The 57,671-nt window shown below is 69.4% G+C and carries 48 protein-coding genes and 4 pseudogenes (1 of these 52 running past the window's edge); 30 read left to right on the top strand and 22 right to left on the bottom strand.

Annotated elements, in window-relative coordinates; all coding sequences use genetic code 11:
• Positions 1-1,875, bottom strand: partial view of a DEAD/DEAH box helicase gene (locus ABZU69_RS32440; RefSeq protein WP_354968109.1) — the 5' portion only. 4,554 nt of this gene lie to the left of the window's left edge; the window shows 1,875 of its 6,429 coding nt (coding positions 1-1,875); the start codon lies at positions 1,873-1,875; its stop codon lies off the left edge, out of view.
• Positions 1,876-2,040: 165 nt separating this feature from the next.
• Here ABZU69_RS32440 and ABZU69_RS32435 point away from each other — a divergent pair, with 165 nt between their 5' ends.
• The gene (locus ABZU69_RS32435) at positions 2,041-2,595 is read left to right on the top strand and encodes a Uma2 family endonuclease (protein WP_354968108.1); all 555 of its coding nucleotides are present in this window, start codon (positions 2,041-2,043) and stop codon (positions 2,593-2,595) included.
• A gap of 42 nt (positions 2,596-2,637) precedes the next feature.
• Positions 2,638-3,213 (top strand): hypothetical protein, encoded by a 576-nt coding sequence (locus tag ABZU69_RS32430; protein WP_354968107.1) that lies wholly within the window; start codon positions 2,638-2,640, stop codon positions 3,211-3,213.
• Between the two features lie 131 nt (positions 3,214-3,344).
• On the opposite strand, the gene ABZU69_RS32425 is transcribed toward ABZU69_RS32430, so the two are convergent.
• Positions 3,345-3,503 (bottom strand): hypothetical protein, encoded by a 159-nt coding sequence (locus tag ABZU69_RS32425; protein ID WP_354968106.1) that lies wholly within the window; start codon positions 3,501-3,503, stop codon positions 3,345-3,347.
• Between ABZU69_RS32425 and ABZU69_RS32420 the strand changes: the two genes are divergently transcribed.
• Positions 3,496-3,726, top strand: coding sequence for a hypothetical protein (locus tag ABZU69_RS32420; protein ID WP_354968105.1), 231 nt, complete (start codon positions 3,496-3,498; stop codon positions 3,724-3,726). The genes ABZU69_RS32425 and ABZU69_RS32420 overlap by 8 nt on opposite strands.
• Positions 3,727-4,012: 286 nt before the next feature.
• On the opposite strand, the gene ABZU69_RS32415 is transcribed toward ABZU69_RS32420, so the two are convergent.
• Complete coding sequence (locus ABZU69_RS32415) at positions 4,013-6,496, bottom strand: AAA family ATPase (protein WP_354968104.1); 2,484 nt, start codon at positions 6,494-6,496, stop codon at positions 4,013-4,015.
• A 141-nt stretch (positions 6,497-6,637) separates the two neighbouring features.
• Positions 6,638-6,925, bottom strand: coding sequence for a hypothetical protein (locus tag ABZU69_RS32410; protein ID WP_354968103.1), 288 nt, complete (start codon positions 6,923-6,925; stop codon positions 6,638-6,640).
• Between the two features lie 162 nt (positions 6,926-7,087).
• Between ABZU69_RS32410 and ABZU69_RS32405 the strand changes: the two genes are divergently transcribed.
• The 5 genes from ABZU69_RS32405 (at position 7,088) to ABZU69_RS32385 (ending at position 9,486) form a co-directional block, all read left to right on the top strand.
• A complete protein-coding gene (locus ABZU69_RS32405; RefSeq protein WP_354968102.1) occupies positions 7,088-7,696 on the top strand; it encodes a DNA-binding response regulator in 609 nt (202 codons plus the stop codon).
• Positions 7,678-7,896 carry a hypothetical protein gene (locus ABZU69_RS32400; RefSeq protein ID WP_354968101.1) on the top strand — a complete coding sequence of 73 codons (219 nt, stop codon included), beginning with the start codon at positions 7,678-7,680 and terminating at the stop codon, positions 7,894-7,896. The genes ABZU69_RS32405 and ABZU69_RS32400 overlap by 19 nt, the downstream gene beginning before the upstream one ends.
• Positions 7,893-8,201, top strand: coding sequence for a hypothetical protein (locus ABZU69_RS32395; protein ID WP_354968100.1), 309 nt, complete (start codon positions 7,893-7,895; stop codon positions 8,199-8,201). The genes ABZU69_RS32400 and ABZU69_RS32395 overlap by 4 nt, the downstream gene beginning before the upstream one ends.
• A gap of 216 nt (positions 8,202-8,417) precedes the next feature.
• Positions 8,418-9,299, top strand: coding sequence for a helix-turn-helix transcriptional regulator (locus ABZU69_RS32390; RefSeq protein WP_354968099.1), 882 nt, complete (start codon positions 8,418-8,420; stop codon positions 9,297-9,299).
• Positions 9,292-9,486 carry a DUF397 domain-containing protein gene (locus ABZU69_RS32385; RefSeq protein ID WP_354968098.1) on the top strand — a complete coding sequence of 65 codons (195 nt, stop codon included), beginning with the start codon at positions 9,292-9,294 and terminating at the stop codon, positions 9,484-9,486. The genes ABZU69_RS32390 and ABZU69_RS32385 overlap by 8 nt, the downstream gene beginning before the upstream one ends.
• Before the next feature lie 530 nt (positions 9,487-10,016).
• Here the strand turns inward: ABZU69_RS32385 and ABZU69_RS32380 are convergent.
• The 4 genes from ABZU69_RS32380 to ABZU69_RS32365 all read right to left on the bottom strand — a co-directional run bounded on the left by ABZU69_RS32380 (position 10,017) and on the right by ABZU69_RS32365 (position 20,913).
• Entirely contained in the window at positions 10,017-14,930 is a 4,914-nt protein-coding gene (locus tag ABZU69_RS32380) for a class I SAM-dependent DNA methyltransferase (RefSeq protein WP_354968097.1), read from the bottom strand.
• Positions 14,927-17,728 carry a helicase-related protein gene (locus tag ABZU69_RS32375; RefSeq protein WP_354968096.1) on the bottom strand — a complete coding sequence of 934 codons (2,802 nt, stop codon included), beginning with the start codon at positions 17,726-17,728 and terminating at the stop codon, positions 14,927-14,929. Before ABZU69_RS32375 ends, ABZU69_RS32380 begins: the two co-directional genes overlap by 4 nt.
• 13 nt (positions 17,729-17,741) lie before the next feature.
• Positions 17,742-18,806: a serine/threonine-protein kinase gene (locus ABZU69_RS32370; RefSeq protein ID WP_354968095.1), complete on the bottom strand. Its 1,065-nt coding sequence runs from the start codon at positions 18,804-18,806 to the stop codon at positions 17,742-17,744.
• A 184-nt stretch (positions 18,807-18,990) separates the two neighbouring features.
• Entirely contained in the window at positions 18,991-20,913 is a 1,923-nt protein-coding gene (locus ABZU69_RS32365) for an N-6 DNA methylase (RefSeq protein ID WP_354968094.1), read from the bottom strand.
• A gap of 84 nt (positions 20,914-20,997) precedes the next feature.
• Between ABZU69_RS32365 and ABZU69_RS32360 the strand changes: the two genes are divergently transcribed.
• The 7 genes from ABZU69_RS32360 to ABZU69_RS32330 all read left to right on the top strand — a co-directional run bounded on the left by ABZU69_RS32360 (position 20,998) and on the right by ABZU69_RS32330 (position 27,042).
• The gene (locus tag ABZU69_RS32360) at positions 20,998-21,522 is read left to right on the top strand and encodes a DUF4352 domain-containing protein (RefSeq protein ID WP_354968093.1); all 525 of its coding nucleotides are present in this window, start codon (positions 20,998-21,000) and stop codon (positions 21,520-21,522) included.
• A gap of 83 nt (positions 21,523-21,605) precedes the next feature.
• Positions 21,606-22,115, top strand: a complete 510-nt coding sequence (locus tag ABZU69_RS32355) for a hypothetical protein (RefSeq protein ID WP_354968092.1) — start codon at positions 21,606-21,608, stop codon at positions 22,113-22,115.
• Between the two features lie 140 nt (positions 22,116-22,255).
• Complete coding sequence (locus tag ABZU69_RS32350) at positions 22,256-23,161, top strand: hypothetical protein (RefSeq protein ID WP_354968091.1); 906 nt, start codon at positions 22,256-22,258, stop codon at positions 23,159-23,161.
• A gap of 81 nt (positions 23,162-23,242) precedes the next feature.
• A complete protein-coding gene (locus tag ABZU69_RS32345; protein WP_354968090.1) occupies positions 23,243-25,696 on the top strand; it encodes an AAA family ATPase in 2,454 nt (817 codons plus the stop codon).
• Positions 25,693-26,082, top strand: coding sequence for a hypothetical protein (locus ABZU69_RS32340; RefSeq protein ID WP_354968089.1), 390 nt, complete (start codon positions 25,693-25,695; stop codon positions 26,080-26,082). Before ABZU69_RS32345 ends, ABZU69_RS32340 begins: the two co-directional genes overlap by 4 nt.
• Positions 26,083-26,112: 30 nt before the next feature.
• Positions 26,113-26,511: a DUF4190 domain-containing protein gene (locus ABZU69_RS32335; RefSeq protein ID WP_354968088.1), complete on the top strand. Its 399-nt coding sequence runs from the start codon at positions 26,113-26,115 to the stop codon at positions 26,509-26,511.
• Positions 26,512-26,622: 111 nt separating this feature from the next.
• Positions 26,623-27,042, top strand: a complete 420-nt coding sequence (locus tag ABZU69_RS32330) for a PPOX class F420-dependent oxidoreductase (RefSeq protein ID WP_354968087.1) — start codon at positions 26,623-26,625, stop codon at positions 27,040-27,042.
• Positions 27,043-27,092: 50 nt separating this feature from the next.
• On the opposite strand, the gene ABZU69_RS32325 is transcribed toward ABZU69_RS32330, so the two are convergent.
• Complete coding sequence (locus ABZU69_RS32325; protein WP_354968086.1) at positions 27,093-27,977, bottom strand: bile acid:sodium symporter family protein; 885 nt, start codon at positions 27,975-27,977, stop codon at positions 27,093-27,095.
• Positions 27,978-28,123: 146 nt separating this feature from the next.
• On the opposite strand from ABZU69_RS32325, the gene ABZU69_RS32320 reads away from it, so the two are divergent.
• Positions 28,124-29,467 carry a glycoside hydrolase family 18 protein gene (locus ABZU69_RS32320; protein WP_354968085.1) on the top strand — a complete coding sequence of 448 codons (1,344 nt, stop codon included), beginning with the start codon at positions 28,124-28,126 and terminating at the stop codon, positions 29,465-29,467.
• 100 nt (positions 29,468-29,567) lie between these two features.
• On the opposite strand, the gene ABZU69_RS32315 is transcribed toward ABZU69_RS32320, so the two are convergent.
• The gene (locus ABZU69_RS32315; protein ID WP_354968084.1) at positions 29,568-29,963 is read right to left on the bottom strand and encodes a hypothetical protein; all 396 of its coding nucleotides are present in this window, start codon (positions 29,961-29,963) and stop codon (positions 29,568-29,570) included.
• A 165-nt stretch (positions 29,964-30,128) separates the two neighbouring features.
• Here ABZU69_RS32315 and ABZU69_RS32310 point away from each other — a divergent pair, with 165 nt between their 5' ends.
• Positions 30,129-32,939 (top strand): M14 family zinc carboxypeptidase, encoded by a 2,811-nt coding sequence (locus ABZU69_RS32310; protein ID WP_354968083.1) that lies wholly within the window; start codon positions 30,129-30,131, stop codon positions 32,937-32,939.
• Between the two features lie 446 nt (positions 32,940-33,385).
• On the opposite strand, the gene ABZU69_RS32305 is transcribed toward ABZU69_RS32310, so the two are convergent.
• The 4 genes and pseudogenes from ABZU69_RS32305 to ABZU69_RS32290 form a co-directional block, all read right to left on the bottom strand.
• Entirely contained in the window at positions 33,386-33,577 is a 192-nt protein-coding gene (locus ABZU69_RS32305; RefSeq protein ID WP_354968082.1) for a hypothetical protein, read from the bottom strand.
• 563 nt (positions 33,578-34,140) lie between these two features.
• The gene (locus ABZU69_RS32300; protein WP_354968081.1) at positions 34,141-34,800 is read right to left on the bottom strand and encodes a replication-relaxation family protein; all 660 of its coding nucleotides are present in this window, start codon (positions 34,798-34,800) and stop codon (positions 34,141-34,143) included.
• A gap of 370 nt (positions 34,801-35,170) precedes the next feature.
• A complete protein-coding gene (locus ABZU69_RS32295; RefSeq protein ID WP_354968080.1) occupies positions 35,171-36,031 on the bottom strand; it encodes a DUF2637 domain-containing protein in 861 nt (286 codons plus the stop codon).
• A gap of 78 nt (positions 36,032-36,109) precedes the next feature.
• Positions 36,110-38,196, bottom strand: a pseudogene (locus ABZU69_RS32290) (cellulose binding domain-containing protein).
• A gap of 340 nt (positions 38,197-38,536) precedes the next feature.
• On the opposite strand from ABZU69_RS32290, the gene ABZU69_RS32285 reads away from it, so the two are divergent.
• Both ABZU69_RS32285 and ABZU69_RS32280 read left to right on the top strand, forming a co-directional pair.
• The gene (locus tag ABZU69_RS32285; protein WP_354968079.1) at positions 38,537-39,910 is read left to right on the top strand and encodes a serine hydrolase domain-containing protein; all 1,374 of its coding nucleotides are present in this window, start codon (positions 38,537-38,539) and stop codon (positions 39,908-39,910) included.
• A gap of 52 nt (positions 39,911-39,962) precedes the next feature.
• Complete coding sequence (locus tag ABZU69_RS32280) at positions 39,963-40,670, top strand: ElyC/SanA/YdcF family protein (RefSeq protein WP_354968078.1); 708 nt, start codon at positions 39,963-39,965, stop codon at positions 40,668-40,670.
• A 65-nt stretch (positions 40,671-40,735) separates the two neighbouring features.
• Here ABZU69_RS32280 and ABZU69_RS32275 read toward each other — a convergent pair whose 3' ends face one another.
• Entirely contained in the window at positions 40,736-41,758 is a 1,023-nt protein-coding gene (locus tag ABZU69_RS32275) for a LacI family DNA-binding transcriptional regulator (RefSeq protein ID WP_354968077.1), read from the bottom strand.
• A gap of 235 nt (positions 41,759-41,993) precedes the next feature.
• Between ABZU69_RS32275 and ABZU69_RS32270 the strand changes: the two genes are divergently transcribed.
• Positions 41,994-43,619 (top strand): glycoside hydrolase family 43 protein, encoded by a 1,626-nt coding sequence (locus ABZU69_RS32270; protein ID WP_354968076.1) that lies wholly within the window; start codon positions 41,994-41,996, stop codon positions 43,617-43,619.
• Here ABZU69_RS32270 and ABZU69_RS32265 read toward each other — a convergent pair.
• Both ABZU69_RS32265 and ABZU69_RS32260 read right to left on the bottom strand, forming a co-directional pair.
• Entirely contained in the window at positions 43,528-44,379 is an 852-nt protein-coding gene (locus tag ABZU69_RS32265) for an ABC transporter permease (protein WP_354968075.1), read from the bottom strand. The genes ABZU69_RS32270 and ABZU69_RS32265 overlap by 92 nt on opposite strands.
• A gap of 57 nt (positions 44,380-44,436) precedes the next feature.
• The gene (locus ABZU69_RS32260; RefSeq protein WP_354968074.1) at positions 44,437-45,663 is read right to left on the bottom strand and encodes an MFS transporter; all 1,227 of its coding nucleotides are present in this window, start codon (positions 45,661-45,663) and stop codon (positions 44,437-44,439) included.
• A gap of 41 nt (positions 45,664-45,704) precedes the next feature.
• Here ABZU69_RS32260 and ABZU69_RS32255 point away from each other — a divergent pair, with 41 nt between their 5' ends.
• From ABZU69_RS32255 to ABZU69_RS32230, 6 genes and pseudogenes are all read left to right on the top strand, one after another.
• A complete protein-coding gene (locus ABZU69_RS32255; RefSeq protein ID WP_354968073.1) occupies positions 45,705-46,865 on the top strand; it encodes an ROK family protein in 1,161 nt (386 codons plus the stop codon).
• Positions 46,862-47,242, top strand: coding sequence for a YccF domain-containing protein (locus ABZU69_RS32250; protein ID WP_354968072.1), 381 nt, complete (start codon positions 46,862-46,864; stop codon positions 47,240-47,242). The genes ABZU69_RS32255 and ABZU69_RS32250 overlap by 4 nt, the downstream gene beginning before the upstream one ends.
• A gap of 126 nt (positions 47,243-47,368) precedes the next feature.
• On the top strand, positions 47,369-48,166 hold the full coding sequence (locus tag ABZU69_RS32245) for an SAM-dependent methyltransferase (RefSeq protein ID WP_354968071.1): 798 nt from the start codon (positions 47,369-47,371) through the stop codon (positions 48,164-48,166).
• A 152-nt stretch (positions 48,167-48,318) separates the two neighbouring features.
• Positions 48,319-48,474: pseudogene (locus tag ABZU69_RS32240) on the top strand (WGR domain-containing protein); the annotation flags it as partial.
• 1,043 nt (positions 48,475-49,517) lie between these two features.
• Positions 49,518-49,736 carry a hypothetical protein gene (locus tag ABZU69_RS32235; protein WP_354968115.1) on the top strand — a complete coding sequence of 73 codons (219 nt, stop codon included), beginning with the start codon at positions 49,518-49,520 and terminating at the stop codon, positions 49,734-49,736.
• Between the two features lie 55 nt (positions 49,737-49,791).
• A complete protein-coding gene (locus ABZU69_RS32230; protein ID WP_354968070.1) occupies positions 49,792-50,718 on the top strand; it encodes an acetamidase/formamidase family protein in 927 nt (308 codons plus the stop codon).
• A gap of 45 nt (positions 50,719-50,763) precedes the next feature.
• On the opposite strand, the gene ABZU69_RS32225 is transcribed toward ABZU69_RS32230, so the two are convergent.
• Positions 50,764-51,669: a LysR family transcriptional regulator gene (locus tag ABZU69_RS32225; RefSeq protein ID WP_354968069.1), complete on the bottom strand. Its 906-nt coding sequence runs from the start codon at positions 51,667-51,669 to the stop codon at positions 50,764-50,766.
• 169 nt (positions 51,670-51,838) lie between these two features.
• Here ABZU69_RS32225 and ABZU69_RS32220 point away from each other — a divergent pair, with 169 nt between their 5' ends.
• A complete protein-coding gene (locus ABZU69_RS32220) occupies positions 51,839-52,777 on the top strand; it encodes an SDR family NAD(P)-dependent oxidoreductase (protein WP_354968068.1) in 939 nt (312 codons plus the stop codon).
• 318 nt (positions 52,778-53,095) lie between these two features.
• Here ABZU69_RS32220 and ABZU69_RS32215 read toward each other — a convergent pair whose 3' ends face one another.
• A complete protein-coding gene (locus tag ABZU69_RS32215; RefSeq protein WP_354968067.1) occupies positions 53,096-53,548 on the bottom strand; it encodes a hypothetical protein in 453 nt (150 codons plus the stop codon).
• Complete coding sequence (locus ABZU69_RS32210) at positions 53,548-54,015, bottom strand: hypothetical protein (protein ID WP_354968066.1); 468 nt, start codon at positions 54,013-54,015, stop codon at positions 53,548-53,550. The genes ABZU69_RS32215 and ABZU69_RS32210 overlap by 1 nt, the downstream gene beginning before the upstream one ends.
• Before the next feature lie 123 nt (positions 54,016-54,138).
• Here ABZU69_RS32210 and ABZU69_RS32205 point away from each other — a divergent pair.
• Positions 54,139-54,213: pseudogene (locus ABZU69_RS32205) on the top strand (DUF4440 domain-containing protein); the annotation flags it as partial.
• A gap of 106 nt (positions 54,214-54,319) precedes the next feature.
• Complete coding sequence (locus ABZU69_RS32200) at positions 54,320-54,922, top strand: hypothetical protein (protein ID WP_354968065.1); 603 nt, start codon at positions 54,320-54,322, stop codon at positions 54,920-54,922.
• An 809-nt stretch (positions 54,923-55,731) separates the two neighbouring features.
• On the opposite strand, the gene ABZU69_RS32195 is transcribed toward ABZU69_RS32200, so the two are convergent.
• Together ABZU69_RS32195 and ABZU69_RS32190 are read right to left on the bottom strand one after the other, a co-directional pair.
• On the bottom strand, positions 55,732-56,043 hold the full coding sequence (locus ABZU69_RS32195) for a transcriptional regulator (RefSeq protein WP_354968064.1): 312 nt from the start codon (positions 56,041-56,043) through the stop codon (positions 55,732-55,734).
• A complete protein-coding gene (locus tag ABZU69_RS32190; protein ID WP_354968063.1) occupies positions 56,040-56,726 on the bottom strand; it encodes a hypothetical protein in 687 nt (228 codons plus the stop codon). Before ABZU69_RS32190 ends, ABZU69_RS32195 begins: the two co-directional genes overlap by 4 nt.
• A gap of 188 nt (positions 56,727-56,914) precedes the next feature.
• Between ABZU69_RS32190 and ABZU69_RS32185 the strand changes: the two are divergent.
• Positions 56,915-57,582, top strand: a pseudogene (locus ABZU69_RS32185) (helix-turn-helix domain-containing protein); the annotation flags it as partial.
• Positions 57,583-57,671 lie beyond the last annotated feature (89 nt).

Genomic DNA, 57,671 nt, shown 5'->3' with positions numbered 1-57,671 from the left:
CTCGGCCTCGTCGAGCTCCCCACCGGTGAAGAGCTGCGTGATCGCCACCGAGGCGAGGGTGGCCAGGCCGGCGCCGAGGAAGCGGATGCCGTGGTCCAGCTCGCAGGACGGGCAGCGGTCCTTCTCGGCACCGTCGATGTCGAGAACGTCGCCGAGCACGACGATCGCGTCGTCGGTGGGCTCTCGGTCGCGCTGCTCGTCGAAGGGGCGCACCCGGCGGCCGTACTCCAGGACCAGCAGGCCACGGAAGCGCTGGCGTACCTCGTCCTCGGTCGCGGCGATCAGCGCGCGGACCCGGCGCTTGTCCCGACCGACGCTGGCTCGGTAGATCTTGTCCGGGTCGGTCTCCAGCTCCTGCGGGTCCTTTTCCGGCGACAGCGCCGTCCAGCCGGAGCGGCCGCAGTGCCGGCAGTAGATGGCCGGTAGCCGGGGGTAGCGGTTGTCGGCCACGACCACGTCGGCGTCGGTGGCGTACGGGTCCAGCTCACGCGGCGCTTCGCCGTACCAGCCGAAGGCGGCCTGGTGGGAGGTGCCGCGCAGCAGGCGGGAGACGGCGCGTACCCACAGGTGGGTTTCGATGTTGAGCAGCGGGCGGCCGGGGGCCTCCGGGTTCTGCGCCACGGAGAGCAGGCCGACGAACCGGGCGAGAGCCTTCGCCGTGATCTCGGGCGGGGTCTTCATCACGCTGCCCCAGCCGGTGGCGTTCTTTCGGGGCAGCACGTCGATGATCTCGTCGAGGGTGCACGGCCTCGCTTGGAGCGAGTCGAGCACCGCCTTCGTCAACGGATGCTGGCGGAGCAGGTCACCGAGCCGCGTCGGATCGTCGAGACACTGCTCGCCGAGGACCAGCTCGACAACCTCAGCCATCATCCGCTCGGGGTCGCGGTCGTCGACGGCCGCGAGCTGCTCCGGGGTGGGCAGCGGCAGGCTGAAGTCCTGGCGGGCGATGAACTCGCCGGCCTCGTACCGGTCCTCCCCCACCAACGACCCGGCGTCGAAGGCGACGCCGAAGACCTGCTCGGCGACCTCACGGATTGCGGTACGCCCGTCCCGGCCGCCGCCCTCACCGAGCGTGGCGGAGGTGGCCACGGGACAGATCGGCCCGAGGGGCCGCTCCGGCTCGTCGAGGTCGAGCGCCGCGGCGAGCCGGCGCAGCAGCATCGCCACGTCGGTGCCCTGCGCGCCGTCGTACGTGTGGAATTCATCCAGCACCACGTACGCCGGCTCGGCGCCCTCCCACAGCGGCAGATCGTCGGCGCGCTGGAGCAGCAGGTCCAACATCTTGTAGTTGGTGATCAGGATGTCGGGCGGCGTGCGGCGCATCTCGGACCGCTTGGTGAACACGTGCGGGTACTCGATCGCCGCGACGTCGCCGATGTAGAGACCGGCGGTGACCTGGCTGAGCGCCGGATCGGAGAGCAGTTCGTTGATGCGCTGCGTCTGGTCCGTGGCGAGTGCGTTCATCGGGTAGAGCAGGATCGCCTTGACCCCGGCCCTGCCCTGCTGCTTCTGCCGCCGGCAGTGGTCGAGCACCGGGATCAGGAACGACTCCGTCTTACCCGAGCCGGTGCCGGTGGTGATCAGAGTCGGCTCGGCCGCCTTGCCCTTCGTCGACAAGCGGGCAAACGCGTTGGCCTGGTGCAGGTAAGGGGCGAAGCCGGCCGGCGCCCAGTCCAGGCCCGCCCGCCAGTCCCCCTCCGCCGGGCGAAAGGGGGTGCGGATCCGAAGGTACGGGCCACGGAAGATGCCCTGCTCCGGGTGGGAGAGGAAACCTTCCAGACCCTGGCGTACGCCGTCCTCGGTCAGGCCGAAGGTGGTGGTCAGGTACTGAGTGAGGGTCCGACGCAGGGTGTCGGCGGCGATGGTCGGCCTCATGAGCGGATCACTGCCGCATGCTACTTCACCCCTTACCGGGGTTGACCTGCTCGACAGCCCTGCCAGCGGGGTGAGTCGGATTCGCGACAAACACGCGCCGGAACGGGCGCCGAACGGGAGTTCACGGACGCCGGAAGCCAGGCGGCCGACCGGTACGATTCGCCCGTGAACCCGGGGGCGGTTGGCAGGCATATGCCATCGGTCGTAACGCTCGATGACCTCACCGCGATGATGGCTGCGGACGAGAACCACCGGTATGAAATCGGCCCCGAGGGAGTCGTCTCGATCCTGCCGCCGGCGGGATACGCCCACGCGATCATCGCGACCCGGCTCATGCTGCGGCTCGCCCAGGGCGGTGTCTCGGCGGACCGCGTCGCCCAGGCGGTAGGACTACGCATCCCGGGTCGTGACGGCGGTGTCGGCGGACGCATCCCAGACCTGGTGATGTGGAGCAAGGCTCAGTCCGACGGCGTCTGGCTGCCGGTCGCCGACGTGCTTCTGGTGGTCGAGATTGTGTCGCCCGGGTCCGAGGGTGTCGACACGGTGACCAAGCGCAGTGAATACGCCGCCGCAGGCATCCCTCAGTACTGGGTGGTTGACCAGGATGCGGCGCAGACCGTCACCATGCACCGTCTGGAGGGCGAGTACTATATTGCCCGCGCGACCATGCCGCTCGCCTGGGTCCTCAACACCAGCCTGGAGGAGCACGACCTCAGCTGAGGGCGGCGGATATTATCCGTCTTCTATGGTCTACTGCCCTCCATGAGTGCGGAAATCGCCACCGGCCTTATCGGTTTGCTGGGCGCCCTGGTCGGGGGCGGGGCAACGGTCGGCGTCGGATACCTGAGCACCCGCACCCAGCGCGCTGAGGCCGAACTGGCCCGCGGCCATGAGATTGCGGACGCCGAACGAGCCCGGAGCGGCCAGCTCGCTGACGCACGGAACGCGGCTTACGTCTTGTTTCTGACACGGGTGGACAGCTTCCTTGATCAGGCCCGGGAACTCGGCGACCTGGTGGACCTGCATCCCGAGGGTGATCGGCCAACAGACCAATACCGGCAATACACGGCCGACTGGAATCAACTCGTCGCCGCCAACGCGACCGTGCAGGTGGCTGGGCCTGACGTGCTAGCGCATCGCGCTCAGAAGCTCCGTGACGCGGTCGGCGCCCTTTCCGACATCATCGACAAGCGGTACCGGAGTCGCCGCTGGCCACCTGGGCTTGAGGCCGCCTGGGAACGTGTGTGGAGCGAGCGGCTCGACTTCCTACAGGCCGCTCGCCAAACGTACGCCGAAGGGTTTGTGACGGCAGCGCCCACCTCAGACCGCTCAAGCTGATCGCCCACTTGGGGGCCGGCGGCACCGTTACAGCCTGCCCTGTTCGACCCGGATCTGCGGTGGACGTCGAGTACCACCCAGACACTGCGCCTGCGCAACGGCCGGCAGCATGCCTGGCGCACCCGGACCCGCTAAGTCAGCTGGCGCTCACGCCAGCGCTGCATGGTCCGCTTGTAGGGCTCGGGCATGTGCAGATCAGGCATCTCGTCATACGAGAACACGCCGAGTTCCTTGTGCTCAGCGGAATAGACGAGGTCCTCATCGCCGACGTAGGTGGCACCGATGCTCACGATGAACACGTGCCGGACGGTCGTTCCGGGGCGCTGGGGTCAGTCCTCACACGAACTGGGCAACAACTCCGGCGACGGCAGCTGTCCCGATGTTTGGGAGCTCGGCAACGGCGACGTGGCGGTCGTCGAGCAGGACCTCACCACGGTGTACCGGCAGCGTCTGCCCGCAGGAGTTTCGGTGGACCCGGGCGGAGAGATTTCATCATTCCTCGATCAACCATGATCGTGGCGTAACTTACGAAACACGCGCTAACCAGCACGGACTGAGCGCCCCGCATCGTTCCCGCTGCCGCCGCGACCGCTAATGCAACACCCGGCGCCTCTACACGATGTCTCACCATCGCAATCAGCACGTGATCAGGAAGTGTCACCGCCTGGATGGTCGTCCGTGGCCTTCGTTAGGCCAGCGGTCAACTGCTGTTCGAGAGCGCGCCGGAGATGATCGAGCGCGGGACGCAACGTCTGTCGCTCATCATCGCCCGCTGCCATGGTTTCGAGCAGGAAGCGCATTAGCCTCGTGATAGCAGGTGCCGGCTCGGCTTCGGGATGCTGCGCATGTGCGAAGGCAGCGATCGCAGCGTCGAGCGATTCCGTGCCGTGCTCCAAGGCCCGACCAGACCACACACGGCGATTCCCAGAAGCGCCCAGGCGGCGAAGTCTTGCTTGTAACGTCTTGTGCGTATCTCGGCTTGCCTCAGGAGTTCATCGAAGGCGTGTCGCGCTTCGGCGAGGCGGCTCAACCGCCGAAGCGCGACGCCCTGCAGGGCAATGACGATCAATGCATCACTGCCGCTGTATCGCCTGGCGAGCATGGCTTCTCGGGCAGCTTGCTCGAACTTGCCCTGATGCATCCGGATCACGCTGATGGTCGAACGGGCCTGCAGGGCGGTGACGGGATCGTGCACCGGCAGGGCAAGCCCCACCGCATCTCGCGCCGCCCGCAGCGCCTCGTCCCATTGGCCCCTAGCCAATCTCAGATCTGCCAAGGTGTCGAGGTAGGCCGCGCGCAGAGCGCTGCCGCCGTCATGCGCCACGCTTTCCCGGATCCGCGAGATCAGCGTCTCGGCCTCCAGCCATTGCTCGGTCTCGACGTACAGCCGCACAAGACGGACCGCGAGCGGGACCATGCGTCTGGGCTGTCGCCCCGCCCGGCGCAGCGCTTCGGCTAGGAAGTTCTCGGCCTCGGTGAACTTGCCTTCTCGTCGTCGACATCTGGCCTTTCCGGAGAGCGCTCCGGCGGTCACCGCTGGGTCACTCGGTGCCAGATGGAGCGCGTTCTCGAAGTCGCTGAACGCGCGGCCGACATGCCCTTGCGCCCACAACAGGTCGCCGCGATTGACGTAGATCTTGGCTTTCCAGGCCGGTTGGTCGTCGGCGACTCCCGCGAGGGCTGAACAGTAGGCGTCGTCAGCACTCCTGTAGTCACCGCTGGCACGGAACAGGTAGCCGAGAGCGTTGTAGTTGGCAGGCTGGTCGGTTGGATCGATTCGGTCCGCGATGAGTTGCCGTGCCGCGCGGAACAGCATCGTGGGGCTGCCCGTCTCGGCGTCGTTGTCCATCTCCTCGATCGACCGGAAAGCTGGGACCGGCATGTCGGCACGCAGCCAGGCGCCGACCTCGGCGAGCGACGCCTGCGGATCGGCCCAGTCTCCATGACGATCCGCCTTGCGCCGTCGCCGGAGTGCCTCGGCCGCGTTCTCCAGCAGTTCACGATCTGCGCCGATCTTCTTCAAGTCGTCGCCGTGCTGCCACTCGAGCACCCGGTACGCCTCGGCTGGCCCTAGGAAGAAGAGCCGCCCGCTCCGGTCTGCGTGGATGGCATGTCGGCCCAGCGTGACCAGTTCGCCTCGGACATCCTCCGTGTCCAACTGGTCGTCGCGGTCCCGACCTTCGTTGACGAGAGCCGCGACGGTCGCGGCATCGACCGGCGTAGCGAAGGCCGCCACGGCTCGGTAGATCCGACGCCGGTCAGACCGGAATGCCTCGGTCATCTCGCGCCGAAGACGATCGCCGACCCCGTCCACGCTGCCCGCCCGGGCAGCCCAGTCGTGCAGTTCCGCGGCTAGGGAGAGCGCGGTCCGGTTGTGGTCGGATTCGACGATCGCGTCGAACAGTTGCGCGAGTCGCGGCCGGCCGCCGAGGTCCCGGCGGACCTCAGCCAGCTTCCGATCATCAAGCGACGCCAGTAGATTCGTGCGTTCGCCGGCGCTCTCCGCAACGAACGTCCGGAAGTGTTCGAGAGGGAGACCGTCCACCGCGATCCGGCGCGCCTTTCCAACCCAGTCCCCGCCGGCCGCCGCAGGCAGCCTATCGGTCACGAGGACGAGCTTGACGCGGTGCCGTGGGCCGCTAGTGATCAAGTCGAGTGCCTCGTCGAACGACAAGTCCATCAGCTGACGGTCGTCGTTGAGCAGACGCTCCATGGAGTCGAACACGATGACGTGCCGTCTCGTCCCTTGACTACGGAGCATGGCCTCCAGCCGCCCAATGGGCGACTCGTCGGGATGCGAGAACGCGTCGCGTGGCGTCTCCCAGACGGCGTCCAACTCCCGCACGATCGTGTCGACCCCTGGCGAGAATGCTGGAGTCGCAAGGTGCCACCCGTGGTCAATCCCCGCCTTGATGAGAACGCGCCGGACGAGTTCGGTCTTGCCGACGCCAGGCGGACCGTGCACCACGATCAATCGCGATCGCCGGTCGTTCAGCGCCCATCGGAGTCGGAGACGCTCCACGCGACGGTTCACGAAGAAGTCCGCCACTTGCCGGGCCTGCTCGGCGAACGTGGCCGGGGGACCGGGCGGTCTGCCGCTCCGGCGGACTTGCGCAACCGCCAGCAGCAGGGCAGCCACCCCGACCAGCAGCGACAAGATGCTGGCCACCTTGTCGCTGCGATCGAGGAACCGGAGGAAGTCGGTCTCTTCAGCATCGGTGAGCACGGCCCACCATCTCGGCACATCGCCGAAGGTCAGGAGGGCACCAAGAACCAGACTCACAACGGCTACCCAGAGCAAACGGGCCCTGACTCGCTGCGGCATACTGCCATCATGAACGCCTAGACTGCGCGCCGGAATGCACCGTCCGGCCCAGGTTCGACAGCGCCCTGTCACCGCAAAGGCGGCAGAACGGCGATCAACCTACGCGCGGTGACCCGCGCGCAGCGCGGCCATGACAACGCGAACGTCCAAGAGCGACGGCGCGGCCCGCGGATACCACGCTCTTGTGATGGCGTTGAACACCCTCATATCACGATCTCTTTCGCTGAGCTGACGCCACTCTTCATGCTCCTCGGCGATCGCCTCAATAGCATCGCGCTCCTCTGGGGCGACCTTGATACCAAGCATCAGCGCCTTCCGGACGATCTCCCGATCCTCCTCACTGATCGGAACGAAGAAGCCCAGTCCTAAATCGTTGTCAACTACCATCGGCCCTCCCGCGAGACGACGTGGCACCTCTACGCTATGGGCGTATGCCGGGCAGATCCATGACATGAAACGGGCGAGATCTGCCAGTTCGAGGGCAGAACCCTGCCGACCCGCCGCCGGTTGCGCAACGGACTCGGCACCGGGCTACCTACCCTCATCGCCATGCATCTCGCGGTGATCGACCCCTTGCCGATGTACCGACAGGGGGTGGTCGCTGTTCTATCCGCAGCCGGGTACCAGGTGGAGGTCCCGGCGGACCCAGTCAACTGGGCGCGTCGCAGCCGATCCGATCTCGTGCTGCTCACGTTGGCCACCACCGGGGATTGGGATCTGCTCGGTCGGCTCCGGGATATCGCACCCGCGCAGCAGGTCATCGCGGTGCTGACGGAGGAATCTGCCGGGCTCGGAGTACGAGCGGTACGCGCCGGGGCGCGATCCGTACTGCACCGCGAGGTCACCCCAGTCGCTCTTCGACGGACCGTGGAGGCAACTATCGACGGCCAGACCGTCCTGCCCGCCGCAGTCGCGGTCATACTTGCCGGCGGAGCAGTCGCCGCCGAAGAAACCCGGCAAGCGATTACAGCGGCTGAGTTGACCTGGCTGCGCCACCTTGCCGCTGGGATGACGGTTGCTGAACTGTCCCGGATCGCCGGGTACTCGGAGCGCGCTATGTTCCGACTGCTGCAGGGGGTATACCGGCAGTTGGGCGCACGGTCGCGGATCGAAGCCATCGTCCGTGCTCAAGAACGGGGTTGGCTGCAAACCCTCTGATACAAAAGAACGACCTGCTGGCGCGCATTGACTACCGGGACGCGCCGCTGAGCGCCGAGCTGCGCCCGTTCCTACCCACCGACGGCACCTGGCAGGTCAGCGAGCAGTACGCCGAGGACGTGCGGACGTCACAGTACAACGGCACCGTCTACCTCGACGCCCGCAGCGGCACGGTCTTCCTGCGGGTCATCGACAGTTGACCCGACAGGTATCGCACCCGGCCGGGAACGCTCTGCTGCGGTGGAAACTCGCTACGCCGCTGATCGGGCTGAGCCTGCTGATGGTTGTCCCGGCCGTGTTCGGCACGGTGACCTGGTGGTCCTTCTACGGGGTCGGATACCGGGTGCTGAGCGTCGTCATCTGCCTCGTCCTAACCGCACAACTGGCGGTGGCGGTCTCCATCGGCGTCCGGCCGGGTAGGGACGTGCCCTGGACGAGGACCGGGCTGGTCATTCTCGGCATCCTGCTCACCTGCGGCCTGGCCCGACTTCGCCACGAACTGTAAACCTCGATCGACACCATTCCACCCCCGACAGTACGCCAATTAACCGCGCGTGGGAATTGCGCGTTCATGGCTCCTGTCGGGGGCGTCTTGTATGGTCAGAGGCGGATCGATTTGCGCGGCAACACCCAGTCGAATTGGTTATCGGGGGCAACGACCGCGCGTTTCAGCGATGGCGTCTGGATGTAACAAAATGCAACGTGGAGAGGGCGGGAGCCGATGGCCGACGACATGGGATCGACAGTGCCGCGACGGCAGCTCGGACGGGCGCTGCGCGAGCTACGCACCGAAGCCCGGATGACGCTGGACGGCGCGGCCGACGCGATGCAGTGCAGCCGACAGAAGATGTGGCGCATCGAGACCGGCCTCGGCCCGGTCCGCGCCCTCGACGTCAAGGTCATGTGCGAGCTGTACGGGGCGACGCCCGACCTGGCTGGCGCCCTCACCGCCCTGGCCAACGAAACCAAGGCCAAGGGCTGGTGGCACTCGTACGGCGACGCCGTCCCTGACTGGTTCGAGCTGTACGTCGGCCTGGAATCCGCCGCATCCCGACTGCGGGGGTATGACGAGTCGCTGATCCCCGGCCTCTTGCAGACGGAGGCGTATGCCAGGGGTGTCTTTCAGAACCGCACCGATGTGAGCGAAGACGAGTTGGAGCAGTTCATCAGCATCCGGCTCCAGCGGCAGGTCCTCCTACGGCGACGGTTGCCGAAAACACCTCAGCTCAGCTCGGTGCTCGCCGAGGCGCTGCTGATCAAGCAGATCGGCAGCCGGACGGTGATGGCCGATCAGCTCCGACACCTGAACGACCTCGCAGGCCTACCCAACATCTCCATCCGGATCCTGCCGCTATCCGTCGGGGCGCACTACGGCGCGCTCGCCGGCACCTTCATGATGCTCGACTTCCCGTTAACCAACCGAGTCGTCCCGGAGCCGTCCGTCGTCTATAGCGAGTCGCTGACCGGCGCCCTGTACCTCGACCGGCCCGAGGAGATCGCCGCCTACGAGAAGGCGTGGGCGAGCATTACGTCTCTGGCTCTCGATGAGCAACAATCGAGGCAACTCATCAACAAGATCGTCGGAGAGGTCCATCATGGCTGAACTGGCCGGCGCCCTATGGCGCAAGAGCACCCGCAGCGGCGACAACGGCGGGGCATGTGTCGAGGTCGCCGACAACCTCCCAGGCCTCGTCGCCGTTCGCGACAGCAAGGACCCGGCCGGGCCTGCCCTCACCTTCTCCCCCGCCGCTTGGACCAACTTCGTCCGGGTCACCAAGTTTGGGCACTGAGCCGTACGCCAGACGGGAGCGCAGCCGGCGGTCACGCCGGAGACACTCCCGTCGCGCAATAGGTCAGGAGGCCGCGTCCCCGATAGCGGGCTGGGCCACGTCCTCGAACAACGACCGCCAGTTCCGCCATGCCTCCACGTTCGCCGGGTAGATCGCCGCATGCCGCCGCCCGGTTACGCGGGCGAACACCGCCAACGCTCGCCATGAACTCGTCGTGCCGCTCGCGCACTCCGGCACGCAGGTCGTCTCCCGGTAGGACGTAGAAGTCCCGGCGTCCGTCGGTTACGTCCACAAAGGACGTAGAGGTCGACCGACATCGCCGTCATCCTGTCGATGTCCGCGATCATCCAGCCGCCCTGTGCGGCGACCTGCACAACGGCCGTCCTACCGTTGATCTTCACGAAGGTCTGCGCACCGTATAGCCGCGCATCAGGGCCTCGGCCACCGCAATGCGCCGTCCCGCCTGATGTTTCTGGTGGTTACTCGGAGCCATCTGTTTTCCGTCCGGCGACAAAAAGGAATAGCGAGGGCTACGACGGCCGCCAGCCCGCCTCGATCGCATCTTGGAGCCGCTTACTGAACTCGGCGTGCGCCTGCCGATATTCGTTCTCCCGATCCGCCTTGTAAAACGGTGCTGTATACCCCTCCGGAACCGGATTCCGATCCGGATCGTCCAAGTATGCCTTCAGCTGCTCGTAATGCCCCTTCGTCTGACCGTGCCCGAATGCGTAGGCATCCGCCGCGATTTTTCGCCCGGTGGCGTCGAACCACGTCTTCTCTTCTCGATCCATGAGGCTGGAGTATCGGGCTCCCGCGACTGCCACCAACTCCTCCCATCGAATACCGAGCCAAACAGCGACGAGAGCGTCGATTTCGACAAGGGCAGCCCGACGCTCTTGCTCACGGCGCAAGGGTGTCACCCGCCGCCACGATTGACAGACCTCTCCGACCTGATCAAGCGGTCCCCAGTCAACCGCCCACCGCTCGCCTTGCCATTCGGGATCGTAAAGCTCTTCCCAAAGACCAGAATAGTCCCCTGTGAGGCAGTTAAGCCTCAATGTCCGCAGCAACAGCGCCGGCGCGAGTGGATGCGACTTCGTAGCGGATGGCATCGACTTGGCGTCCGCAATACGAAAATTTGTTCGGTTTGTAATCCTGAGGAAGTAGTCTAATGGAAGCGACGCCCAGAATCCCGCGTTAAGCACCGTAGCAGCGTTGTCGGCTAGAGCAAGCGTATGCACACCGTCCACGTGAGCCGGTCCAGGCGGAATCAGCGCAGCGTAGAGCGACCGCTCCGTATTGAAGGCGATCATTCGCCTCCATGCTAAGCGGAAATAGGTCGTGCAGGGCTTACCCCACCAAAGGTCTTGGGCAGAGCGGCTGGCCGCCTCACTTGGCGACAACATGTAGTTGGTTCGCGGCACGAACGAGGAGCTGATCTCGCTCGGATCTACCCGGTCCCAGTCATTATTGCTACGACAAGGAACGCGGGGTTGCTTTGCAATGGGCGTTGCGATACCGAAGTGCGGCCCCTGCAGAATGAGCTTGTGCGCGGATGCGAGTTCGCTCTGGTGCCACCTTATTCGTCCGCCATGACGGTCGGTCGTCTCGTTATAGCCACCGCTAATTTTCAAATCCTCAGAGCCCAGACGCTTAGAAAAGTTAGCCAAGGCCGCAATAGCTCGATCCTCGTAACTGGTAATGGGATAAAGCAGAGATGCCTCGTCGGCGCTCTCGTCCATAACGCCTCGCAATTGCTGCCAAAGCGCCAGGATGCTCTCGTCAACCCACACTACCCTCGAGGGGTGGGGGCGAAGGTCCCATTTCCCATCACTGCGGTAGCCAGGCGCATCGCCGCCACCAAACTGCTGAAGCGAACCCAAAGCCGTGAGAGGATCGAACAACCAGCTTAGATTCTTGAACCCGATTTTCCCAGCAGCGCCATAAACATGGACGCCGAACGTGACGTTATCACTTACATCGTCAAACAACTTCGTTTTGTTGATGAAGTGCATATGGAGGCGCAAATGCCGGTATGAGGCGGCACGCAAGGAACGTTCCTTAATTCCGTTAAGATGCGTGTCCGGGTGCACCAACCCGGCCACACCGGAACGGCTTCCATGCCTCCAAGCCTGACACATGAAGACGCGGTATAAGTCCGGCCGCGTGCCGGCCATGAGGGGGAAAGTCGCAGTTCCGCCCAAGAACTCCACAAGCGCGGCGTTAGTGCACATTTCACCAAGGTAACCACTTCGGACTGTCGAACGATTGAGCAAGCTCGCCTTCCGGGCTTTCCAAGATTGGGCCATGGGCTTTTCAGTCAGGCGAAACCACGGTTCAATCTCCGCTAGAACCACATCCTCTTTCCAGTCAGGTCTCACCCAGGGGGGATTTCCTACTTGGAGGTCGAAGCCGCCCTTGCCGAAGGCTTGGGCGAACGTGAGCTCCCAATGAAGAAAGCCCTGCTGTTCCGCAATCCGATCGGCCCCGAGAAGCCACGGGAAGCGATCCGAGAGCGTCCAAGGCGAGTCGACTCCGATCACGCCGTCGAGCTTGCGCTCGAAATCGCTCATCTCGCTCAGGCTCGTGAGGTTCCGGCCGTAGAACCTCTCGGTGTTCTCGTCGGCATCGCTGCGGCCGATGAGCGCCTCGGCGAAGGTGATCCAGTCATCCAGGCTCGACAGCGGTACCTGCTGACGGAGCTGTTCCGCCACGGTCATCCGCCGGATCCCCCCGGTCGGCTTGGTCGGCAACTTCATCTGCTGCGGCTGCACGTTCCCGAAGATGTCCGCAGTCTCATAGACGGCCGGTTCCTCGTACGCTGGCTCGTCCTTGATGTGTGAGACCTGGACGGGCGCGGCCGGATAGGCCGGGTCGGAGCCGTCAAGCAGCCCGACCTTGTCCAGTGGCCAGAACCACAGCGCGCACCAGACGTCCATCAGCGTCTTGAGCCGCCAGTACGGCGTGCCCGGCGCGGTCAGGTCGGCGAGGATCTCTTCCCGGGGCACCGCCTCGGTAACCTCCGGCAAGTCGTCGGCGCCCCAGACCTTGATGTCGCGACGGATCTCCCGCTCCGAGATGTCGAGCCGCTGCTGCACCAGCCCCCACAGAAACTCGACCCTCCGAGCGAGAGCCTGCAAGCGCTGTACCTGCGAGTTCTTGCCCTTGGCCGATGGCGTGCGCTTCATCGCCGTACGCCAGGCCTTCAATCGTGCGGTCTCGGCCGGCGCCAGCTCGCGGGCCTCCTTCTCCCCCGCGACCGCGCCCCAGCCGTCGGCCGGGAGCAGGAAGTGGTGGATGGTGCCCTCGTCGATCGGCCCGTCCCGGAACGGCTGCTCCTTCGGCGCGGTGGTGAGCCACGACTTGTCGGCGAGCTGCTTCGGGGTGTAGGTCTTGCGCCCGCCGCCGATGAGGGAGTTGCCGCGCTGGAGGTGCAGGCCGAACCAGGGTGCCTGGAGGCCGGCGTGCATGACGTTGAGCCAGAGCGACACCTCGGCCAGCTCGACTGCGGTGCGGTTGAGGTCGACGCCGTAGCTGTTGTGCAGGGCGATGTAGGCCTTTACCCGCTGGAGTTCGAGGTGATAGTCCTCCGGGTCGAGGGTCACTTCAAGTTCGGCCTGCCGACGGCGCAGATATTCGGCAGCGACCTGGTTGATCGCCTCGTTGAGGAACGCGCCGGAGCCGAGCGCCGGCTCGCAGATCGTCCAGTTCAGCAGCTCCCGGGCTGGCGTGACCGTGTCGTCCTGGTCGAGCCGGTACTTGAGGGCGAGTTGGACGGTGACCTCGGTCAGCGACTGCGGCGTGTAGTAGGAGGCGCTGGTCTGGCGGTCGCGGCCGGCGAGCCGGTAGACGAACTCACCAGGCTGGTGACTGACCCGACTGCGGACGCCGGTGTACGGGTCCTCCTTGTAGACGAAGACGCCGTCGTCGTACTCGTCGACCTTCGAGGCCGGGATCATCCACGAGCCGTCCTTCGGGTCACCGTTCTTGGCGACCTCGTAGAGCTGCTCGGTGGCGACGAACCCGGTGTACGACATCAGGCCCTCGTATACCGCGCCGAGTTGGTTGATGCCGAGCTGGGCGTAGGAGATGAAGCCACCGCGGCGCCTCTTGCCGCCCTTGGTGAGCATCAGTCGGCGCAGCACCTCGTAGAGGACCTTGTTGCGCAGCCGGGTGTCAATCCTCGGGGCGTGTTCGTCGTCGGGATCGCTGCCCGGCTCGGCGATCAGCCGGCCGATGAGCTTGGTCTTCTCCGGTAGGAACAGGTCGGAGCGCATCGGCTCGAAGCGCAGCCCCTCGCCCTCGCTGGCCTTGTCGGCGGCCTCGGCGCCGCCGCGCGGTCGGTGCCCCTCGTTGACCATGCGGAACAGCAGGTCGAGTGACTCGTACAGGTGGTAGCGGCCCTCGGCGGAGGGGGCCATCCGTCGGGAGACGAGGTCACCGAGGCGGGCGAGGCTGTAGCCCTCGATGTACTGGGGGTCGTTGACCGGCAGCACGCCCAGTTCGGGGCGGGCCTCGGCGTAGAGCAGGAACAGGATCCGGTACAGATAGCGGAGCGCCTCGCGGCCCAACTCCTTGGCCAGCTCGTCAAGGTCCATCACCTGCTGCGGGTGGTAGCCGGCCGCCCGGATCTGGTCGAGGACCTCGTTGGCGATGAGTTCGACGGAGACCTTCAGGCCTTCGCGGAGTTCGCTGGAGACGCCGACGGCGTGTTGGCGGGAGCCGGCGACCAGGTCGGCGAGGGGTTCGGTGCCGCCCTCGGCGGGTGGGCGCAGCGAGTCGGCGCCGAAGAGGGCGGCGACGACGTCGAGTTCCTTGTCGTCGTTGCGGGCGTAGGCGGTGTCGAGGCTGACGGCCAGGTAGCGGCCCTCACCCCAGACGGTGCGGTCGGCGAGGGTGATCACGCCACCGCTGAGGATCAGCACGTAGCGGGGCTTGGGGCTGTCGGCGGCGAAGAGCAGGGAGGCGAGCTTGGCGCCCGTCTCGATGGTTTCGGTACTCGACAGTGTGAGCGGGTCGAGCAGCCGGCCGGCGTCGTCCGAGTCCTGGGCTGCCTCGGTGTCGGCCGCCCAACCGCAGTCCAGCGCGACGATGCCGTGCGCGGAGGTCAGCTCGGCGTGCGCGACGTGGACCTCGTGCTCCTGGCCGGCCCGTTCGACGGTGATGGTCTGCGGCTGCGGTTCGAAGCCGAGCGCCCGCAGCACGTCCTGGTGCTGCTTGCGCAACCGCTCAGGGTCGAAGAAGTCGGCGTCGGTCAGCTCGGTCTTGGCGTCGAAGTAGGGTCGGCGCATGGCGCGCAGGCCGGTGCGCGGCGTCGGCTCGCCGGACTTCTCCGTCACGGCCCACTGCTTGAGCAGGCCGCCCTTGAGGGTGGTGGGCAGGATCTCGGCGAGGTAGTGCGCGGAGAGATACTCGCCGCGGTTGGTCAGCGACTCGAAACTCATGCGGCACTCTCCGAGGACGGTACGAGGACGGCGAGCACCCGCAGCAGGGGGTCACCGGCGGTTTCCAAACGGTCGAGCAGGTCGTGCTGCTCCTGGACGGTGGCGTCGACGCGTTGGCGTCGCTTCTCCCGATGAGCGCCGGGCAGCTCATCGGTGAGGCTGGCCTGTTGGAAGGTCGTCAGCTGCCGGCGGTGCTTCTGCAACGGCTCGGCGTTGGCCGCGGCCCACTCGACGCGCTTGCCCTCCAGGTACTGGCGGGCAACCTCGACGGCCTCGGGCAGCAGTTCCTTCAGCGGGTCGATCGCGATGGTCTCGGCGCGGTTGACCATCGTCGGGCCGACGTTGGCCTCGCGCAGGACCTCGTCCATCGGCCGGATGGCCGGCGACGCTGGCAGGCCGGAGACGGCCATCCACTGGACGACCGTGGGTTGGCCGAGGCGGTTGGCGTAGACGCCCTGGATCAGGAACGTCGGCGCGGTGACGTCGGCGGTGAGGACCGGGGCCTGCTGGCGGCCGAGCCGGATCAGGACCTTGTCGACCAGCCAGTCGACCATCGGGTGTACGTCGCTGAGGAAGGCGATGTCCGGCCACATCGGGGTTTTGCTCTGCCGGGCCTGGTCGAGCTTGCGTTGGGCGAGGGCGCGGTCGAAGGTGACCTTGAGCCGCAGGTCCTCGCCCTCGCGGTGGGCGCGCAGGTAGGAGCGGGGCAGGTCGGTGAGCCGGTGCACCAGGTCGTCGGGGGCGAGGAAGGTCAGCAGCTCGTCCTCACGGCGCAGATCGATGTGTTCCTCGGGCCGGTCCTCGTAGATCTCGTACAGGGCGGCGTCGACGAAGTCCTGGGTGGAGTCGAAGAGCTTGGGTACCTGAGCGCGCGGGACATCCGCCGCGACCGGTGCGGTGCCGACGTCGCCGAAGAGGTCGGCCATCACGTCGACCTCGGCGTGGGCAGCCTCGTAGGACTCGTCCACCGACTTGCCGGCGAGCAGGTCACGGACCAGCCGGTCCTCCTCGGCCTTGGCGTCGTACTGGCCCGTCACGGCCTCGACACTGCCGAGGCTGCGGTGGGCGGTCTCCTCCCGGTTGAGCAGCTTCTCGGAGACCGTCCGGTCGTCCTTGGCGTCCTCGCGGTCGGAGGTGAGGATGAGCGCGCGGAACTGCGGTTGGTGCTTCTGCCCGTAGCGGTCGATGCGGCCGTTGCGCTGCTCGATCCGGATCAGGCTCCACGGGATGTCGTAGTGGACCAGGTGGTGGCACTGCTGGTGCAGGTTGACACCCTCAGAGGCGACGTCGCCGGTGAAGAGCAACCGGACCTCGCTGCCGGCCAGCTCAAACTCCTGGAGAATCGTCTGCTCGTCCTTGTCGGCCACACCGCCATGCAGCACTCGGATCGCGTTCGGCTTGAGGCCGAGCAGCCCGGGGACGACCTCGGCGAGCCACTTGATGGTCGGCACCCGCTCGGAGAAGACCACGGCCCGGGTGTCGCTGTTCTTGCCGACGCCGATCCTCTTCAGCTCGTCGACCAGCCCTTTGAGCTTGCTGGAGTCCCGGTCGGTCATCGCGGAGGTCAGCTCCGCGAGCCGGTCCAGGGCCACCCGCTCGGTGCCGGTGGCCTTCTTGCGCCGTTTGGTCACCGTCTCGTGCAGCGCGCGGTGCGAGGACAGAAACGACTTCAACAGGGTGTACGGGAAGAGCCGGTGCTGCCCGGTGATCGCCTCGTCGGTCCACTTGCCGGCCAGCCACACGTCGGTCAGCTCGTCGAAGATCTGCTCCTCGCGGTCGCTGGCTTCGCAGTGCAGCGCCTGCGACGGGCCGCGGTCGGCCCAGCGGTCGCCGATCTGGTCGCGTACCTCCGGGCTGATCTTCGTGCGGCGCAGGTAGAGGTGTGCGATGTCGCTGGCCTGGTAGTCCTTCTCGTTGGCGATCGCCGCCGGGTCGAGCAGCGAGATCAGCTGCGCGAACGACTCCTTGTCGCCGTTGTGCGGGGTGGCGCTGGCCAGCAGCAGCGCGTCGGTCTTCGCGGCCAGGCGGCGGGCCAGCTCGTTGCGCTTCGTGCCCTTGTTGATGAGGTTGTGTGACTCGTCGATGACGACGGCGTCCCAGGTCGTGGCGTCGAGGTGGTGGCCGAACTGGCCCGCGTCCTTGAGGGTGTCGACCGAGATGATGGCCCGTTTGAAGTAGGTGAACGGGTTGCGCCCAGCCGGGATCTCCTGCTGGATGCGTTGGATGCCGGTCGAGTCGAGCCGGACCAGGGGGATCGCGAACCGGGTCCACAGTTCGCGTTGGAACTGTTCGAGGACCTGCTGCGGGGAGACCACCAGGATGCGGTCACCTCGGCCCCGGCGGATCAGCTCGGCGAGGATCAGCCCGATCTCCAGGGTCTTGCCCAGGCCGACCACGTCGGCGAGCAGGATCCGCGGCCGCAGGCCGGACAGCGCCAGCTCGACGGGTCGCTGCTGGTAGGTCAGCGGGTCGAGCAGGAACCGGTCGGCCAGGGCCAACCCACGCTCGGTGCGCGGCAGCGGGGTACGCCGCAGCACCGCTTCCAGGAAGAGGCGGCTCCGGCGGAACCGCGACGACGTGTCCTGGACGAGCTCCGTCTCCTCGGGCACCAGCGGCGTGATGTCCTCAAGCGCGGTGAAGAAGGTCGCTTCGACGTCCTGCACGAACTCGGATACGCCGACCGCCTTCACCATCGTGCCGTCCGCGGTGCCGGTCTTGACGCTGCGGATCAGCCATTCCTCGTCGCGTACAACGATGCGGGAGCCCGGGGCGAAGGTCGCGGCCTGGGAGGTGGTCATCGGTGGTGCCTTCCTACAGGGTCGAGCGGCGGGCGTACTGGCGGCGCACCTTGTCGACCAGCCAGGTGACGTCAGCGCGGGGGTTGGCAGGCCGCTCGGGGTCGACCTTCGTGGGTGCCGTCTCCGGCACCGGGACGGTGTCCGCCTCGATGACCGGTGCGCCCTCCGGGTCCTGTCGCGGATCATCCAGGTCCGGCGGAACCAGCAGCTCGGTGTCCCCGTCGTAGGTGAGCGCCGCCACCTCCTGGCGCAGGGCGTGGACGCTCTTGCCGCTGGCGGCGGTGGCGACCGCGAGCAGCCGAGCGCGAACGTCGGTCAGGCCAGGTCGGGCGGTGGGGTCGAAGGCGAGCATCGTGCCGAGCAACTGCACCAGCTCGGCCGGCACCGCGGAGAGATCAGGAAGGTCGGCCGGCTCGCTGATGCGCAGCAGCAGGTTCCACGAGTTGGTCGGCGGGTAGAGCCCGTGGCCGGTGAGGGCGAAAACCAACGTCGCGGCGAGCGCATAGATGTCGACCGCCGGGGTGAGGTCCCGTTCACCCTTGACCTGCTCGGGTGACATGTACGCGGGAGTGCCCACCAGGGCACCCGGCTCGGTCAGGTAGTCATCTCGTTCGATCAGCACCGCCAAGCCGAAGTCGATCAGCTTGGGTCCGTCAGGGCCGAGGATGATGTTCTGCGGCTTGAGATCGCGGTGCAGCAGCTTGACCTGGTGCACCTTGGCGAGGCCTTCGGCGAGCATTGCGCCGGCCATCGCGGCCAACGGCAGCGGAAGCGGCCCTCGCGCGTCGACGTGCTGTCGCAGCGTGGCCCCGGGGACGTACTCGACGGCGAGCCAGGCCGGGTTCGCGTAGGGATCGGCACCCTCCAGGCGGGCAACCCGAGATCCGAAGACCAGCTTGAGGCTGTCGACCTCGGCGGCGAACCGCTCGCGCACCGTGGGCGCCTCGATGAGGTGCTGCTTGATCACCTTGACGGCGACCCGCTCGGCGGTCGGCGACACCGCGAAGAACACATCGCCCATACCACCTGAGCCCAGCGGCCGGACCAACTCGTAGCCGCCGATTCTGCCCAGCGTCATTCGTCCCCCTCACGATGACACCCACCCAAACTGCTCGTCTGCCTGTCGGCTCGACGCTGGTCGGACGCATGACCGTACAACGTTGAACTTTCAACGAGGAAGCGTCCGAATGGCGGTTAGCGCTGGCCCGCCGTCTGATATCCGACGACACGCGGGCCGCTCGGGAGGCGACCGTGCACCGCGGTCATCGCGTCTCGTCCGGCCGGATCGTTCCCCGGGCCAGGCCGTCGGCCGTGAGTTGGGCCAGCTCCGCCCCCAGCGACGCGGCCTGCCGGATCGCTGACTCGAAGGCGTCGAGACGCCGGAAGGCGTCCCCGTGCGCCCGTTGCTCGTCGAGCGACAGCCGCCGTACCTGCGCCCGTCGAATGTCGAACCGCATGGTTCCCGAGAGACTCGACGCCTGCTTCTCATTGGCGGACGTGCGCAGCTGCCCGGCCAGGAACCACGGGTCCAGCGCCGCCGGGTTGGGTCGCAGCAGGTAGAGGTTGCGCCCCAATAGTGCGCCGTCGGCGGTGACCACCCGCGGGATGAGCTGCCGCGCGATCATCGGCACCACCACATCCCCCACAGCGAGGGGGATCTCCTGCCCGAACCGGTCGTCGACCCGCCCGGACGCCTCCACCCCGGCGAGCACGTCCGGCACGGTGAGCACCGGCGGCCCATCGGGTGCGGGTGTGGACGTGCCGGCGCGGACCGGGCCGATCAGTTGGAGCGCCCCGGTCTTCGCCAACTCCCCCACCGTGAGGAAGAGGCCGTCCGGCCCCTCGGCCGCGGGTGTGACCTGCGGCAGCAGCGCCGGCAGCTCGCCGACGATGGCGGCCAGGCGCTCTCTGGTGCGTACCAGATGCTCTCCTGACGCCTCGCCCCCGACGGCCGGTTGCCGGCGCGCGGGGGTGAGGTCGACCTCCTCGTCGAGTAGCTCGATGACCGGGACTGGGCGGGCGAAGCCGGCTTCCTCGACGTCGGCGTCCGGGGCGGCGGCGAAGGCCCGCCACGCGGCCAGCACACGCGGAGCGGTGTCGGCCAGGTCGCCTCCGGCGGCGTCAATCAGCAGCGCCCGCGCCGGTGGCGGCGCGTCGGCCGCGGCCCGCCGCAGCACCCACAGGTGCAGCGGTACGCCGTGCGGCGCCGCCACCCCCGGCGGGAGCGCGATGACGGCGCGCAGGTGGCCTCGGCGCAGCAACTCGCTGCGGATCCGTTTGCCGGCGCGCCGACTGGCGACCGTGGGCGGCATCAGCAGTACGGCGTGCCCGCCCACGCGCAGGTGTGCCAGGGCGTGCTGCGCCCAGGCCAGCTCCGGTTCGGTGCGGGGTGTGGTGCCGACGATCCAGCGGGGATCGTGGCCGAGCTCCTCGTCGCCCCAGTTGGTGGCGCCGAACGGTGGGTGGCAGACGACGGCGTCGACGGTGCGGCCGGCGAAGGCGTCGGCGCGCAGGGAGTCACCGGGGCAGACCTCTCCGGGTACGTCGTGCAGGGCCAACCACAGGCCGGCGAGCCGGGCCAGGTCCTCGTCGAGTTCCTGCCCGTACACCGAGGTGCCGCCGGCGCGGACGGCGGCTCGCAGGATGGCGCCGGAGCCGGCGGCCGGGTCGAGCACTGAGCCGCCGCCGACGTTGGCGAGCCCGATCATCAGGTCGGCGAGGTCGTCGGGGGTGGCGAAGGGGCGGCCGGGCCCTGGTGCGGAGAACCGCTGCCACAGCTCGTCGAACGCACCCTGCGGGCCCAGCTCGTCGGCGAGCGCGTCGACGTCGGGCAGCAGCGGCGCGAGCTGTGCGTCGGGGTGGCCGCTTCGGGAGCCGCGCTGACGGGCCAACAGCAGCGCGCCGACGGCCGAGAGCCCGGCGGCCGGGGAGTCGCTGGCTGCGGCGAGGTGACGCCAGAGCCGGTCGGCGGTGGCGAGCTCGGGGAGCTTGCCCTGGGTGCGTAGCCACTGCTCGACCTGGATCAGGTCGAACTCGGGGCTCGCCGTCGTCCCGCCCACCGGGGCGGGGAAGTCGGGGTGCCTCTTGCGCCAGTTGCTGACCGCAGCGCGACCGACTCCGGCGAGCCGGGCGATCTCCGCTGCCGTGATGGTCGGGTTCTCCTGCACGCCGAAAGTCTCGCACATCTGTCAAGCACGAGATTGTCTGTTGACACCGTTCTCGGACGATGCTCTTATTGACGCCGCAACGTTCACATCAGGAGGACAACGATGCGCAAGACCACCACTCTCGCTCTGCTCGCCACCGGCCTCATCGCCCTGGGCTGCGGCTCCGGCGCCGCCGACACGTCCACGAGCTCCGGCGGCGGCGGCAAGGGCGAGGACGCCCCGGCGAAGACCGCCAAGGTGGGCGAGGCGGCCCGCGACGGCAAGTTCGAGTTCACGGTGAAGTCCGCCAAGTGCGGCGTCACCAAGGTCGGCAGCGACCTGCTCGGCCAGAAGGCGCAGGGCCAGTTCTGCCTGGTCACCGTCAACGTGAAGAACATCGGCAAGGAAGCGCAGATGTTCGACGGCAGCAGCCAGAAGGCGTACGCGGCCGACGGCACCGAGTACTCCGCCGACACCGGCGCCGCGATCTACGCCAACAAGAACGCCGAGACGTTCCTCAACGACGTCAACCCCGGCAACCAGGTCAGCGGCGTCGTCGTCTTCGACATCCCGAAGAAGGTCAAGATCGCCAAGCTCGAGCTGCACGACTCGCCCTTCTCCGGCGGCGTCGACGTCTCCCTCGGCTGACCACTCTCCCGTAGCACCGGGGCGGGTCTGAACGATCCGCCCCGGCTGTTCACAGCCCACCTGTTCACAGAAGGAGCCTCGCCATGACCGTCCCGACCACTCCTGATCCGGACGAGAGTCCCGTGGATCCAGACCCGACCTCGGGCGCCGACCGGACCTCGATCAACGGCCCTGAGGACGACGCCTCCAGCGCGAACGCGGTGCCGGGCCGGAGGCGTCGGTACCTGATCGTGGCGGCGGCAATGGTGATACTGCTGGCGGCGGCCGCGGGCATCCTCTTCATGATCCAGCGCGATTCGCCGCTCGAGGCCGCCCGAGAGGCGTGCGGTGCCGGCAGACACGACTGGGCGATGCTGGGCGACGACGGTAGGTCCCTGACGCTACGGAGCGTCGGCGAGGAGAGAACCGGCCTCAAGCTGGAGCAGTTGCAGTGCTACTGGACCGAGCTGCACGTGCCCGACGCCGTCGTTGCGGAGGTCAAAGTGACGCGTGCCCTGGACGGGCGGCAGTCCGGCGAGTGGGAGGACATGAAGGCCTCCTGGATCTACCACCCGGATGACGGCCTCCAAATGATCATCACCCTCTCGGACTGACACCTCCTTCCTCCAACCCTGATCCAGTTACGTCATCAGGTCGACAGCGTTCCTTCGGCAGATCCGCCGCACCTCCATTGCCCTTCGCCGCGGTCCGGCACTCCGCCGTACCGCTGTCCTCCCGCGTCCCGGAGACGACCATGGCCCTCCCCCACCCGTACGGCACCCCCCATTCCTCGACGCGGACCGTCCGCCGGCGTCGAGCCGTCCGCGCCTCGGGCGCGCTGCTCACTACCGCCCTGCTGGCGACCACGCTCACCGGCTGCGGCGACCAGCAGCGGCCCACCGCCACGCCGGCGACCGCCACCTCGAGCGCGTCCGCCTCTCCCAGCGCGTCGCCGACTCCGCCCCCGCCGCCCGATCGGGACGGCGACGGTATCCCCGACTCCAGCGACACCTATCCCGACGATCCGAAGAACACACCGGAGCAGCCCCCGGTCAGCCTCGAGTGCAACACGGGCAACGACGGGAACGCGCTGCTCACGGTGCAGCCGGGCAAGGACGGCCGGCCGGACTTCAGCGAGGTGTGGACGGCGAAGCCGACGTCCTGCGACTCCCAGGCGGAGATCTACCCGGTGACCGACACCGAGAAGGCCGCTTTGAAGACGTCCAAGTACGAGGACGGGAACATCACGACCCTGTACGAGATGTGTGCCGCCGTCGACCCCGAGGACACCTACCTGGAGGCGGACTTCGCCGCCAGCAGTGAACAGATCCCGGAGATCAACGCCGCCCTCCAGCTCTGCCCCACCTACCCGTACGCGAAAAAGTGGCGCGAGACGGTGAAACGCGGGCAGGTCGACGTGGACCTGGCGGCCCAGGGTCGACTCTTCGGCTCCGGCACGTTCCGCGTCGGGAAGGAGATCAAGCCCGGCACGTACGTCACCACCGACGTCGACGGCTGCTACTGGGAACGGCAGAACAAGTCCGGCGACACCATCGACAACTACTTCACCAACAGCGCCCGCCGGGTACAGGTGACCATCCGCTCCTCCGATTACGCCTTCAGCTCCCAGAACTGCGGCGAGTGGCGCCCCGCCCGCTGAGACGAAGCACCTCCTTCCACCGCTCACCCGGGCGGGCCGGCGAGTCGTCGGCCCGCGGACACCACACGCCTGGAGACGACCATGACCCAGCCTCCCCAGCCGACCGCACCGCTGATTGAGCTGATCTTCGACCGACTCGCCGCCGCTGACGACGTACCGACCGAGACCGCCGAGCTGGTCCTCGCCGCGCTCACCAGCGAGGACGACCTGACCGCCGCCCTCGCCGGCACTCCTACCCGGCTCGACCCGCGCTCCCTCACCGGCGACGGTCCAGCGGACCGGATCTGGCTGAAGTCGGTGACCGTCGCCGGGTTCCGCGGCGTCGGCCCGGAACGGACCCTCCAGATCGACCCCGGTCCGGGCCTCACCCTGGTCGTCGGCCGCAACGGCTCCGGCAAGTCCAGCTTCGCCGAGGCCGTCGAACTCGCCCTCACCGGCGACAGCGCCCGGTGGGCCGACAAGACGAGCGTCTGGCGTACCGGGTGGCGCAACCTGCACAACCCGGATCCATGCTGGGTCGGCGTGGAGCTGCGGGTCGACGGCGTGGCCACGCCGACCCGGGTGCACCGCGCCTGGCCGGTCGGAGCCGAGCTGGCCGACGCCGAGGTGACCGTCACCAGCGCCCGGGGCCGGCACACCGGCCTCACCGAGTTGGGTCTGGCCCGCCCGCTGGAGCTGTACCGGCCGTTCCTCACCGCCGCCGAGCTGGGCAAGCTCGCCGCCGGCACGCAGAGCCAGCTCTTCGACGCGCTCTTCGCGATCCTCGGCCTGGACGCCCTCACCGACGCCGACCAGCGTCTGCTGCGCGCCGCCCGGCCGCACGACACGACCATCAAGGAGGTACGCGCACAGCGTTCCGCCCTGGCCGACGCGCTGTCCGGGATCACTGACGACCGGGCCCGGCGAACCGTCGCGCTGCTACGCGGCCGGGGCGCGGTCGACCTCGCCGCGGTGACGGCGATCCTCGACGAGCCCGACGAGGCGACGACCGACCGGGCGGTGCTGCTCTGCCGGGAACTCGCCGCTCTCGCTCCGCCGCCGGTCGACGAGGTGACCCGGCTGGCCGGTCAGCTGCGGGAGGCGGCGGCCGAGGCCCTGCGGTACGACGGCGGCCGGTCCCGGGCCGCGCTGCGCAGCGCTGAGCTGCTCCGGCTCGCCCTCGAACATCACGAGGACCAGGGCGACGGACCGTGCCCGGTCTGCGCCACCGGCACCCTCGACGGCGGATGGCGTACCGCCGCCGCGCAGTCGCTGACCGACCTCCGGCAGCGCAGTGTCGCCGCCCAGACGGCGGCGACCCGGCTCACGACTCTGCTGCGGCAGACGCACCACCTGATCGACGATCTCGCGGTGCCCGAGGGTCCCGGGTCGGAGCCGCCGGTCGGGGCGCTGCGCGATGCCGTGGCCGCGCTGCGGCGCGTACCCGGGCAGCCGGCCGACCTGGCCGACCACCTGGCCGCGCGCTACCCGGCAGTGGTGGCGGCGGCGGACGCGGCGCGTTCGTACGCGGAGGGGTTTCTGCGGCAGCGCGACACCGGCTGGCGGGCGGCGGCGGCCGAGGTGCGCGAGTGGGTGGCCGCGGCCGGCGGGTTGCCGGCGCGGGAGGCCACCCTGGCCCGGTTGAAGGCCGCGCGCGGCTGGCTGAAGGGCGCCGGTACGGAGATCCGCAACGAGCGGGTCGCGCCGTTCGCCGGGCACTCGCAGCGGATCTGGGCTCAGTTGCGGCAGGAGAGCAACGTCGAGTTGGGGGCGATGACGCTCGAAGGCGCGAACACCCGGCGGCGGGTGGTCTTCCCGGTCAGCGTCGACGGCGCCGACAACGGCACCGCCCTCGGTGTGATGAGTCAGGGTGAGATGCAGGCGCTCGGGCTGGCCACTTTCCTGCCGCGCAGCTGCGCCCCGGAGAGCCCGTTCCGGTTCATCGTGGTCGACGACCCGGTGCAGAGCATGGACCCGTCGAAGGTGGACGGTCTCGCACGGGTGCTCGCCGAGCTGGCCGAGCAGCGGCAGGTGGTGGTCTTCACCCACGACACCCGACTGCCCGACGCGGTCACCCGGCTCGGCCTCGGCGGCGCCCGCATCGTCGAGGTGCACCGTGCGGAGCGGTCGGTGGTGACGCTGCGGCCGGGCTCGGATCCGGTGACCCGCTACCTGGACGACGCGAACGCGCTGTCGCGCAACGAGGACATCCCCGCCGAGGTACGTGGGCCGGTGGTGGCGGAGCTGTGCCGTTCGGCGCTGGAGGCGGCCTGCCACCGGGTGGTCTGGCGGGTACGGGTCGCCCGGGGTGTCCCGCATGACGACATCGAGGCGGCCATCGAGGCCGCGTCGCGCCGGCTGGCCACCATCGTCGCGTTGGCGCTGTTCGACGACGCCGATCGGGGCGGTGACGTGCTCGGCCAGCTGAGTCGTCGGCACGGACGACGGGCGGTGGACGCGTACCAGGCGTGCCGGGAGGGCGTGCACGGCGCGTACCTGGCGGACCTGCCGGGCCTGGTCGCGGACGCCCGCCTCCTGGCGGGGGCGCTGCGGTGACCGCGCCGACACCTCAGCGCTGCCTGGCGGCGGCCGACCAGTTGCTGCGCGGCTCCGGCCTGCTGGGGGCCGTCGCCATTCCCGGCGGCTGGTGGCCTCGGGCCTGCGCCTGCCTGATCCGGCTCGCCCTGGAAGGCGGCATCGACGCCTACTGGCGGCGGGTCAAGCCGACCGTCGCAGCCTGCCGGCAGGGCCGAGCCAAGCAGCTGATGCTGCGCGGGCGGCTCGGGCCGGGCACGGAGACCGCCCGGCGGGTGGCGTACGCGTGGGCCACGCTCTCGACCGCCGCGCACCACCACTGCTACGAGCTGGCGCCGACGGCCGCGGAGCTACGCCGGCTGCACACCGAGGTGAACGCACTGCTCACCCGACTCGACCAGCGATGACCGGACCGACCCACCTGCACAGGAGTGACCATGAGCTACCACCCCGGCTATGACCCCCACCGGCCCGCGTTGCCGGCATCGGCCCCGCCGGCCAGCCCCGGCCCGTACCCGCCGATCGGGTACCCGCCGGCGCACATCGTCGTGCACGGCCCGCCCACCTCCAGCCTGGCCGTGACGTCGCTGGTGTTCGGAATCCTCGGCGTGCTCGGCGGGTGGTGCCTGTTCGGGGTGCCGTGCCTGCTCGCCGTCGTCCTCGGTCACGTCGGCCTGCACGACACCCGCAACAACTCGAAGTCCGGGCGCGGCATGGCGGTCGCCGGCCTGGTCCTCGGGTACGTCTTCGTCGCCCCCATGATCATGCTCACGGTCATGGTCTTCTTCGGCGGACTGATCGGCGCGGCGACCCCCTCGACCACCCCCACCCCGTGAGGCGGAACGACGGACCGCACACCTGCCCCGCCACGATCGCCATCCGAACGCGGTCGGACCGGCGGGTGCGTAACGTGCAGGGGTAACCCCCTGACGCGAAGAGGAGACTTCATGTCCAAGCCACCGCTTCCCGAGGCCGCGGTCGCCATGCTGCAGAAGCCGAACCCCGCCGTCATGACCACGCTTCGCAACGGTGGTCAGCCGGTGTCCGCCGCCACCTGGTACCTGTGGGAGGACGGCCGGATCCTGGTGAACATGGACGAGAGTCGCCGCCGGCTGGAGCACGTCCGGAACGACCCCCGGGTCTCCCTCACCGTGCTGGATGAGGCCGGCTGGTACACCCACGTCAGCATCATCGGGCACGTCGCCGAACTGCGGCCGGACGAGGGCCTCGCGGACATCGACCGGTTGTCCCAGCACTACACCGGCAACGCGTATCCCCGGCGGGAGCGCGCTCGGGTCAGTGCCTTGATCGAGATCGACCGGTGGCACGGGTGGGGCTCACTCAAGGACAACAACCAGGTCGGCTGACCGACACGGCCCGGCCGGCGGCACCGGCGGCCGGGCCAGCGACCTCACGGTCAGGGCTGCACGGGGGTGACGGCCGGGGCGCCGACGCGGGTCACCAGGTAGCCGAAGGCCGCCGCGGTGAAGAACATGACGATGCCGTAGACCGCCCCGGGGATCGCCATCTGGGTGCTGTCGAGCAACGCCGGGCTGAGCGCGATCGTGATGGCAAGGGTGCTGTTGTGGATGCCGATCTCGAATCCGGCGGCCGTCGCGGCGCTCCGGTCGACTCCGGCGAGTCGCGGCACCCCGTACCCGATCGCGAGGCTCAGCAGGTTGAAGGCGAGCACGGCCAGGCCGACCGAGACGAAGTAGTCGGCGATGTTCTCCCGCTCGCCGAGCACGGCGCCGGCGATCACGGCGACGAGCACCACGACGGAGAGGATCCGGACCGGGCGGTTCAGGCGCTCGGCGACGTGTGGCACCCGGGCGCGGATCAACATACCGATCGCGACCGGGACGAGCACGATGGCGAAGACCTGCAGCACCTTGTCGATCTGCAGGCCGAGGCTCCTTCCGTCGGGGAGGAAGTAGGCCGCCGACAGGTTGACCAGGATCGGCAGGGTGAACACGGCGAGCACCGAGTTGATGGCGGTGAGGGTGATGTTCAGGGCCACGTGGCCGCCGAAGAGGTGGCTGTAGAGGTTGGCCGTGGTGCCGCCGGGGGAAGCGGCCAGCAGCATCATCCCGACGGCCAGCTCGGGTGCCAGGTCGAAGGCGAGGACCAGGGCGAAGCAGAGCGCCGGCAGCACCAGCACCTGACACACCAGCGCGATGACGGCGGCTTTCGGATGTTGGGCGACCCGGCGGAAGTCCGCAATGGTCAGTCCGAGACCCAGGCCGAGCATGATGATGCCGAGGGCGATGGGCAGTCCGATCAGAGTCAGGGCTGAGTCCATGACACAACATCGTTACCACCCGGTAATGACTCCGCCATCCCCCATGTGGCCGGACGGCTCTTGACCGTCGACGGTGATCGGCTTAACTTCATCAATCAGGCAAGACTCTTTACTAATTCCGCTCCATTCCTCGTGGGAGTGTGCCGATGCGACCATTCCGCCACCGCCGCCTGACCGCCGTCGTCGCCCTTGCGGCCATGCTGATCACCGCCGCCCCGCCGACCGCCGCGAGCGCGGGCGACAAACCCGACCGCCGGGCCGGCTACCACCGGGTCGGCTACTTCACCCAGTGGGGCATCTACGGCCGGGCCTTCCCGGTCAAGAAGCTCGACACCTCCGGGGCCGCGAGTCGCCTCACCCACGTCAACTACGCCTTCGGCAACGTCAGTGAGGACGGACGCTGCTATGTCGACGGTGGGCCGGGCGAGGGTGACGCGTGGGCCGACTACCAGCGTCCGGTGCCGGCCGAGGAGAGCGTCGACGGTGTCGCCGACGCCCCGGGTCAGGCGCTCAACGGCAACTTCGGCCAGTTGGCCAAGCTGAAGGCCAAGCACCGCGATCTGAAGGTGCTGATTTCGCTGGGTGGCTGGAGCTGGTCGACGTACTTCTCGAACGCCGCCCTCACCGACGCCTCCCGCAAGGCGTTCGTCGCCTCCTGCATCGACCTCTACCTCAAGGGCAACCTGCCGGGCGGTGACGGCGCCGCGGGCGGGCCGGGTGCCGCCGCCGGCGTGTTCGACGGCATCGACCTCGACTGGGAGTGGCCGAACTGGGCCGGTGAGCCGGGCAACGTCATCCGCCCGGAGGACCGGGAGAACTTCACCAGGCTGCTCGCGGAATTCCGCCGGCAACTCGACGCGTACGGGCGCACGACCCGCGAGCACTACGCGCTGACCGCGTTCCTGCCGGCCAACCCCGCAGCCATGGACGCCGGGTACGAGGGTCGCAAGATCTTCAAGTACCTGGACTTCGCCACCGTGCAGGGGTACGACTTCCACGGCGGCTGGGACGCGGTGACCAACCAGCAGTCCGCGCTGCGCGTGCCGGCGGGTGCTCCGGACAACCCGGACTTCTCCGCCGAGGTGGCCATCGACGGCTGGATCACCCGCGGCGCGCCGCGCGACAAACTGGTCCTCGGCATCCCGTACTACGGTCGCGGCTGGACCGGCATCACCGGCGGCGGCAACGGCCTGTTCAAACCCGCCGCCGCGCCCGCGCCGGCCACCTTCGAGGCCGGGTACGAGGACTACAAGAAGCTCAAGACCCTGGCCGGCAACGGCTACACCGTGCACCGCGACCTGCGCTCCGGGCACGCCTGGCTGTTCGACGGTACGACGTTCTGGACGTACGACGACCCGGCGGTCGTGCTGCAGAAGACGCTCTACATCCGGCGGGCCGGCCTGGCCGGCGCCATGATCTGGTCGCTGGACGGCGACGACGACAACGCCACGTTGACCAAGACGATCGGCCTCGGGCTGACGACCTGGTAGCCGTATCGCTTGCGGCAGTCCCCCGGCCCGTCGTCGACCGATCCATCGGTCGGCGGCGGGCCGGTGGTCCGTGCGCCAGACCGCGATCGATCAGCTCGGTCTACCCCTGCTCGGATGCCACCGCGCGTACCGCGGCCTCGATGAGCGCGGTCACCTCGTCCATGTCACGGGCCCGGGGCACGTCCAACTCCCCCGACCATCCGTCCGGACGGGTGAGCTTCACCGTCACGTCCTCGCGACGGTGGGTCAACCAGCCGGCGATCGCCTGGACCAGCACCATGACAGCCCCGCCGCTGTCGACCGCCACCAGCAGCACGTCCGTGCCCTCCGCCGACGTGTCGTCGGACGGCGTCGTCGAACCGGCGGCGGGCGCCGCCGTCACCTTTTCGCGAAGCCGGTCCTCGGACCGCAGCCAGGACGCCAGAGAACGCCGAGCGTCGGCAGATGGAAGATCGGGGAAGACCGACAGCGTGATCGTCTCCTGAGAGGCCAGCACCGTCTCCTCCTTCCAGGCGAGACATCCGCACACCGCCATCCTGCCAGCCAGCGCCTCCGCCGGCACCCCACGCAATCATCAAAGTCGATCAGACCTTGACCCGGGTATCCGCGATTCATAGGCTCCGGCCACTGCGAGGCTTTTCCCGAGAAGGGAAACAAAGACATGGCCCCATCGATGCGTCCGTCCTGGACGGTCCCCACGAGGCGGCTGGCGAGTGCCGCCGCGATCACACTCCTGCTCGGCACGATTCCCCTGCTCAGCGGCACATCCGCCGCGGGCGCGGCACAGTCCCCCCGGTGCAGCACCGACCCCACGGCACGTCTGAGCACCGTGCCCGCCCCGGAGACCGTGCTCGGCTTCCCGCTCGGCGTGGGTCAGGAGCGGGTCGTCACCAACGACGAGGTCCGGACCTACCTGGGAGCGGTGGACGGCGCCTCCGACCGAGTCGTCACCGGGGTGATGGCGACCAGCGTGCTCGGTCAGCCGCTGCCGTACGCGGTGGTGTCCAACGAGCGCAACGTCCGGCCGTCGGCGCTGCGCGGGATCGCCGACGACGTGCGTGACCTGCGGGATCCGCGTCGGACCAGCGCGAGGACGGCCGCCCGGACCGCCAAGGACAGCCCGGCCATCGTCTGGGTCACCGCGAACGTGCACGGTGGCGAGAAGAGCGGCACCGACGCCGCGCTCAAGACGCTGTACGAGCTGGCCGCCGGCCTGTCCTGCGCGGTCGAGAAGCGCAACGACAACCTGGTCACCATCATCGTCCCCACCCAGAACCCGGACGGCCGCGACGCGACCCGGCGGCAGAACGAGTTCGGCTTCGACATGAACCGGGACTGGTTCGCCCGCACCCAGCAGGAGACCGACGGCAAGCTCGAACTCCTGCGCCGCTACCCGCCGCAGGTCTTCATCGACGCCCACGAGATGACTGGCCGCCAGTACTTCTTCCCGCCCAACGCCGACCCGATCCACCACGAGATCGCCGGCGAGGCGGTGGACTGGATCAACCGGATCGGCGAGGCCAACAAGGCCGGCTTCGGCTACAACGGCGCCTGCGAAAACGACGACGACGCCGAGTGCTACTTCAACTACGCGACCTACGACATGTTCTTCATGGGCTACGGCGACACGGTGCCGACCACCGGCTTCGGCGCGGCCGGCATGACGTACGAGAAGGGCAGCGCCTCGGCGGTGGTCGACCGGGTCCAGCAGCAGTTCAACACCCAGTGGGCGACGCTCGGTTGGGCCGCCACGAACAAGCACGAGGTGCTGAGCGACTACTTCGACATCTGGACCGACGCGCTCGCGCAGGGCAGGGCGGGCACGCTGGAGCCGAACGAGGTGGTCCAGCCCACCAACGAGGTCCAGTTCCCGGTTCCGGACATCAAGATCCGCTCGTACTTCCTGCTGCCCGACCGGCAGCTCGCCGACGTACGCCAGCTCGTCGAGCGGCTGCGCCGGATGGACGTCGAGGTGTACGAGGTGCAGAAGGCGACCCGGGTGCCCACCGCCCGGATCTTCGGCGGCCGGTCGGCCAGCAACGTGACCGTGCCCAAGGGCGCGTACTGGATCCCCATGGACCAGCCGCAGAAGCACTGGATCCAGGCGATCATGGGCGAGGACCCGTACGTCCCCTTCCCCTACTTCTACGACGTGTCGTCCTGGAGCAACCCGCTGCTGATGGGCGTCTCCACCATCTACACCGGCGACAACGTCCGGCCGAAGGCCCAGCTGGTCCGCAAGATCTCCGGCGGCCGCAGCGGGCTGGCGTGGCCGTGGGGCTCGTACAGCTACCCGCTGGACTCGGCGGCGGCCGCGGAGTTCACCTTCACCCTGCTCGGCCGCGGCGTGCCGCTCGTGCGCAACCTGGACACCAGCACGGTCGCCCTACCGGCGAGCAGACTGAGCCGTACGGTCGACGAGCTGGCCGAATCATTCGGAGTGACCCTCACCCCGGGCGGGCGGACCACCGGGACCCGACTCGACCTACCGGACGTGGGGCTGTTCCAGGGCACCGGCATCTCCACCACGTCAGGCTCACACGGCGAGGCCCGGTACGTGCTCGGCAAGCGGTGGGGGCTGGACCTCACGCCGGTGACCACGGCCGACATCAACGACAACACCGAGGCGTTCACCGGACGCACGGTGCTGCTGGTGCCGGACGGCAGCAGCCCGACCGGCGGCCTCACCACCGCTGGGCAGGCCAACCTGCGCGACTGGATCGCCCAGGGCCACACCTACATCGGGCTGCGCAACGAGGGCACCCGAGTCGCCCGGGCCGCCGGGCTCACCTCCACCACCGAGAAGCCCAAACCGGCCGGCTACCAGGTGATCGGCTCGCACCTGCGGGTCGACGTCGACCACGACAGCCCGGTGGCGCTGGGCCGCCCGGCCGAGGACTTCGAGTTCAACAACAGCGACCCGATCCTCAACCCGAGCACCACCGGGACCAACGTGCTCCGCTACCCAGCGGGCGACACCTTCTGGGCAAACGGCTACACCGTCGGCGGCGACACGCTGAAGGGGACGGCGGCACTGGTCGACGAGCCGACCGGCGCCGGTCGGGCGGTGCTGTTCGCGTTCAACCCGCTCTTCCGGGCGTACAACGAGAATGGTCTGCACCTGGTGGCCAACGCGCTGCTCTACCCGGCGGACGCGACCACCGCGCCGGACGCCCGGCGCACGCCGGGCATCGACCCGGCGCGCGCCAGCGCCGCCGCCGCGCCGGTGGCGGCGGACCTGGGTGGCGGGTGGCGGCCGGTCACCATCGAGGTGGCGGCGGGCGACCTCCCGCGCACCCGGGCCATCGTCGAACGCTTCACCACGGACGCCCGGGCGTCCGCGAAGGGCGGTTCGGCGTACGTGGTGATCCCGAACCCGCAGGGACTCCAGGTGGACGAACACCCGTTCGCGAGTGATCTGGTGCGCGCCCTGCGCGACGCCAAGGTGCCGCTGCGGTCGGTGGTGGGCTGACGAATCGCTGCACAGCGAAGCGCCCGCCCCGACGGGGCGGGCGCTTCGGCGCGTTCTGGGGCCGGTTCCGGATGCGCCGGCGCCCGATCTTCCTCCGGTCGGTGGAGCTGACCTTCGGCAGTGACCCGCAGCCGAGGCCCGGCTGGGCTACGGGATGTTGCCCTTGACGACCAGGCCGACCTGGGGGCCGGTAGTGGCGTTCGGAGCCTGTGGAGCTGATGTCGCCAACGATTCAGGCGGGCAGGGCGATCGGGTGAATCGTTGGTGACATCAGCTCCACAGCGTCTCAACCAAGGATGGGACCCTCCGTGGGGACGGCCAGGGAAGCCAATCGGCTCCTGCGCCGGTGTCGATCGTCCACGAGGGCACGGCCGCCGCGATCCAGCTCGCGGCCCGCGTCGAGCGACGCCGGGACGTGGGGGGTGACCCGCATGCTGCTACCTGCATCAGCACTGGGCATCGCCGGTGCAGAGGTGGCCACGACCGGGTGGGCCGGCGATGTACTGGCCCGCTTCGAGGGCGATGTTGTGGGCCACGGCGGCGGACCGGTTGCTCGGGGCCAGCACGAGGCGTACCCCGGCCATCATGACGGCGTTGACCAGGCGGGTCAGCGGACCCCTTCTCCTGGGAACTGGCACCAGGGTTGATCAGCCGGGTTGTGCCGCTCGCTCAGACAGCGATGAACCGACGACAGGGGCGAGGGCTGCGGAGAGTACCTCCGGTGGCTGCGGAAGCGAACGGGGTCGCCACTCACGCGATCTGTCACGTCGCGTGGCTGGTGTGAGTGCGCGGTTGGATCGCTGGCCTGTCGCCGGAGCTCCGTGCTGACAGATGGGTGAGTACCGGCGTGGTCGCCGATATGTGACGCTGGCTGTGTGCTGCCCGCGCCCTTGTCTCGCCCGGTAGGGCCGTACGGCGGTCGACGGCCGCCGCCTACCGCCGCCCAAGTGCGGCGGTGTGGGGGCGGTCGTGTCACGCGGGCGTGTCGGCCTCGCAGACCGCGTGACGCCCCACCTGGCCTGGGCCATCAGGCTGCCGCTCGTTCACGCGGGAAGAGGTGTGGGCCGGGAACTCGTCGTCGTGGTGGGTGTCGCTGTAGGGCAGGTCGATGAGGCGGTGGCTGCCGGTGCTGCGGCCGGTCAGTTGCCAGATCTGCTGGGCGGGGCTGGCGCCGAGTGCGAGGCGCAGTCAGTCCAGGTGCTCATGGCGTAGACCGTTCGTACTTGGCGATTTTCTCGGTGAGGATGTTGAGGCGTTCGCGGCCGGTGTCGTACTCGAGAAAGAACGGCACGGACCGTCCGTGCTCGGTCCACACCCCGGCGCCGTCGGGGCGGGGCAGTCCGCTCGGACCGTGGACCATCATCTGCGGGTTGCCGCCTCGGCGGTAGAACACCCCAGGCTCGTGGAAGGCGGACGCGGGCTGCCACCGGTCCAGGGCCGTGTCGGGGTGGGTGCGGGCGTGGGCGGCGAGGTCGATGAAGACCTGGTTGCCGCCGAGCAGGTGCGGCAGGTCCGGCCGGGCGGTGAGGGATTGCTTGCGGCGGCGGGCCTGGTCGCGGCGTGGTCGTGCGAGTCCGCGTTGGGCGTGGACGTGGTCGTAGCCGAGCTGGTCCAGGACGTAGTGGTACGGGTAGGAGCCGCCGTAGGCCCGGTTGGGTCGGAACCGGTCTGTCGCGGGCAGGACGGTGAGGCGGCGTAGCCGGCGTTGGGCGAAGTCCAGGGATGGGAACAGTGCGGCGCCGATCTGGTCGGTGGTGAGGACTCCATGGTCGTAGAGCCAGCCGAGGAGGCGGTCGTCGCGGGCGGTGATGCTGGCCTGTAGACGCAGCAGCGGGTCCGGAGCCGGTAGCGGTTTACGCATGGGCGTCCCCTGGGGGGACACCCCACACATGAGGGTGTGTCTGGAGCCGATCAGGAGCGATGAGAGTGGTGTTGACCTGGGCTGTGAGCGAGTACGGGGGGTCCCGTTTGGGGGTCGGGATCAAGGCGGACGGTGAAACGGGGACCGACATCGACACCGTAACGGCGGGTCACACCGCGTCAGGCGTAACGGTGCGCTGAAAGTCTGCGTGAGCCGGGTCGGTGACGGCGTTGGCGACGCAGGTGATGGTCGTTGTGCAGGGTCATGATGCGTGAAGCTCCTCGATCAGGAATGCGGATGGGCTTTCGATGCGCGCCCTCGCTGCTGCGCCCAGACAGCCGCGGCGGGCGACGTCGCGGTGACAGTTCTGTCAGGTTCTGCCAGGTTCTGTCAGGTCGCCGGCTTGCTGCCAGACGAAAGAACTGGTCTGACAGCGGCGACCCGGGCTGACAGAGGACCTCGTGGTTCGGTCACGCGCCTCCATTCGCGGCAGTTCCGGCGCGGTCGGTGCCGGTGGAGTGATCTCGACGCGCACGAGCGCCGATTCGGTGGCGTTTGACAGCTGATGCCCGTCCAGGCGCAGCTGTCCGGCGAGGGCCTTGCGGGATAGCGATGTCTTCTCGACAGTAAGGGCGCGGGCGGCGGTCCGGGCGGCCGGGACCAGCGCCGCCACCTGCGGGCCGCCGCCGGTTGCCGCCTCGTGGTCCCGGCGGTCCGGGACCGTCCGGCCCCGGTCCGCAGCGGCGGGGACCGCGGCAATGGGGTCCCGGACCGTCTCGCTAGGGTCCGAGACGAACGTGTCAGCGACGAGCGCCGGTCGTGGCCCGGTCCGGCCGGGCCGAGCGGTCCGGCCGGGCCGAGCGGTCCGGTCGGGCCGAGCGGTCCGGTCGGGCCGAGCGGTCCGGTCGGGCCGAGCGGTCCGGTCGGGCCGAGCGGTCCGGTGAGGGGTCGGGTCCCGGCCGAGGGCGATCTCTATCATCGCCAGGAATCGGAACGCCGGCAGCGCGGCGGCGATCCAGCCGATCACCGACGCCTCGGCCTCCACCACCTGCGCGGCCAGGGACAGCAACACCACCAACGTCAGCACCGTGGCGGGGAAGGCGACGCTGGTGCCTAAGCGCCGGTGGCGGCGCAACTCCAAACCGGCGGCGATCGACGTCAACTCCAGCACGACCGCGTCGGCCCAGGCCAGCCAGCCCAGCTGGCCATGCGTCGCCGCGATGTCATGCACATGCGTGAACACCCCCCGGCTGGCCGTGCCGTGGTCCGGCCGGCCCGGCGAACGGGCCGGCCGGCCACGGTGGCCCTGTCAGCCGCTCGTGCAGAGGATGCCGTTCAGGGTGAACGCGGTGGGCAGCACGTTCGGCCCGCTGTACGCGCCGACGAAGCCGGCGCTCACGCTGCCGCCGGCGGCGATCTGTCGGTTGTCGTCGGTCGGCGTGACCCGCACGGCGGCGCCGACCTGCTCCCAGGTGGCGTTCCAGCCGCTGCTCACCTGCTGCCAGCCCGTCGGCCACCGCCAGATGAGCGTCCAACCGTTGATCGGGCTCGTCCCGTTGTTGATGATCTCGACGTTACCGATGTAGCCGTTGCCCCAGTCGCTGTTGGTGGTGAAGCGGACGGTGCACGCACTCTCGGCCGGGCTGCCGGTGGCGAAGGTCAGCGGCGGTGAGGACCAGGACACCCGGCCGGCGGTGTCGCGGGTCAGCACGTTGACGGTGTACCTGCTGCCCGGCACCAGGTTGCCGACCGTGAGCGAGGTGGCCCTGGTCTCGCCGAGCTGCTCGCTGATCGCCCCGTTCTGCCGGTACACCTCGTACTTGGCGATCGGGCTGCCACCCGGGGTGGCCGCCGGCCAGGAGATCGTCGCGGACCGGTCGGTGACGCCGCTGGCCGTGGGCTGGCCCGGCGCCGCGGGCCGCCCGGCGGTGCCGCCGGTCGGGCGCAGCACGAGCATGGTCAGCGAGTACGGCGGCAGCGTCCGACTGGTCGCCGAGCCGGACTGGCTGGTGGCGATGCCGGCCGCGCCGTTGGTGAGGGTGGAGACCGTCGGCGCGGCGGCGGACGGGGTGAACCCGGCGTAGTCGATGGTGACCGGATGCGCGGTGTCCGGATCCTTGTTCACCAGCAGCACCGCGAGGTCACCGTTGGCCCGGCGGACCGCGTGGGCGCTGACCAGCGACTGGTCGGTGCCGGCGCGGACGAACTGGTCGCCGGCCTTGGCGAAGACGTTCATCATGGCCAGCCCGTGGTAGGGCGCGAACGGTGTGTTCAGCGGCGGCTCGCACACCGAGCCGTCCTCCGTGCAGGCGCCGCTGGACAGTATCCCGAAGTCCCCATAGTCGGTCTGGCCCGCCACCTCCGACACCGTGCCGATGCCGTTGTGCACGTTCCACCACTGCACGGTGAAGACGCCGTTTTCCAGCAGCCCACTGTAGGCGTCGGCCAGGAAGAGCGCCGCCGGCTGGGTGGTCCGGCCGGCGTCGACGTTCAACTCGGTGAAGCTGATGCCGATGCGCGCGGCGTTCGGGCCGGCGTACCGGGTGAGCTGCTGCCGGAGCAGGTAGGCCGCGTCGGGGATGTGGTTGGTCCGGGCCAGTGACTCCGCGGCCGTGCCACCCGGGTACCAGTGCACGTCGACGAAGTCGATCTTCGGGCCGGCGAGGGAGAGCACGGTCTGGTTCCAGGGGCCCGGGTCGGCGCCGGCGGTGATCCCGTCCGGCCAGTTGCCCGGCATCGTCAGCACCGCGCCGACCTTGATGCTCGGGTCGGCCGCCTTCATCGCATCGGCGTACTCGATGACCAGCCTCGCGTACTGGGTCGCGCTCTTGTCCGGGTGGTCGTCGGCCTCCCAGGCCGATCCGTAGTGGCCGTTGCCGTAGTTCTCGTTGCCGACCGTCCAGTACTTCGCGCCGTAGCCCTTGGTCACGTTGGCGTACCGCACCCAGTCGGCGGCCTCGGCCGCGGTACCCGTGCCGTAATTGGCGATGATCATCGGTTCGGCGCCGACCCGCTGGACCGCGGCCATGAAGGTGTCGAAGTCGGTCCCCGGTGCGACGTACCCGCCGGGTGCCGTGTGGTCCTTCCAGTGGTAGATGTCGGCGTACGAACCGCCGGGGTACCGCAACATCCGCACGCCGGCGTCGCGCAGCAGGTCCGACGTCTCGGCGCTGCCCAGGTGCTGGTCCCAGATGGCGTGATTGACGCCCAGTGCGGTATCGGGCACGGTCGCCAACCCCGCCCGCGCGTTCACGGTTACGGCAACCGGGTCAGCTGCCGCGCTGACGGTCGGGGGTTGACGCCGGCGAGCGCGCCCACGGCGAGCAGCAGGCTCGCCAGGAGAGCCGTGTGACGGGATCGGGCGGGCCGGGCCCTGCGGGTTTTCGGGTACGGCATTGGCTGGGCTCCTTTGCGGAGAACGACAGTGAGTCGCCCAGCCTCGGACCGGTCGGTCGCACGGGAGACGCGGCGTGGTGGCGGGCAGACTCGTGGACGGACGGCTCCCGGTATGCCATCGCTCGTGTCACCGTCCCCCGGGAATCCACCAAGGGATCCCGGCTGCCCATGGACGGGCGTCAGCCCCGCGCGCGCGACAAATCATCGACGGCCAAGAATGTCACGCCGATCCGACGACCTCAAGTGCAGGTCCGAGCCTTTCGGCCCACCCTCCTGCCGTGTGCGAACGGATCCGCCGGCGGGGTGGCGTGCGGGCGGGTCGGCTGCCACCATCACGGGCATGTCTGTCGCCCGTCGTACGCTGCTCGGGGCCGGCCTGGCCGCCGTAACCTCCGCCCTCGCTGGCTGCGATGACAAGCGCGGACTGGGCGCGGGCGGGACCGACCCGGGCGATGCGGTGGCCGTGACCGACGCAGCCGGCAACAGGGCGGGGTTCGGCCCGGCCGGGAAGCCCTCGGTGGCGCCCGGCACGGCGAACCACGGCGCGGCCCCCGGCGGCGGCAGCATCCCAGCGAAACAGGCCCGCTACGTGACCGCGCTGCTCCGGCAACACCTGCCCGCCACGCCGCAGACCTTTCAGCACAGCGGCTTCCCCGGTGCCGTCGCCGTCGTCCAGGTCAACGGCAAGACGACCGTGCACACCGCTCTCGGGGAGGCGCTCCGCTACGCGGCCGGCCCGAAACTCCTCTCGGCTGACAAGCGCGTTCCGATGCGCCCCGACTCCATCTTCGACCTCGCCTCGGTCACCAAGGTCTACACCGCCATCCTGCTCCTGCAGCAGGTCGACAAGGGGCGCGTCGACCTCGCCGCCCCCGTCCGCGACTACCTGCCCGCCTTCACCGGCGCCGGCAAGGACCGGGTCACCGTCGAGATGCTGCTCACCCACACCAGCGGCCTCCCCGTCGGCGCCAAGGTCACCGGCCTGCCGGACAACGCGGCCCGCTGGAACGCCGTGCTCGCCACCCCACTGGTCTCCGGCGCTGTGCCCGGGGACACGTTCCGCTACTCCAGTGTCGGGCTCATGGTCGCCGGCAAGATCGTGGAAAAGGTCACCGGTCAGGGCCTCGAGCAGGCTCTCAAGACCAATCTCACCGGGCCTCTCGGCCTTCGGGACACGGGCTTCAACCCCAACACCTGGCTGTCCAGCGACGCCAAGGCCACCCGTCTGGTCGCCACCGACGCCCGCTCGTCCCGCGGCCTCCTTCGCGGCACCGTCCACGACGACGTCGCCAACCACCTGGGCGGCGTCGCCGGTCACGCCGGCATCTTCGCCAGCGCCACCGACCTGGCCGCCATCGGCGAACTCCTCCTCAACGGCGGCACATACCAGGGCAAGCGCATCCTCGCCGCCGCCACCGTTCGACAGATGCTCACCAACCACAACGCCGGGAAGCCCGCCATCGACCCGGAACACCCCAACCGCACCGCCGCCCACGGCCTCGGTGTCGTCCTCAACCAACCCTGGTTCATGGGCAGGCTCGCCTCCCCCGAGACCTTCGGCCACACCGGCTTCGCCGGGCCGTCCCTCCTGGTCGACCCGAACCGCAAACTCGTCCTCGTCCTGCTCACCAACCGGGCCCACCCCAACTGGAGCTGGGCGAACCCCGATCCGGTACGCGCCGCCGTCGGCGACGTCCTAGCCAAGATCCTCTGAGGGGCGCGCCCGCGGCACCACAGGGCCGGCAGAGCAGGAATAATCCCGCGGCATGCGGGGACGAATCGGTGCGGTCCGACGGTGGTACGGGGAGCGCGGACGGGTCGTCCGCCGTGTCCTCCTCGTGCTGGTCGCCGGTGTGGTGCTGCTGAGCGGCGGCACCCTGGCCAGCGTGGTGTGGATTCGCGGTGACGCGGATGACCACATCTACAGCGAGGCGGGTGTGCCGGACGCGCCGGTCGCCCTGGTCCTGGGCACCAAGGTGCAGGCGGACGGTGAGCCGTCACCGTTCCTCGCCGCCCGGCTGGAGATCGCGCGGCGGCTGTTCGACGCCGGCAAGGTTCGAGCGATCCTGGTGTCCGGCGACAACATGAACGCCGACTACAACGAGCCCGGGGCGATGCTGCGCTGGCTGGTCGACCGGGGCGTGCCGGCGCGGCAGGTGGTGCTGGACCACGCCGGCTTCGACACGTACGACTCGTGCGCGCGGGCGGAACGGATCTTCGGGGTGCGGCGCGCGACCGTGGTGACCCAGTCCTTCCACCTACCCCGCGCCGTGGCTCTGTGCAGGCGCCTCGGCATCGACGCCAACGGCGTGGGCGACGAGACCGTGAAGCGGTACGCCCGACCGTGGCGGGTCAGCTCCACCCGCGAGTACGGTGCCTGCCTGAAGGCGGCTCTGGACCTGCTCTCCGGTCGGGACCCGGCCCTTCTCGGCCGCCGCGAGACCGGCGTCGACGACGCTCTTCGCAAGGGTTGACGAGGGTCGCGGTCCTGGCCGCCCCACCCAGCGACGCGGATCCGGCGGTCCCGAGCGGCGTACCGTCAGCGGTGCCGGGGTGCTGCGGCGCTGTCGCGTTCGATGAGGTCGGTGGCGAGTTCGACGCGCGGGCTTTCGATCGTCTCGCCGGCGGCGAGCCGCAGCACGGTACGCGCGGCCAGCATGCCCATCTTGGCCAGGGGCTGGCGGACCGTGGTCAGCGGCGGGGAGCACCACTGGACCTCCGGCAGGTCGTCGAAGCCGACCACGCTGATGTCGTCGGGCACCCGTAGGCCACGTTTGCGGACCGCCTCGTAGACGCCGAGCGCCATCTGGTCGCTGGCGGCGAAGATGGCGGTGGGCGGGTCGGGCAGGGACAGCAGTTGCGTACCGGCGGTGTAGCCCGCCTCGTGGTAGAAGTTGCCGGGGCGGATCAACGCGTCGTCGACAGCGATACCGGCGGCGCCGAGGGCGGCGCGGTAGCCGTCCAGACGGGCCCGGCTGCACATCAGGTGCGGTGGACCGGCGACGAAGCCGATGCGGCGGTGGCCGAGGCCGAGCAGGTACTGGTTGGCGCTGAGGCTGCCCGCCCAGTTGGTGGCGCCGATGGTGGGCGCCGCCTGCGGGTCGATGCCGGCGGGGTCGATGATGACCACCGGGAGATGGAGCCGGCTCAACTCGGCCTGGAGCGGCGGGTTCACCATCGAGGTCACGAAGATGACCCCGTCGGTGGAGCGGGCGCGCATGTTTGCGAGCCACTGCTTCGCCGAGGAGATGCGCCAGTGGATGGCCGAGACGACGGTGCCGACGCCGCTGCCCAGGGCGACGTCCTCCACCCCACGGATGATCTCCACCGCCCATGGGCTGTCCAGGTCGTTGAAGACCAGGTCGATCAGGGCGGCATCGGTCTCCTTGACGGGCGAACGGCGGCGGTAGCCGTGCAGGGTGAGGAGTTCCTCGACCCGTTTTCGCGTGCGGGGGGCGACGTCGGAGCGGCCGTTGATGACCCGGGAGACCGTGGGCACGGAGACACCCGCCAACCGCGCGATCATCGCGATGGTGACGTTTCGGTGGTTGTCGGAGCCCACGGTCGGCCCTCCGTCTGGCTGGAGTCTTCAGGTCGGCTCGATGGTTCGAAGGCCGTCTCCGGAACTTCCGTTGCTTCACCGGTACTATCAATCGATGGCCGGCACGCTACGAGTCGTTTCCACACTGGTCAAGGTCTCTGTCTAATTGCGAAGAGAGCGGCTAGCGTAGTCAGTGCTTCCACAGCCACCGATCAGTAGGCCCGGAAGTTTCCGAAAGCCGCCCAGAGGAGCCCTCGTGTCGACCGACACCGCTGCCACGGCGACCGCTGCCCGGTCGATCCGCAACCCCGTCCTCGCCGGGTTCCACCCTGACCCGTCGATCCTGCGCGTCGACGACGACTACTACCTGGCCACCTCGACGTTCGAGTGGTACCCGGGGGTGCGCGTACACCATTCGCGCGACCTCGTGCACTGGCGGACCCTGGACGGGATCATCACCGACCGTCGCCTGCTCGACCTTCGCGGCTGCGGGGATTCCAACGGGGTGTGGGCACCTGACCTGACCTACCACGACGGCGAGTTCCACCTCGTCTACAGCGACGTGGCCAGCTTCGCCAGCGGCTACTGGGATCCGCAGAACTACCTGGTCACCGCGCCTGACATCGCCGGCCCCTGGTCGGATCCGGTACAGCTGCACGGGCGCGGTTTCGATGCCGCGCTGTTCCACGACGACGACGGCACCACCTGGCTGTTGAGCATGAGCGCGGACTGGCGACCCGGCCGGGACCGCTTCGGCGGCATCGAGATCCAGCAGTACGACCGGATGGCGCGGGCTCTCGTCGGCCGACCCCGTCTCCTGTTCACCGGAACCCCGGTCGGGATGACCGAGGGTCCGCACCTCTACCGCCACGACGGCTGGTACTGGCTGATCACCGCGGAGGGTGGCACCAGTTGGGAGCACCAGGTCACCGTGGCGCGGTCACGGGAGCTGTTCGGGCCCTACGAGGTGGACCCGGACGGGCCGCTGCTCACCTCCGTCGGCCGACCCGACCTGCGCCTGCAGAAGGCCGGCCACGGCAGTCTGGTTCGCACTCCGGACGGCGGCTGGTACCTGGCGCACCTCGCCGGCCGCCCTTACTCGCCGCTGGGCAGCTGCGTGCTCGGCCGGGAGACCGCGATCCAGCGGGTGGACTGGCCGTCGGGGGGCTGGCCTCGGATCCCCGGCGGGGTGCCGGCGGAGGAGGTCGCCGCACCCGACCTGCCGGCGCACCCGTGGCCGGCGGAGCCCGCCACTGACCATTTCGACGCCCCGGAGCTGGGCCGCTGCTGGTCGACGTTGCGCCGGCCGGCCAGCGCGGACTGGCTCGACCTGCGCTCCCGTCCGTCGCACCTGCGGATCCACGGCGGGCAGTCGCCGGTGGGCCGGCAGAGCCCCAGTCTGGTCGCGCGGCGCGTCGGGGCGACGCGCTGCTCGCTGGAGACCGTGGTCGAGTTCGACCCGGTCGACCACCGCCAGCTCGCCGGAATCACCGCCTACTACAACACCCTCAACTGGCACCACCTCTACCTGAGCCGCGCCGACGATGGGCGGATCGTCCTGGAGCTGCTCAGCTCCGACAACGGGCGGCGCATCCCGTACCCCGAGCTGACCGTCGACGCCAGCGACGTCGCTCGCGTCGGACTGAGGGCGACGTTCGACGGGCCTGTCGTGCGCTTCGACTACGACCTCGGCGCCGGTTGGCGCCAGCTTCCGGTGGACCTGGACGCGACCATCCTGTCCGACGAGCACGCCGCGCTGATCATCGACGGGGAGCCGGCTGCGTGGGGTTTCACCGGAGCGTTCCTCGGCCTGTGGGTGCAGGATCTCGGCCGCGACGGCGCCTACGCCGACTTCGACCTGGCCACCTACCGGGAGCGTTGAGCCGCTGCGGCCCCGATCCGGCGCGCTGGAGCAGGCCACGGGCGACCAGGTCGACGGTGAGGACGACGGCGACGGCCTCGACGGCGAGGAGCCCGACGAGCACGACCAGCTGCGTCACACCGGCGGCGAGGGGGCTCGCCCCACCGAGCAGCACCCCGACGAACGCACCCGGCAGCGTCACCAGGCCCACCGTCCGGGTCTGATCGAGTGCCGGGACCAGCGCCTGTCCGGCCGCCGGACGGCACACCAGCAGCACGGCGTCCCGTGGCAGCAGGCCCAGGGCCAGGCCGGCCTCCACCTCACCGCGACGGCTGGTCAGCTCGTCCAAGGCGCGGCGACCGGCCAGCGAGGTGGCGGTCATCGCCCCGCCGATCAGGATTCCCGCCACCGGAATGATCGCGATGCCACGCGGCGGCACCAGACCCGCCAGCAGCAATCCCAGCACCACCAGCATGCTGCCCGCGGCGATCGGCGCGCCGGCCCACCATCCCTGGCCGCCGCCGGTGATGCGTCGGCCGGACGTGCCCGCCGCCACCACGCACATCAGGACGACGAACGCGGCCGTGGCCCAGAGCGACGACACGATGGCCGTGATCAGCAGCGACACGGCGCCCAGCTGGATCGCGGCACGGACGGCGGCGACCATGACCTCTCGACCGTGACCCAGCTTCCCCACGGTCACGACGACCGCCGCCACGAGGGTCAGGACCACCAGCGCCACGGCAAGCTTCGGGCCGACCACCAGCATCGTCGAGGACATGAGATCAGTTTCCCGCCGCGTTGACCCGGACGCGTGCCCACGTCCCCGCCCGGTGGGTCAGTGCGCGACGGCGACCGGTTCTGGTTCGCGCGCGCGTCGGTCGGCTGCGAGGCTGACCCCGGCCAGGACCAGACCGAGGACCGCCAGGGCCAGGCCCACCCGGGCGGGTGCGAGATAACCGAGACCGGCGGCGATGGCGACGCTGCCCAGCGCAGCGCCCAGGCTGTTCGCGATGTTCATGGCCGACTGGTTGACCGCGGCACCCATCAGCTGGGCTCCCGGGGCGACGGTGATCAGGCGCGCCTGCAGGACCGGGCCCAGATAGAGGCTGGTCGCGCCGACCAGGAACGCACCCACGAACAGGCCGGTGCGGGTCGACGCGACGAGGCTGAACACGGCGATGCTCGCGATCATCGCGACGAAGCCGATGATCATGCTCCGGCGCAGGTCCCGGTCCGCGAGCCAACCTCCCAGGGCGTTGCCGACAGTCATGCCGAGCCCCACCGCCACCAGCGCCCACGGCACCGTCGTCGCCGAAAGCCCGGCGACGTCGGTGGTGACCGGCGCGATGTAGGAGTCGACCGCGAAGAATCCGGCGAAGCCGACCGCCCCCGTCGCCGCGACCAGCCAGACCTGCGAGGTGCGCAGCGCCCGCAGTTCGGCGCCCGGCGAGCCGCCCGCCGCCGCGGCGACCTCCGGGACGACCGCCAGCACCGCCAGCAGGGTGAGCAGGAAGACCCCGGCGATGACCAGGTAGGCGACGCGCCACCCGGCGCCCTGCCCGAGCCGGGTGATCAGCGGTACGCCCACCACGTTGGCGATGGTCAGGCCGCTGAGCACGGTGGCGAAGCCCCGCGCCTCCTTGCCCGGACCCATCAGGGCCGCCGCGAGCAGGCCGGCCGCACCGAAGTACGCACCGTGCGGCAGCGCCGCGACGAACCGCGCCACCAGCACCAGGCCGAACGTCGGGGCTACCGCGGACGCGACCGTGCCGACCGCGAAGAGGACGAGCAGCCCGAGCACGAGCTTCTTGCGGGGTACGCGCGCGCTCAGGGCGGCGATCAGGGGCGCGCCGACGACCACGCCGAGCGCGTAGGCGGTGATCATCCAACCGGCCCGGGCCACCGCGCCCGACGACGATTGGGCGTACTGCTCGGGCAGCAGGCCGCGCGCGATCTCGGGCAGCAGGCCCATCGCCACGAACTCGGTCAGGCCGATGGCGACGCCACCCAGGGCCAGGGCGACGACCGCGGCCAGGCGTCGACCTCTGCTCAATCCATGCACGGAGAGAATTTAGCAACAGCGTTGCGTAATAGGGTGGTGAGATGACTCGCACCACAGCCGACGTGACGTTCCTGCGCGGCTACAACCAGGCGCTCGTCATGGCGGTGGGACGTACCGCGCGGACGTTCGAGCGGTCCACCGTCGTCAACGCCACCGGCCTGACCCCGCAGGCTGTCTCCAAGGTCATCGCCCGCCTGATCGCCGACGGCCTGATCCGGTCCGCCGGTGTCCGGCGCGCGTCCATCGGCAAGCCCGCGGTGGTCTACGAACTGGTCCCCGACAGCCGGTACGCCATCGGCGCCCACGTCGCCAGGCGCACTCTGCGGCTGGTCCTGGTCGACCTGGCCGGCGCCGTGCACCACTCGGCGGTCAGCCCGCTACCCAGCGACTTCATCCCTGAGCAGCTTCTGCACACCTTGAATTCTGGCATCGACGCCATCACCAGCGGCAACGACCTCCGCGGCCGACTGACCGGCGTGGGGCTGGGCATGATCGGCCCGCTGGACCACGAGCATGGCCTGGTGCGTGACGCACACGGTCTGCGGCACTGGCACGACGTGCCGCTGCGCGAGATCGCCGAGGCGTACCTGGGCCTGCCGGTGCATCTCGACAAGGACGTCGCCGCGGGGATCACGGCCGAGGCATGGCGTCATGGCGGGACGTTCGGCGACGCGGCCCTCATCATGGTCGAGTCGGGCATCGGCGGCGGCTTCTGGCTGGGCGGCGGCGCCCACCGCGGCGCACACACCAACGCGGGAGAGTTCGGCCACACGGTCGTCGATCTGGACGGGCCCCTCTGCGTCTGCGGACGCCACGGCTGCCTGGAGATCGTCCACAACCAGGCCGCCGACGCGGGAGACATCCCTCGCGCGGCACGCGTCCTGGCGGTCGGCGTCGTCAACCTGCTCCAGACACTCGACCTCGCCCACGTGGTGCTGGCGGGCGCGGATCTCCTGCGGCACGCGGACACCTACCTCGCCGCGGTCGAGCAGGCCGTCCAGGCGGACGCGCGGCGCAGGGACTGGCTCAGCACGGACGTGGCCCTGTCGAGCCTCGGCGCGGACGCGATCGCCGCGGGCGCCGCCATGCAGGTCCTAGACAACCAGTACGGCATTCCGGACCTTGCCCCGCTCGCAAAATCCAATCCGCCCCTCCCCCAGCGCACTGGCCGGTGGCGAGCGTCGCTCATGCTGGAACGGTGATTCGCTTCGTACTGAACGTGCTGTGGCTCATCTTCGGCGGTGGCATCGTGCTGGCGATCGGCTACGGCATCGCCGCGCTGATCTGCTTCGTCCTGGTCATCACCATCCCCTTCGGCGTCGCGTCAATGCGTCTCGCCGTCTACTCGTTGTGGCCGTTCGGCCGCACGCTGGTACCCAAGCCTGGCGCGGGTGTCGCCTCCGGGCTGGCCAACATCCTGTGGGTGGTGCTGGCGGGCTGGTGGCTCGCCCTGTCCCACATCCTCGCCGGCATCGCGCTCTGCGTCACGATCATCGGAATCCCGTTCGGCATCGCCAACTTCAAGCTCGTCCCGGCCGCGTTCTGGCCCCTCGGCCGCGAGGTCGTCGACACGCCGTGACCCACCTGCCCGCGACAGATGGCGTGGCGCCGCGCCGGGCACCGTCGACAGTGGACGCGCGGGTACGATGCCGGGCGTACCGCAGCGGCGGTCCACAGCCTGACGAACCTTCGATAGGAGCCTGGCATGGCCGGCCCGGATGCCGAACTCGCAGCGAAGCTTGAGCCCGAGGTGCCGCACGCGGCGCGAATCTGGAACTACTGGATGGGCGGCAAGGACAACTTCCAGTCCGACCGGGCAGCCGGCGACGCCGTGGCCGAGGTCTACCCGGAGATCGTCGTCATGGCGCAGCAGTCCCGCCGGTTCCTGGTGCAGGCCGTGCGCTACCTGGCCGCCGACGCGGGCGTCCGGCAGTTCCTGGACATCGGCACCGGCCTGCCCACCATGCAGAACACCCACGCGGTCGCCCAGGGGATCGCGCCCGAGTCACGGATCGTCTACGTCGACAACGACCCGATGGTCCTCGTGCACGCCCGGGCGCTGCTGGCCAGCACGACCTCGGAGGGCGTCACCACCTACGTGCACGCCGACTACCACGACCCGGAGAAGATTCTCGCCGAGGCCGCCCAGACGCTGGACTTCGACCAGCCCATCGCGGTGATGTACATGGGCGTGCTGGGCTACGAGCCCGACCTGGCGGTCGTGCGCTCCATCGTCGGACGGACGATGGACGCGACCACGTCCGGCAGCCACCTGGTGCTGTGGGACGGCACCAACACCAGTCCGGCGGTCGTGTCCGGTGCCGAGCGGTTGGCGGAGAGCGGCGGCGTCCCGTACATCCTGCGCAGCCCGGAGGATCTCGCCAGCTGCTTCGCGGAGCTGACCATGGTAGAGCCCGGCCTGGTGCCGATCCCGCTGTGGCGTCCGGACGACGCCGACGCCGAGGGAATCGACGCGTACGGCGCCGTGGCCCGCAAGCCCTGAATCGTCCCGACGCAGCCGGTCGGGTCGGCCGGCTGCGTCGCGCCGGCGGGTGCCCGGCAGCCGCCGATCTTGTCGTAGGGCGCGGTTAGCGTGTGGGCACTGTCGCCGCGCCGGCCACGTCTGGCCGGTCGCTGACCCCCTCGGAGGCCCCCATGCCGCAGGAGACGACCTACCTCGAACTGTCCGAAGTGGATGGTGCGCACAAGTTCTACGAGGTCGTCGTCGACGACACCACACTGACCGTGCGATACGGCCGGATCGGTGACCAGGGGCAGGTCAAGGCAAACGCCTATCCGGACAACACCCGGGCTCGAGCGGCCGCCGCGAAGAAGATCGGGGAGAAGGTCCGCAAGGGGTACGCCCCGGCGGTCCCCGGCGCCCGACAGAAGCGCAGCGTGTCCCGGCGGCAGATCGTCAGCACCCGCTCCACGGCCCGCACCGCCCCGGTGCTCTGGCGCTACGACTCCGGTGCCCCCGCCTTCGGCATCTTCGTCGACGAGCAGCACTGCATGGTGGGCAACGAGCACGGCGTGATCACCACCCTCGGCCACGACGCCCGGGTGCGCGGTCAGGTCCGGCTCCCCGACGGGGTGAAGTGCATCGTCGCCGACGACGCCTGGGTCTACGCGGGCTGCGACGACGGCAACGTCTACGACCTCTCCGGCAAGGTGCCCCGGGTGGCGTACGCGATCGCCCCCGAGATCGACATCTACTGGCTGGACATTCACGACGGCGTCCTGGGCGTCTCCGACGCCGACGGCGGGATCGCCGCCGTCGACCACGAGGACGAGTTCCTCTGGCGCCGGCCCGGGCGGGGCCGCTCGGCCTGGATGGTGCGCTGCGACACCGACGCGCTCTACCACGGCCATTCCCAGGGGGTGACCGGCTACGACTGGCGTACCGGCCGCGAGCTCTGGCACACCACGACCGGTTCGGTGCTCTTCGGGTGGCAGGAGCGCGGCAGCGTGTTCGCCGGTACGGGCACCCGCGAGGTGGTGCGGCTGGCCAAGGACGGCCGGGTCGAACGCCGCTACCGGTGCGACGCTCCGGTCTTCTCCTGTGCCACCGCCGAGGGCGGCCGTTCGTGTTCGCCGGCGACAGCCAGTCCTCGATCTACTGCTTCGACGCGGCGGGCACCCGGCTGTGGAAGCTCGGCACCGGCTGTGGCTCGGCGTACTCCATGCAATACCACGGCGATCGGCTCTACGTCGTCACCACCGGCGGCCATCTGGCCTGCATCGACGCCAGCGAGTCGGCGATCCGGGCGGCCCAGGCCGGGGACGTGCCGGACGTGCTGGACGTCAAGGCGCCCCGCCAGGCGCCGCGGACCGTGGAGCCGACGGTGGTCGAGGTGACCAGCGACGCCGGGGCGGGCGTGGTGGTGCAGTGCCTGACCGATCGGGGGCGGATGCGGGTCCAGGTGGTGTCCGAAGGCTACCGGCGCGACTGGTCGGTGCAGTTTCCCAAGGGCATCCGCGAGCCCGGCGCCCGCTACCTGGTGACCGAGGTCCGCGAGTCGGGCCGAGGTGGGTTCTACCGGGCGTACGGCGACATCCGTCGGCTGCGCTGAGCTGCCGGGCGTTGAGGATCTACCCTGCTCCGGCGGCAGCAACTAGCCTGCCCGGATGCGACACACCCTCACACCGGGCGACGAGACCCTGCACGGTCATTTCTCCCCCGACCTCCCGCCGGTGCTGACCATCGACGCCGGTGACACCGTCACCTACCGCACCCTGGATTGCTGGTGGTCGGCCGGCCCGTACCCCGGGGGGCGCAACCGGGACCGGCCGCGGGTCCCGCAGCACCAGCCCGACCACGGACACGCGCTGATCGGTCCGGTTGCGGTCCGCGGCGCCCGCGCCGGCCAGACCCTCGAGGTGCGGATCGACGCGATCGTCCCGGCGGCCTGGGGAACCACCGTGGCGGGTGGCTGGCCGAGCGGCTTCAACGAGCGGTACGGCGTCGAGCAGGACGGGGTGGTGCACGACTGGGCACTGGACCCGGTGGCGATGACCGGCCGCAACCAGCATGGCCACACGGTCACGCTGCGCCCCTTCATGGGGGTGCTCGGCATGCCGCCGGCCGAGCCGGGGCGGCACTCGACGGTCCCGCCCCGTCCTTGGGGCGGCAACCTGGACTGCAAGGACCTGACCGCTGGCGCCACCCTGCTGCTGCCGATCCCGGTCGACGGGGCACTGTTCTCCGTCGGGGACGGGCACGCCGCGCAGGGCGACGGCGAGGTCGGCGGTACCGCGATCGAGTGTCCGATGGACGAGGTGACGCTGACCGTGGACGTCCGCGACGACTTCCCGGTCACCGGCCCGGTGGCCCGAACCGCGGACGCCTGGCTGACGCTCGGCGTCGGAGCGACCCTCGACGACGCGACCTTCATGGCGCTGGACTCGATGCTGACCCTGATGCAACGGCTGCACGGCGTCAGCCGTCCGGACGCCGTCGCGCTGGCCAGCGTCGCGGTCGACGTACGGGTGACGCAGATCGTCAACCAGACCGTCGGCGCGCACGCCGTACTCCGCGACGACGCGCTGCGCTGAGGAGTGGCCCGTCCGGGGGCTCGCGTGTCACGGGGAGCGCCCTGCTCAGCCGGTCTCGGTGAGGTCGGTCGTTGCCGAGAGTTCGGTGACCACGTCCAGGAGCCGGTGCAGCGCGGGTGAGGTGTTGCCCGACAGCCACACCATCTCGGTGCGCGCGACGGCGCCGGTCAGCGGGACGAACACCACGCCGGTGCGGCGAAGGCTGCGTGCCGAGCGGGCGAGCCGGGTGACTCCGATTCCCGCGGCGACCAGACCGAGCAGGCTCTGCACGTTGGCTTCCTCCTGGACGATGTCCGGGACGAAGCCCGCTTCGTGGAACTGGTCGTCGTAGGCGCGGTGCCAGGGTTCCCACGAGCTGCGCGGGGTCATCACCCACGGTTCGTTCGCCAGGTCGGCGAGCTTCAGTTCGGCGCGTTCGGCGAGCGGGTGACCCTCGGGCAGTACGGCGCACACCGGCTCGGTCGCCAGGGTCATCGAATGCAGGCCGGCGGTGAGCGGAGTCCGGGTGAAGGCGGCGTCGTAACGCCCTCCGAAGACCCCCTCGACCAGGGGCGCGATGGTGGTGGACTCGGTCGTCAGGCGAAGGTCGGGTAGTTGGTCACGCACGGCTCGGACCACCGGGGGCAGAAGGTGGTTGGCGACGGAGGTCAGAAAGGCCACGTTGAGGCTGCCAACCTCTCCCCGCCGGGCCCGTCCTACGACGGCGACGGCCTCCTCGGCACGGTCCGTCACGGCACGGGCCTCGGCGACGAACAGGGCGCCAATGTCGGTCAGGGTGGTGCCGCGGCTGTCGCGCTCGAACAGCTTCACCCCGAGGATGCGTTCCAGGGCGGTGATCTGCTGGGACAGGGACTGCTGGGCGATCATCAGGCGGGCGGCCGCCCGAGTGAAGCTCAATTCCTCCGCGAGCACCAGGAAATAGCGCAGTTGCCGCAGTTCAGGGGTGGTCACAGGGACAGACTGTAGCCATGCCAGGAAGCGTGTGTTGGGCGCTTCGAAGACCGCCGCGCAGGATGGTTCCTGGAGCGATCGCCGGGCGTACCCGTCGGGCCGAAGCACAGTTGCCGGCCCGATCGTCGCCCCCGGACACGAAACCACGAGCTATCTAAGGAATACGATCATGAATGCACAGCGCGTCACCACGCCTTTCGACGCCCGGTCCACCGCGGGCGACGTCGTCGCCGGCGTCGACCTCACCGGGCAGCGCGCCGTCGTCACCGGCGCCTCGTCGGGCATCGGTGTCGAAACGGCCCGAGCGCTCGCAGCCGCGGGCGCCGCGGTGACCTTGGCGGTACGAAGCGTGGACGCCGGCGAGCGGACAGCGGAGGACATCCGCGCCACCACCGGGAGCCAGCTGATCCAGGTCGTTCCCCTGGACCTCTCCGACCAGGGGTCGGTCGCTGCCTTCGTCAGCGCCTGGGAAGGCCCGCTGCACATTCTGGTCAACAACGCCGGGGTGTCGGCGACCCCCGAGACGCGGACGGCGGAGGGCTGGGAGCTGCAGTTCGCGACCAACCACCTCGGCCACTTCGCGCTCGCCAACGGGCTGCACCCGGCCCTCGCGGCGGCCGGCCGGGCCCGCGTGGTGTCGCTCAGCTCGATCGCACACGTGCAGGCGCCGATGGTCTTCGACGACGTCAACTTCCGTGAGCGCCCCTACGACCGTCTCCTCGCCTACGGCGAGTCGAAGACGGCCACCGCGCTGTTCGCGGTCGAGGCGAACAGGCGCTGGGCCGGCGACGGCATCACCGTCAACGCGGCCAACCCGGGCGCGGTCACCAGCAACCTGGGGCGTCACCTCACCGAGGAGGACCTGGCGCAGCTTCCGGCGTACGACTTCAAGACCCCGCAGCAGGGCGCGGCCACCTCCGTGCTGCTCGCGGCCTGGCCGCAGCTGGAGGGCATCGGCGGCCGGTACTTCGAGGACTGCAACGAGGCGCCGCGCTACAACCCCGAGGCACCGCTTGTGGGCGTCGCCGACCACGCGCTCGACCCCGCAGCAGCCGAGCGCCTGTGGCAGGTGTCGCTCGACATGCTCGCCGACGCACAGCGCGGCTGACCGGAGCTTCCGGCCCGACCGTGCCGATAGTTCCGGCAGGTTTCCGGGTCACGCCCTGAGCCGAATCATGCAACAGCGTGATCGAGTCAGCGTTCACGGCAGCGGGCCGCCACCCTCGAGGCGGTCCGCACGCTGGCTCCAGCCTGGGATCGAGCGTCACGACGGGGATGATCCAGCATACGGCAACAGCAGCGCCCGACCACAGGTCCGCTCCTGCACCGCCGGCTGACACCCCGGACAACGACCGCCCTTCCGGACGGCCCATGACGCAGTCGTGCCGGGCAGCGAACCTGCCCGGCACGACCCACACCACGGTCGTCAGCCGCACCAGCCAAAGGGCGACGAGTACGAGCTGAGCGTCCCGGTCTTGTTCGGCCCGCTGTACGCGACGCCGGAGTAGCGGACGCACTCGCCCGGGGCGTAGAGATAGACGGGCCCGGCGTAGTAGCGGTAGTTGCCCGGGTCCTGGGCGACGCGCCCACCCCTCGTCTCCACCTTGGCGTTCATCCAGGTCGCGACGCCGACATAGCTGGACTTCTCCGCGACGACGCAGTTCATCTTCGTCTGCGCGCTGTACATCAGGTAGATGTGCCCGAAGTACTGGCCACCGCTGGTGAGCAGCACCTTGTCGTCGATTTCCTGGTAGCTGGATCCGCACTGCTCCCCGTACCCGGCTGCGGCGCTGGCCGGTGCCGGGCCAACGGCCGGAGCTCCCGCCGCGACGATCCCAGCCACGAGACAGGCCACCAACGAGCGTCGCATCGTGGACATCAGCCGCACCATCCCGACCTGTTGTCGCCGGCGTTGGAGTCCGTCGGCGGGTAGTAGATGTTGCCGATGACCCAGATGCACTTTCCGCTGGCGTAGGCGCTCACCGGACCGGCGTAGTACCTGTACGTGCCGTGGTCCCGGTCGTTCGCCGCCAGCAGTCGGCAGTTGCTGGTGCCGGATGAACAGACCCACAGCTCGACCGACATGACCTTGCTGACGCCCCAGGTGTTCGCACTCGACACGGTCCGCGCGCAGTTGTATCCGCCGCTGTAGTAGATCTCGACATACCCGTACTTCGTCGAACCGTTGATGGCCACGTCTCCGTACAGGTCGAAGCCACCGACCTTGGAGCCCGAACAGGTCCCGGTCGCGGCCTGCGCTGGCGGGCCGGCGAGGATCGCACTCCCGGTTGTGCTCAGGACAAGCGCGGCGAGTATCGCCATGATCCGCGATCGCAAGGTCGTCAATGGTGCCTCCGTACTCTCGGTGCCCCGCCGGGAGGCGGTTCAGGACCGGCACAGTCAACGTTTGTCCGCAACCGCCGGCCAAATGATTCGAACTGGTTCGAATCCCCGCTGGTCAGCGGCCGCTCGGGAGCCCGCGCACAGGTTGTCCGATGCCAGCCGGACGGAAGCTGGTTGCGTCTGCTTAACCAGCCGCAGTTCGCGCCCGCCGACCCGCTGAGGCAGCCGCCCGGAAGGAACAGGAACGCCGCTGATCAGGCCGGACTTGCGAGCAAGGGCGCCATGGCGCTGTGGCATGATGTCCGCCATGTCTGCCACGCCTAGTCCTGACCAGTCGGGCATAGACCCGCCGACGGTGCTGTTGAGGCTAACCGGCGGACAGGCAGAAGCTGGCCGTGACAAGACGCGCTGGTTCATGTGGGCTGCCGTTGCTGGTGCGCTGGTCGCGGTCGTCCTTGCCACCGTCATGGTCGTGTTCTCCAGTGGCGATACCGAGCCATCCCGTTCCCCAGCGGCGGCTCCCATGGCTACGGACGCTGCGGTACCAGAGGCAGCCGAATCCGAGGTGGCCGGTGCGCCGTCGGCGTCCCCTTCCTCCTCGGCCTCGGCGAAGCCGTCCCCTCGTCCTAGCCTGCGCCCGGTCGACCTCATCGCGGGACTGCACACCACGGTCCTCGGGCTCGTTCAGGACGGGGAGTTGAAGCCGGATGCTGGTGAGGAACTGACGAAGCGGCTGCGGGAAGCCGCGGAGAAGCTCGCGGATGGTAAGGCCGACAAGGCCCGGGACAAGCTTGCCGAGTTTGGCCAGAAGGTGGCCAAGCTACGGGAGGAGGACAAGCTCTCCAGCAGCGGCTACCAGTCTCTTGCCGCCGGACTGAGGCAACTCGTGGCGCTGCTGCCCACCCGCTGATTGGTTCGGCGGCTCCACCGCCTTCGCGCCGATCGCCAACAATGCGACAAATAGGTCACGGTTAGTCTCAACTCGGCTCACCACACCGATTTAACAAGGCCAACGCCATCCCGTCCGCCGCCGACCCGCCCTCCTGGGGAGCCGGCCACCGCCCGGCCCGCCACGTCAAGCGGACCTTGACGCACGTTCGGACGCTGGCGGGCCGGGCTGTGGTCTGCTCGGCTCGCCCGGGTCGCCGGCTGGCGGGATGGCGCTGCGCAACCACCCGCGGACCGCGACCCGCCGACGGACCCCTGGCCATCTCGGAGTCGTTGCGCCCCCGCCGGAGGCGCGGTAACCACGACCGGTAGGCCGCCGCAACCCGCCGCGCGGACCCGGCGTGCCCTTCCCTGCGCCGCGCCGCTCGGGCGCGGCCCGGCCGCCTGCCGGCCCACGAACCTCAACCACCCTCGGCGCTACCGTCTGCGGCGGCCCCCGGGCTTCCCGCTTTCCGCGCCAGCCGACGGGCGTTCTGCGTGGCCGGCGTGGAGCGACAGCGGAGCGTCGGACGCGCGCCCAGGCGGCGGCGCGTGCGGCCCGTCTCGGGCCGCCTTGAAGACGTACAGAAAGTTTGAACCAATTCGCCGGCAGCGCGTGTGTCCTACGTCGACTGATGCGCGACACTCATCCGCCAACTGATCTGCGACACCTTCGCGCGCTGATCGCCAGATCCGCGCACCCGACTGATGCGGGATCACCTTGACGAGCCTCACCAGGGCACATCATCACGGAGATCGCCGTCGAACTTAAGGGTACGGATCTACTGCGGACTAACGCGGCAGGACGGTCGCGCCGGCCCTCGCCACGATCTCCTGCAACGCGACGACATGCTGGTCGAACGCGGCCCGTCCGACGCTGGTGAGCCTGCCTGACGTGCGTGGGCGCTTCCCGACGAAGCCCTTGCGGATCTCGACGTAGCCGGCCTCTTCGAGCGTCGTCAACTGCTTCGAGAGGGCGGAGTCGGACAGGCCGATGCTGTCGCGGATGAACTTGAAGTCGGCCCATTCCGTGGCCGCGAGCAGTGACACGATCGAGAGCCGGGTGGGGGCGTGGATGAGTTCGTCGAATCGTGGCTTAATCATTTCGGGCCGCCGGCGCGATCGTCGAGCATGAGGCGACCCAGGTACCGCATCAGCAATGGCCCGCCGACGACCATGAATAGGCCGGCCAGGAGAATGCCCGCGGTCGCGGGATAGCGGACCCCGGCGGCCTTCAGCGCGAACGACGTCGGCAACGAGACGGCCAGGATGCCCGCGACGAAACCGAGAATAGCCAGGACGCCGGTCGGCCGGAGCAGGTCGTTGCGCGGCTGGGCGCGCCCGACGATGCCGAGCACGAGCCGGCCCGTCACGATGAGGGTGCCGAACACGAACGCGGCCGTTGCGATGCCGATCACCAGTGGCCGCCGGGTCTCGACGGCGACCGAGAAGCCAACCATGAGAACCGCGGTGGCCCACCAGAACCAGGTGGGGATGATCGTCAAGGTGACCACTTGCTCCCGGCGTCGGGCGATCTCCGTCAGCGCCCCGGCGGCCTCGTCGGGGCGTACCTCGTTGGCCATGACCCACCTCCATGCCTGTGCGGACAGTACTTTCTCACGTGGAACGTAGCATTCACTTTCCCGCCCGGCAAGTAGTTGCTCGATCCGCGCGCCGACCGCAGGCGTCTGCGGAGCAGAGCGCTGACCTGCGCCATGACTGAGCTTGCTCCGCTGCCTGATAGTCCCAAGGTCGGACAATCGTCGTCGCGCATAACGCCCGACCATCGGCAGATCCGCACGTCCCGAGGCGCACTGATGGGCCCCTAGCTTCATCGCGCGGTTGCGCATCACGTGGCGGAGATGTGTCGCGCATCAGTTGTCGGATCACACGCGGCAGCGCGTGTCCGACTCCGCTTGATGCGTTACACGGTGGCTTCACTTGATGGGTGACACTCCGCCGAGTGCTGGTGGAGTTGAGCGTGACGGAGCAGCGTTACCGGGCAGTACTGGAAGTCGAAGCTGGCTTGTCGGTGACGGAGGTCGCCGAACGGTTCGGCGTCTCGCGTCAGGCGGTGCATCGCTGGTTGGGCTGGTATCGCGATCACGGCTTGGACGGTCTGGCCGACGGATCGCACCGACCGCATGCGCACCCCGCCCAGACTCCTGATGAGGTGGAGGCGCTGATTTGCGAACTGCGACTCCACCATCCCCGCTGGGGCCAGCGGCGGTTGCACTACGAGCTGGGCCGCCGCGGTTGCCCGGGCCCGGTGCCATCGTTGAGCACCATCTACCGGTACTGGTGCGACACGGCCTGATCGACCCGACACCTCGTCGGCGCCGGCGAGAGGACTACCGGCGGTGGGAACGCGGCAGGCCGATGGAGTTGTGGCAGCTCGACATTGTCGGCGGTATCCAGCTCGCTGACGGCGGCGAGGCAAAGGTCGTCACCGGCGTGGACGACCACTCCCGATTCTGCGATATCGCCCAGGTGGTCCGTCGCGCCACCGGCCGGGCCGTCTGTCACGCCTTCGCCGGGGCCCTGCAACGGTTCGGGATTCCGGACGAGGTGCTGACCGACAACGGCAAGCAGTTCACTGCCCGCTTCGGCCGCGGTGGCGGCGAGGTGATGTTCGACCGGATCTCATGGGTTCTGTCGGGTCGGTTCTTGGAGCAGACTCGGCGTCGGTAGCGGCTGGCGGGTCAGCACTCTCCGGATCTGACCCGTGCGAG

This window comes from Micromonospora sp. NPDC005206, assembly GCF_040608175.1.
Classification (GTDB): domain Bacteria; phylum Actinomycetota; class Actinomycetes; order Mycobacteriales; family Micromonosporaceae; genus Micromonospora.
The sequence above is the reverse complement of the archived record's forward strand: the minus strand, read 5'-3'. Positions and strand labels throughout refer to the sequence as shown.

Coding starts and splice junctions, on each gene's coding strand:
- ABZU69_RS32430 (WP_354968107.1), top strand. CDS start 2,638: ATGAGTGCGGAAATCGCCACCGGCCTTATCGGTTTGCTGGGCGCCCTG.
- ABZU69_RS32420 (WP_354968105.1), top strand. CDS start 3,496: ATGCTCACGATGAACACGTGCCGGACGGTCGTTCCGGGGCGCTGGGGT.
- ABZU69_RS32410 (WP_354968103.1), bottom strand. CDS start 6,925: ATGGTAGTTGACAACGATTTAGGACTGGGCTTCTTCGTTCCGATCAGT.
- ABZU69_RS32405 (WP_354968102.1), top strand. CDS start 7,088: ATGCATCTCGCGGTGATCGACCCCTTGCCGATGTACCGACAGGGGGTG.
- ABZU69_RS32390 (WP_354968099.1), top strand. CDS start 8,418: ATGGCCGACGACATGGGATCGACAGTGCCGCGACGGCAGCTCGGACGG.
- ABZU69_RS32385 (WP_354968098.1), top strand. CDS start 9,292: ATGGCTGAACTGGCCGGCGCCCTATGGCGCAAGAGCACCCGCAGCGGC.
- ABZU69_RS32380 (WP_354968097.1), bottom strand. CDS start 14,930: ATGAGTTTCGAGTCGCTGACCAACCGCGGCGAGTATCTCTCCGCGCAC.
- ABZU69_RS32375 (WP_354968096.1), bottom strand. CDS start 17,728: ATGACCACCTCCCAGGCCGCGACCTTCGCCCCGGGCTCCCGCATCGTT.
- ABZU69_RS32370 (WP_354968095.1), bottom strand. CDS start 18,806: ATGACGCTGGGCAGAATCGGCGGCTACGAGTTGGTCCGGCCGCTGGGC.
- ABZU69_RS32365 (WP_354968094.1), bottom strand. CDS start 20,913: ATGTGCGAGACTTTCGGCGTGCAGGAGAACCCGACCATCACGGCAGCG.
- ABZU69_RS32360 (WP_354968093.1), top strand. CDS start 20,998: ATGCGCAAGACCACCACTCTCGCTCTGCTCGCCACCGGCCTCATCGCC.
- ABZU69_RS32355 (WP_354968092.1), top strand. CDS start 21,606: ATGACCGTCCCGACCACTCCTGATCCGGACGAGAGTCCCGTGGATCCA.
- ABZU69_RS32350 (WP_354968091.1), top strand. CDS start 22,256: ATGGCCCTCCCCCACCCGTACGGCACCCCCCATTCCTCGACGCGGACC.
- ABZU69_RS32345 (WP_354968090.1), top strand. CDS start 23,243: ATGACCCAGCCTCCCCAGCCGACCGCACCGCTGATTGAGCTGATCTTC.
- ABZU69_RS32335 (WP_354968088.1), top strand. CDS start 26,113: ATGAGCTACCACCCCGGCTATGACCCCCACCGGCCCGCGTTGCCGGCA.
- ABZU69_RS32330 (WP_354968087.1), top strand. CDS start 26,623: ATGTCCAAGCCACCGCTTCCCGAGGCCGCGGTCGCCATGCTGCAGAAG.
- ABZU69_RS32325 (WP_354968086.1), bottom strand. CDS start 27,977: ATGGACTCAGCCCTGACTCTGATCGGACTGCCCATCGCCCTCGGCATC.
- ABZU69_RS32320 (WP_354968085.1), top strand. CDS start 28,124: ATGCGACCATTCCGCCACCGCCGCCTGACCGCCGTCGTCGCCCTTGCG.
- ABZU69_RS32310 (WP_354968083.1), top strand. CDS start 30,129: ATGGCCCCATCGATGCGTCCGTCCTGGACGGTCCCCACGAGGCGGCTG.
- ABZU69_RS32300 (WP_354968081.1), bottom strand. CDS start 34,800: ATGCGTAAACCGCTACCGGCTCCGGACCCGCTGCTGCGTCTACAGGCC.
- ABZU69_RS32285 (WP_354968079.1), top strand. CDS start 38,537: ATGTCTGTCGCCCGTCGTACGCTGCTCGGGGCCGGCCTGGCCGCCGTA.
- ABZU69_RS32280 (WP_354968078.1), top strand. CDS start 39,963: ATGCGGGGACGAATCGGTGCGGTCCGACGGTGGTACGGGGAGCGCGGA.
- ABZU69_RS32265 (WP_354968075.1), bottom strand. CDS start 44,379: ATGTCCTCGACGATGCTGGTGGTCGGCCCGAAGCTTGCCGTGGCGCTG.
- ABZU69_RS32255 (WP_354968073.1), top strand. CDS start 45,705: ATGACTCGCACCACAGCCGACGTGACGTTCCTGCGCGGCTACAACCAG.
- ABZU69_RS32245 (WP_354968071.1), top strand. CDS start 47,369: ATGGCCGGCCCGGATGCCGAACTCGCAGCGAAGCTTGAGCCCGAGGTG.
- ABZU69_RS32230 (WP_354968070.1), top strand. CDS start 49,792: ATGCGACACACCCTCACACCGGGCGACGAGACCCTGCACGGTCATTTC.
- ABZU69_RS32220 (WP_354968068.1), top strand. CDS start 51,839: ATGAATGCACAGCGCGTCACCACGCCTTTCGACGCCCGGTCCACCGCG.
- ABZU69_RS32215 (WP_354968067.1), bottom strand. CDS start 53,548: ATGTCCACGATGCGACGCTCGTTGGTGGCCTGTCTCGTGGCTGGGATC.
- ABZU69_RS32200 (WP_354968065.1), top strand. CDS start 54,320: ATGTCTGCCACGCCTAGTCCTGACCAGTCGGGCATAGACCCGCCGACG.
- ABZU69_RS32195 (WP_354968064.1), bottom strand. CDS start 56,043: ATGATTAAGCCACGATTCGACGAACTCATCCACGCCCCCACCCGGCTC.
- ABZU69_RS32190 (WP_354968063.1), bottom strand. CDS start 56,726: ATGGTCGGGCGTTATGCGCGACGACGATTGTCCGACCTTGGGACTATC.